This is a genomic window from Paenibacillus pabuli NBRC 13638 (genome assembly GCF_001514495.1).
In the GTDB taxonomy this organism is placed as follows: domain Bacteria; phylum Bacillota; class Bacilli; order Paenibacillales; family Paenibacillaceae; genus Paenibacillus; species Paenibacillus pabuli.
In genome coordinates this window covers 57,672-115,342 of record NZ_BCNM01000014.1, presented here as the reverse complement: position 1 = coordinate 115,342, position 57,671 = coordinate 57,672, and the positions used below count along the sequence as shown (strand labels likewise).

Annotated in this window: 55 protein-coding genes, 1 pseudogene and 1 other annotated feature (1 of these 57 only partly in view); of the genes and pseudogenes, 38 read left to right on the top strand and 18 right to left on the bottom strand. The window is 45.3% G+C overall.

What is annotated here, in order from left to right; genetic code table 11:
• Nucleotides 1–157 precede the first annotated feature (157 nt).
• On the bottom strand, nt 158–1,288 hold the full coding sequence (locus tag PPA03S_RS19375) for an alpha/beta hydrolase (protein ID WP_062325318.1): 1,131 nt from the start codon (nt 1,286–1,288) through the stop codon (nt 158–160).
• Nucleotides 1,289–1,323: 35 nt separating this feature from the next.
• Nucleotides 1,324–1,983, bottom strand: a complete 660-nt coding sequence (locus PPA03S_RS19370) for a TetR/AcrR family transcriptional regulator (RefSeq protein WP_062325316.1) — start codon at nt 1,981–1,983, stop codon at nt 1,324–1,326.
• 335 nt (nt 1,984–2,318) lie between these two features.
• On the opposite strand from PPA03S_RS19370, the gene PPA03S_RS19365 reads away from it, so the two are divergent.
• The 9 genes and pseudogenes from PPA03S_RS19365 to PPA03S_RS33985 form a co-directional block, all read left to right on the top strand.
• Nucleotides 2,319–3,308, top strand: coding sequence for a LacI family DNA-binding transcriptional regulator (locus tag PPA03S_RS19365; RefSeq protein ID WP_062325314.1), 990 nt, complete (start codon nt 2,319–2,321; stop codon nt 3,306–3,308).
• Nucleotides 3,301–4,182: a ribokinase gene (rbsK, locus tag PPA03S_RS19360; protein ID WP_062325312.1), complete on the top strand. Its 882-nt coding sequence runs from the start codon at nt 3,301–3,303 to the stop codon at nt 4,180–4,182. The genes PPA03S_RS19365 and rbsK overlap by 8 nt, the downstream gene beginning before the upstream one ends.
• The gene (gene rbsD / locus PPA03S_RS19355) at nt 4,179–4,580 is read left to right on the top strand and encodes a D-ribose pyranase (RefSeq protein ID WP_062325310.1); all 402 of its coding nucleotides are present in this window, start codon (nt 4,179–4,181) and stop codon (nt 4,578–4,580) included. The genes rbsK and rbsD overlap by 4 nt, the downstream gene beginning before the upstream one ends.
• Before the next feature lie 15 nt (nt 4,581–4,595).
• A complete protein-coding gene (locus PPA03S_RS19350) occupies nt 4,596–6,077 on the top strand; it encodes a sugar ABC transporter ATP-binding protein (protein ID WP_062325308.1) in 1,482 nt (493 codons plus the stop codon).
• A 1-nt stretch (nt 6,078) separates the two neighbouring features.
• Nucleotides 6,079–7,050 carry an ABC transporter permease subunit gene (locus PPA03S_RS19345; protein WP_062325306.1) on the top strand — a complete coding sequence of 324 codons (972 nt, stop codon included), beginning with the start codon at nt 6,079–6,081 and terminating at the stop codon, nt 7,048–7,050.
• 14 nt (nt 7,051–7,064) lie between these two features.
• Nucleotides 7,065–7,994, top strand: coding sequence for a ribose ABC transporter substrate-binding protein RbsB (rbsB, locus tag PPA03S_RS19340; protein WP_062325304.1), 930 nt, complete (start codon nt 7,065–7,067; stop codon nt 7,992–7,994).
• Between the two features lie 185 nt (nt 7,995–8,179).
• Complete coding sequence (locus PPA03S_RS19335) at nt 8,180–8,545, top strand: hypothetical protein (protein ID WP_062325302.1); 366 nt, start codon at nt 8,180–8,182, stop codon at nt 8,543–8,545.
• Nucleotides 8,546–8,599: 54 nt separating this feature from the next.
• Nucleotides 8,600–9,676, top strand: coding sequence for an NAD(P)H-dependent flavin oxidoreductase (locus tag PPA03S_RS19330; protein WP_062325301.1), 1,077 nt, complete (start codon nt 8,600–8,602; stop codon nt 9,674–9,676).
• A 26-nt stretch (nt 9,677–9,702) separates the two neighbouring features.
• Nucleotides 9,703–9,859: pseudogene (locus tag PPA03S_RS33985) on the top strand (arsenate reductase); the annotation flags it as partial.
• Between the two features lie 87 nt (nt 9,860–9,946).
• Here PPA03S_RS33985 and PPA03S_RS19320 read toward each other — a convergent pair.
• On the bottom strand, nt 9,947–10,399 hold the full coding sequence (locus PPA03S_RS19320) for a hypothetical protein (protein ID WP_062325296.1): 453 nt from the start codon (nt 10,397–10,399) through the stop codon (nt 9,947–9,949).
• Between the two features lie 38 nt (nt 10,400–10,437).
• A complete protein-coding gene (locus PPA03S_RS19315; RefSeq protein ID WP_062325293.1) occupies nt 10,438–10,884 on the bottom strand; it encodes a hypothetical protein in 447 nt (148 codons plus the stop codon).
• Nucleotides 10,885–11,057: 173 nt separating this feature from the next.
• On the opposite strand from PPA03S_RS19315, the gene PPA03S_RS19310 reads away from it, so the two are divergent.
• Nucleotides 11,058–11,630 (top strand): TetR/AcrR family transcriptional regulator, encoded by a 573-nt coding sequence (locus PPA03S_RS19310; protein ID WP_062325290.1) that lies wholly within the window; start codon nt 11,058–11,060, stop codon nt 11,628–11,630.
• A gap of 312 nt (nt 11,631–11,942) precedes the next feature.
• The gene (locus PPA03S_RS19305; protein WP_062325288.1) at nt 11,943–12,698 is read left to right on the top strand and encodes an SDR family NAD(P)-dependent oxidoreductase; all 756 of its coding nucleotides are present in this window, start codon (nt 11,943–11,945) and stop codon (nt 12,696–12,698) included.
• Between the two features lie 133 nt (nt 12,699–12,831).
• Here the strand turns inward: PPA03S_RS19305 and PPA03S_RS19300 are convergent, their stop codons facing one another.
• Nucleotides 12,832–13,443, bottom strand: coding sequence for a TetR/AcrR family transcriptional regulator (locus PPA03S_RS19300; RefSeq protein WP_062325287.1), 612 nt, complete (start codon nt 13,441–13,443; stop codon nt 12,832–12,834).
• Between the two features lie 180 nt (nt 13,444–13,623).
• On the opposite strand from PPA03S_RS19300, the gene PPA03S_RS19295 reads away from it, so the two are divergent.
• From PPA03S_RS19295 to PPA03S_RS19280, 5 genes are all read left to right on the top strand, one after another.
• Nucleotides 13,624–14,361, top strand: coding sequence for an SDR family NAD(P)-dependent oxidoreductase (locus PPA03S_RS19295; protein ID WP_062325284.1), 738 nt, complete (start codon nt 13,624–13,626; stop codon nt 14,359–14,361).
• A gap of 114 nt (nt 14,362–14,475) precedes the next feature.
• Nucleotides 14,476–14,604: a DUF6254 family protein gene (locus PPA03S_RS33980; protein ID WP_228469339.1), complete on the top strand. Its 129-nt coding sequence runs from the start codon at nt 14,476–14,478 to the stop codon at nt 14,602–14,604.
• Nucleotides 14,605–14,978: 374 nt separating this feature from the next.
• A complete protein-coding gene (locus PPA03S_RS19290; RefSeq protein ID WP_062325488.1) occupies nt 14,979–17,558 on the top strand; it encodes a glycosyl hydrolase in 2,580 nt (859 codons plus the stop codon).
• A 172-nt stretch (nt 17,559–17,730) separates the two neighbouring features.
• Entirely contained in the window at nt 17,731–18,168 is a 438-nt protein-coding gene (locus PPA03S_RS19285) for a ribonuclease (protein WP_062325282.1), read from the top strand.
• 15 nt (nt 18,169–18,183) lie between these two features.
• Nucleotides 18,184–18,459, top strand: coding sequence for a barstar family protein (locus PPA03S_RS19280; RefSeq protein WP_062325280.1), 276 nt, complete (start codon nt 18,184–18,186; stop codon nt 18,457–18,459).
• 86 nt (nt 18,460–18,545) lie between these two features.
• Here the strand turns inward: PPA03S_RS19280 and PPA03S_RS19275 are convergent, their stop codons facing one another.
• The 4 genes from PPA03S_RS19275 to PPA03S_RS19260 all read right to left on the bottom strand — a co-directional run bounded on the left by PPA03S_RS19275 (nt 18,546) and on the right by PPA03S_RS19260 (nt 23,334).
• Nucleotides 18,546–20,852: an MMPL family transporter gene (locus PPA03S_RS19275; RefSeq protein ID WP_062325278.1), complete on the bottom strand. Its 2,307-nt coding sequence runs from the start codon at nt 20,850–20,852 to the stop codon at nt 18,546–18,548.
• A gap of 46 nt (nt 20,853–20,898) precedes the next feature.
• A complete protein-coding gene (locus PPA03S_RS19270) occupies nt 20,899–21,522 on the bottom strand; it encodes a TetR/AcrR family transcriptional regulator (protein WP_082704228.1) in 624 nt (207 codons plus the stop codon).
• Nucleotides 21,523–22,061: 539 nt separating this feature from the next.
• A complete protein-coding gene (locus PPA03S_RS19265; protein WP_326100253.1) occupies nt 22,062–22,763 on the bottom strand; it encodes a cytochrome c oxidase assembly protein in 702 nt (233 codons plus the stop codon).
• 97 nt (nt 22,764–22,860) lie between these two features.
• Nucleotides 22,861–23,334 (bottom strand): DUF2243 domain-containing protein, encoded by a 474-nt coding sequence (locus PPA03S_RS19260; RefSeq protein WP_411835371.1) that lies wholly within the window; start codon nt 23,332–23,334, stop codon nt 22,861–22,863.
• Nucleotides 23,335–23,604: 270 nt separating this feature from the next.
• Between PPA03S_RS19260 and PPA03S_RS19255 the strand changes: the two genes are divergently transcribed.
• Nucleotides 23,605–24,243 carry a sugar O-acetyltransferase gene (locus PPA03S_RS19255; protein ID WP_062325273.1) on the top strand — a complete coding sequence of 213 codons (639 nt, stop codon included), beginning with the start codon at nt 23,605–23,607 and terminating at the stop codon, nt 24,241–24,243.
• A 95-nt stretch (nt 24,244–24,338) separates the two neighbouring features.
• Here PPA03S_RS19255 and PPA03S_RS19250 read toward each other — a convergent pair whose 3' ends face one another.
• Nucleotides 24,339–25,691: an MATE family efflux transporter gene (locus PPA03S_RS19250; protein ID WP_062325271.1), complete on the bottom strand. Its 1,353-nt coding sequence runs from the start codon at nt 25,689–25,691 to the stop codon at nt 24,339–24,341.
• A gap of 182 nt (nt 25,692–25,873) precedes the next feature.
• Between PPA03S_RS19250 and PPA03S_RS19245 the strand changes: the two genes are divergently transcribed.
• From PPA03S_RS19245 to PPA03S_RS19180, 14 genes are all read left to right on the top strand, one after another.
• Nucleotides 25,874–26,569 carry a TetR/AcrR family transcriptional regulator gene (locus PPA03S_RS19245; protein WP_062325269.1) on the top strand — a complete coding sequence of 232 codons (696 nt, stop codon included), beginning with the start codon at nt 25,874–25,876 and terminating at the stop codon, nt 26,567–26,569.
• Between the two features lie 17 nt (nt 26,570–26,586).
• A complete protein-coding gene (locus PPA03S_RS19240; RefSeq protein ID WP_062325267.1) occupies nt 26,587–27,477 on the top strand; it encodes an AraC family transcriptional regulator in 891 nt (296 codons plus the stop codon).
• Nucleotides 27,478–27,690: 213 nt separating this feature from the next.
• Nucleotides 27,691–28,659, top strand: a complete 969-nt coding sequence (locus tag PPA03S_RS19235; RefSeq protein ID WP_062325266.1) for a sugar phosphate isomerase/epimerase family protein — start codon at nt 27,691–27,693, stop codon at nt 28,657–28,659.
• Nucleotides 28,660–28,676: 17 nt separating this feature from the next.
• Nucleotides 28,677–29,741 carry a Gfo/Idh/MocA family protein gene (locus tag PPA03S_RS19230; protein ID WP_062325264.1) on the top strand — a complete coding sequence of 355 codons (1,065 nt, stop codon included), beginning with the start codon at nt 28,677–28,679 and terminating at the stop codon, nt 29,739–29,741.
• 161 nt (nt 29,742–29,902) lie between these two features.
• Nucleotides 29,903–30,829 carry a helix-turn-helix transcriptional regulator gene (locus PPA03S_RS19225; protein WP_062325262.1) on the top strand — a complete coding sequence of 309 codons (927 nt, stop codon included), beginning with the start codon at nt 29,903–29,905 and terminating at the stop codon, nt 30,827–30,829.
• A 94-nt stretch (nt 30,830–30,923) separates the two neighbouring features.
• Nucleotides 30,924–32,834: a class I mannose-6-phosphate isomerase gene (locus PPA03S_RS19220; protein ID WP_245683670.1), complete on the top strand. Its 1,911-nt coding sequence runs from the start codon at nt 30,924–30,926 to the stop codon at nt 32,832–32,834.
• Nucleotides 32,831–33,871: an ROK family protein gene (locus tag PPA03S_RS19215; RefSeq protein ID WP_062325260.1), complete on the top strand. Its 1,041-nt coding sequence runs from the start codon at nt 32,831–32,833 to the stop codon at nt 33,869–33,871. Before PPA03S_RS19220 ends, PPA03S_RS19215 begins: the two co-directional genes overlap by 4 nt.
• A complete protein-coding gene (locus PPA03S_RS19210) occupies nt 33,825–36,335 on the top strand; it encodes a glycoside hydrolase family 38 N-terminal domain-containing protein (protein ID WP_062325258.1) in 2,511 nt (836 codons plus the stop codon). Before PPA03S_RS19215 ends, PPA03S_RS19210 begins: the two co-directional genes overlap by 47 nt.
• Nucleotides 36,336–36,477: 142 nt before the next feature.
• Nucleotides 36,478–36,713 (top strand) — a binding site (T-box leader).
• A gap of 49 nt (nt 36,714–36,762) precedes the next feature.
• A complete protein-coding gene (locus tag PPA03S_RS19205; protein ID WP_062325257.1) occupies nt 36,763–37,572 on the top strand; it encodes a GNAT family N-acetyltransferase in 810 nt (269 codons plus the stop codon).
• Between the two features lie 67 nt (nt 37,573–37,639).
• Nucleotides 37,640–38,530, top strand: coding sequence for a phosphotransferase family protein (locus PPA03S_RS19200; RefSeq protein ID WP_062325255.1), 891 nt, complete (start codon nt 37,640–37,642; stop codon nt 38,528–38,530).
• A gap of 62 nt (nt 38,531–38,592) precedes the next feature.
• Nucleotides 38,593–39,117, top strand: coding sequence for an AAA family ATPase (locus tag PPA03S_RS19195; RefSeq protein WP_062325253.1), 525 nt, complete (start codon nt 38,593–38,595; stop codon nt 39,115–39,117).
• Nucleotides 39,110–40,006 carry an RCC1 domain-containing protein gene (locus PPA03S_RS19190; RefSeq protein WP_062325251.1) on the top strand — a complete coding sequence of 299 codons (897 nt, stop codon included), beginning with the start codon at nt 39,110–39,112 and terminating at the stop codon, nt 40,004–40,006. Before PPA03S_RS19195 ends, PPA03S_RS19190 begins: the two co-directional genes overlap by 8 nt.
• Before the next feature lie 324 nt (nt 40,007–40,330).
• Nucleotides 40,331–40,825 carry an RNA polymerase sigma factor gene (locus PPA03S_RS19185; protein WP_062325249.1) on the top strand — a complete coding sequence of 165 codons (495 nt, stop codon included), beginning with the start codon at nt 40,331–40,333 and terminating at the stop codon, nt 40,823–40,825.
• Entirely contained in the window at nt 40,822–41,793 is a 972-nt protein-coding gene (locus tag PPA03S_RS19180; RefSeq protein WP_062325247.1) for a hypothetical protein, read from the top strand. The genes PPA03S_RS19185 and PPA03S_RS19180 overlap by 4 nt, the downstream gene beginning before the upstream one ends.
• A 321-nt stretch (nt 41,794–42,114) precedes the next feature.
• Here PPA03S_RS19180 and PPA03S_RS19175 read toward each other — a convergent pair whose 3' ends face one another.
• The 5 genes from PPA03S_RS19175 to PPA03S_RS19155 all read right to left on the bottom strand — a co-directional run bounded on the left by PPA03S_RS19175 (nt 42,115) and on the right by PPA03S_RS19155 (nt 46,050).
• On the bottom strand, nt 42,115–42,888 hold the full coding sequence (locus tag PPA03S_RS19175; protein ID WP_062325245.1) for an ABC transporter permease: 774 nt from the start codon (nt 42,886–42,888) through the stop codon (nt 42,115–42,117).
• Nucleotides 42,889–43,650 carry an ABC transporter ATP-binding protein gene (locus tag PPA03S_RS19170; protein WP_062325243.1) on the bottom strand — a complete coding sequence of 254 codons (762 nt, stop codon included), beginning with the start codon at nt 43,648–43,650 and terminating at the stop codon, nt 42,889–42,891.
• Nucleotides 43,651–43,662: 12 nt separating this feature from the next.
• A complete protein-coding gene (locus PPA03S_RS19165) occupies nt 43,663–44,526 on the bottom strand; it encodes a pentapeptide repeat-containing protein (RefSeq protein ID WP_062325242.1) in 864 nt (287 codons plus the stop codon).
• A 14-nt stretch (nt 44,527–44,540) separates the two neighbouring features.
• A complete protein-coding gene (locus PPA03S_RS19160) occupies nt 44,541–44,870 on the bottom strand; it encodes a PadR family transcriptional regulator (RefSeq protein WP_062325240.1) in 330 nt (109 codons plus the stop codon).
• 220 nt (nt 44,871–45,090) lie between these two features.
• Nucleotides 45,091–46,050 (bottom strand): helix-turn-helix transcriptional regulator, encoded by a 960-nt coding sequence (locus PPA03S_RS19155; protein ID WP_062325238.1) that lies wholly within the window; start codon nt 46,048–46,050, stop codon nt 45,091–45,093.
• A 106-nt stretch (nt 46,051–46,156) separates the two neighbouring features.
• Here PPA03S_RS19155 and PPA03S_RS19150 point away from each other — a divergent pair, with 106 nt between their 5' ends.
• Nucleotides 46,157–46,636, top strand: a complete 480-nt coding sequence (locus PPA03S_RS19150; protein WP_062325235.1) for a GyrI-like domain-containing protein — start codon at nt 46,157–46,159, stop codon at nt 46,634–46,636.
• An 18-nt stretch (nt 46,637–46,654) separates the two neighbouring features.
• Entirely contained in the window at nt 46,655–47,119 is a 465-nt protein-coding gene (locus PPA03S_RS19145) for a DUF8821 family protein (protein ID WP_062325233.1), read from the top strand.
• A gap of 201 nt (nt 47,120–47,320) precedes the next feature.
• Here the strand turns inward: PPA03S_RS19145 and PPA03S_RS19140 are convergent, their stop codons facing one another.
• A complete protein-coding gene (locus PPA03S_RS19140) occupies nt 47,321–48,670 on the bottom strand; it encodes a response regulator transcription factor (RefSeq protein ID WP_062325232.1) in 1,350 nt (449 codons plus the stop codon).
• Nucleotides 48,658–50,361: a sensor histidine kinase gene (locus tag PPA03S_RS19135; protein ID WP_245683669.1), complete on the bottom strand. Its 1,704-nt coding sequence runs from the start codon at nt 50,359–50,361 to the stop codon at nt 48,658–48,660. The genes PPA03S_RS19140 and PPA03S_RS19135 overlap by 13 nt, the downstream gene beginning before the upstream one ends.
• Nucleotides 50,362–50,741: 380 nt before the next feature.
• On the opposite strand from PPA03S_RS19135, the gene PPA03S_RS19130 reads away from it, so the two are divergent.
• From PPA03S_RS19130 to PPA03S_RS19110, 5 genes are all read left to right on the top strand, one after another.
• Complete coding sequence (locus tag PPA03S_RS19130; protein WP_062325482.1) at nt 50,742–51,581, top strand: ABC transporter permease; 840 nt, start codon at nt 50,742–50,744, stop codon at nt 51,579–51,581.
• Between the two features lie 18 nt (nt 51,582–51,599).
• Nucleotides 51,600–52,469 carry a carbohydrate ABC transporter permease gene (locus PPA03S_RS19125; RefSeq protein WP_062325227.1) on the top strand — a complete coding sequence of 290 codons (870 nt, stop codon included), beginning with the start codon at nt 51,600–51,602 and terminating at the stop codon, nt 52,467–52,469.
• Between the two features lie 253 nt (nt 52,470–52,722).
• A complete protein-coding gene (locus PPA03S_RS19120; protein ID WP_062325226.1) occupies nt 52,723–54,408 on the top strand; it encodes a type 2 periplasmic-binding domain-containing protein in 1,686 nt (561 codons plus the stop codon).
• A 73-nt stretch (nt 54,409–54,481) separates the two neighbouring features.
• The gene (locus PPA03S_RS19115; protein ID WP_062325224.1) at nt 54,482–56,200 is read left to right on the top strand and encodes a discoidin domain-containing protein; all 1,719 of its coding nucleotides are present in this window, start codon (nt 54,482–54,484) and stop codon (nt 56,198–56,200) included.
• 45 nt (nt 56,201–56,245) lie between these two features.
• On the top strand, nt 56,246–57,187 hold the full coding sequence (locus PPA03S_RS19110; protein ID WP_062325222.1) for a family 43 glycosylhydrolase: 942 nt from the start codon (nt 56,246–56,248) through the stop codon (nt 57,185–57,187).
• 106 nt (nt 57,188–57,293) lie between these two features.
• Here the strand turns inward: PPA03S_RS19110 and PPA03S_RS19105 are convergent, their stop codons facing one another.
• Nucleotides 57,294–57,671, bottom strand: partial view of a DinB family protein gene (locus PPA03S_RS19105; RefSeq protein WP_062325220.1) — the 3' portion only. Its footprint extends 150 nt past the window's final position; only the last 378 of its 528 coding nucleotides appear in the window; its start codon lies beyond the right edge, outside the window — the gene reads right to left on this strand; its stop codon occupies nt 57,294–57,296.

The window sequence follows — 57,671 nt, the reverse complement described above, 5'->3', positions numbered from 1 at the left end:
AGTTAAGTATGATATGGAGTCATCTTGTCAATTTATCTCAATTAGAAAACAATGCCTGAAATATGAGAGAGCCGATAACCGCGTAATAGGGTTATCGGCTCTGTGTCTGTAGGGCTAGCTCTTTGACATGCGTTTATCAGCAATCTCTGAGGTTATGTCACTTGTTGCGGGTCTTCTTGATCAAGTCCACGCCATCGTATGCCAGACTTTCCACACTTGCAGCCTTCTGCCGTATGTAATGATCAAAAAAGTTCCTCGTATAGTCTGTAACAAGATTTCGCATCTCCATAGCATCCCGTTCGCCTCTGAGTTTCTCATTAACACTGGTAAACACGATGTCGCAGTAATCTAAATGCGCAACACGATCAACAGAGAAATAATAGGTTTCCATGCTATTGTTAGCGCCAATTATCGCATTCATATTATAGTTAGGTTCATTAAACAGCAGCAAGAAGGGTTTCTTAAGGTCGCTGTCCTGAAGGCCAAACGCACCGCTATCCAGTCCAACCCCGCAGGCGAACCGCTCGTCGTCCCGGCAAACCATCGCCGTCGTAAGCCCTCCATAAGAATGTCCGACTATGCCCATGCCGCTGTCAAGCAGCAATCGGTCCTTAAAGATGGAATTCAGTTCTCCAGAGTCCAGCTGGTAAAGATAATCGGCTACATACCTCACATCTTCTGCCTGTAATTCACTATACTCTGTTAACTTGGCAAGTACCGGCAGTGCAAGCACGTTACGGCACATTGCAATAGCAGTTTCATCGTCAGGACGCATCTCCATCTTACCAACCAGCGCCAGCATCTCCGGATCTTCAGAGAACGCTATAAGGACATCCGAAAAATCCTTGGATACATTAAACAGCCGCCCATCTTTACGCTTATACATCGTGCTATTCGGATGGCCAATGCTTACCACAACATATCCCATGCTTGCCAAATCTGTACAGATCACTGTGCCCCATTCCGGAGAACCGCCCCCGCCGCAAACATAGAATAACACCGGATAGCGCTTTTCCTTCCCGGAGAGAGCAAGATCATCGTAACACCGGGTCTTGATATCTATTGAGAAAATATCCTCAGTGACAAGCGGCTGCTCATTAAGCATCTCGTAGACTTCAGGAAACATGTACGTTGATGTAGTCTTACCTTCGCTACTGTCGGACGGATAATACACAAACGCTGTCAGTTCTCTTTTTGAGTGATCGGATGCCGTGTACTCCAAATCCATCTGGGTTCGACCGACAGTATAGCCGCCAATTGGTTCTGGAAATGCGTCATAAGTTTTCATTTTCTTGTTCCCCCTTAATTAATTGAATCATATATCTACTCCTTGGCTTTCTTGACATCGCTAACCATTTCAGAATATTTATGATCTTCAAGCAGCCCATGACTCATAAAGTCAGCAAAGTACTTGCTAAGCTTATGTTGCAGCGTAGAGTCCTTAATATCGAATTCCCTAAAAAACATGACTAAATTAAACTGCATTGACTCAAACATAAAAGAAATCAGGTCGTCGTCAAGATCAGGTCGGAGAAATCCATCAACCCTCATTCGGCGTAAAATGTCCTTGATTAAGGGGAATGACTCGCCCTTTAGCACATTCAGATATACTTTAAGCAAAGTGTTCTCAGGAATGTTTAAAAATGTTTTAGTGAGTTTGATTTCCAACTCATTCAGCGGCTCGGTCTCAGTGCCATTAACGTTACCAAATAAGGTAGTAAGGAAAAACCGGTAAAGGGAATCTTCATTACTGTTATTAAAATACTTAGCTCTTTTCTGTGTGACATTACGTACTAAGAGACAATAAAGGTCATCTTTGTCTTCAAAATACCGATAAAATGTTCCAGGGTGCATGGACAAACTGTCCAAAACCATCTTCATAGTTATATCCTCGTAAAGATGATCAACAAAAAGTTGCATAGCGCTATTAGATATTTCCTCGCGCCTTGCTTCATCTAAACGAAAGAACGAATTTTTTGGCATAGATTACTCCTTAATATGAAGTGTGAATTGATTCATACTATATCGATAATCTATTCACATGTCAAGAAGTCGCTAGATAGTTTAGTTATAGGAATTAAATAAGGAAAATGTATTGGCCTGTGGTTTAAACGGTCATAGACTTTAGATAGTGCAAAATAAAATTAAAATCTACCGCCATATAAATCTCGAACGGTCAGTCATTTGTTGACCAGCAAGTACTTTAGGCCTTTTTCTGACCGACTTGGATATTTTACCAGCAATAAAATGATTGCCAAACAGAAATAAATATGATATTTTCATATCTGTAACCGGTTACACATTAGGGGTGAACGTTCATGACAACAATAAAAGATGTAGCTAATCTGGCTGGCGTTTCAGTAGCCACCGTATCACGGGTCATAAATGAACGAGGTTATGTTCATGCAGACACTCGAAAGAAAGTGGAAGAAGCGGTCAAGCAGCTTAACTTCTCACCGAATGAAGTGGCCCGCTCTTTATACAAGCGCAAGTCCAAACTGATCGGCCTGCTGCTGCCCGATATTGCAAACCCTTACTTTCCGCAGCTTGCACGTGGGGTAGAGGACCGGATGCAGGAGCAGGATTTCAGACTGATTTTCGGAAATAGTGATGAGGATGAACAGAAGGAACGGGATTACATCCAGACTTTTATCCAGAATAATGTAGTGGGCGTAATCTCTTCAACGAACTACCCTCATTCTTCAATATATGAAAGCCTGAAGATCCCAGTGGTGTTTCTTGACAGGACGCCGCTGGACAGTCCCTCCGTATATGCGGACGGCAGAGAGGGCGGCCGCCTGGCTGCAAGGGAGATCATCAAACGCGGAAGTCGCCGAATTACGGTCATGAAGGGACCTGCACATATCAAACCGGCGCAGGACCGTTTTGAAGGCGCGATCGAGAGCATACGTCAGGCTGGTCTTGATTACCGCGTAATTCAAACGACATCCTTTTCCTTTAACGATGTTGGGTTATGGGCGGAAGAGCTATTCAGCAAGTACGGCGATACCGACGGGGTCATTGCCAGTAATGACATTGCGGCCATGGCAGTACTGCACGAAGCATTGCGAATCGGAATAAAAGTTCCGGAGGATATGCAAATTATCGGCTTCGACGATATTCCAATGTGCAGCTTGCTGTCGCCTGCCTTGTCGACCATTCACCAACCCGCATATGAGATGGGAAGAGAAGCCGCCGGATTGCTTATTAAACTTGTAGAACAAGCTCCAATCGAAAATAAACACATACAATTGCCTGTCAGTTTCATTGAACGGGGCACAACAAGAAAGGTGATTTCGAATGGCTAAAATTTGTGTTATTGGCAGCAGCTCCATGGATCTGGTTGTCACTTCCTCAAGACGGCCAGGGGCGGGTGAAACCGTCCTTGGTGATAGCTTCAAAACAGTTCCGGGCGGCAAAGGAGCTAACCAGGCCGTTGCTGCTGCAAGGCTGGGTGCCGAAGTTGCGATGATTGGCCGGGTAGGCGATGATGCTTTCGGTACGGCCATTTTGAATAATTTCAAAGCAAATGGTGTAAATACGCAGAATGTGAAACCGGTTACACATATGGAAAGCGGCACGGCTCATATCGTGCTGGCAGAAGGTGATAATAGCATTGTAGTCGTTGAGGCGGCCAATCGCGAACTAACACCTGACTATATCAATGGATTGGTAGAAGTAATCCAAAGTGCCGATATCGTGCTCATTCAACAGGAAACTCCAGAGGAAACCGTTGTTCGTGTCAGCGAGATTTGTGACCAAAGTGGAACTCCTCTGTTGTTGAATCCAGCCCCGGCAAGAAAAGTGCCGGATACAGTCATCGAAAAAGCCGCTTATATTACACCGAACGAGCATGAAGCCGAGATATTGTTTCAGGGCATAACTCCAGCAGAAGCGCTGCGGAAATATCCAAACAAGTTGTTTATTACAGAGGGCAGCAACGGAGTTCGATACTTTGACGGGGAGCAGGAAATCGTTGTCCCTGCTTACAAGGTTGAACCAGTGGATACAACCGGAGCGGGTGATACGTTTAATGCCGCATTTGCGGTCGCTTTGGCGGAAGGTAAGCCGCTGCAGGACAGCATTAGATTTGCCAACCGGGCTGCATCGCTATCCGTGACCAAATTCGGAGCGCAAGGTGGCATGCCGATGCGGAATGAAGTGGAGGAAAGTCTGAAATGAAGAAACAGGGAATGCTGAACAGTCATATTTCCAAGGTGCTGTCCGATCTGGGCCATACGGACACGATTGTCATCGCAGATGCCGGTCTTCCGATTCCGGAAGGCGTACCCAAAATTGATGTGGCCCTGAAGTTGGGAACACCGAGTTTTCAAGAAATCGTGGAACTGATTGCGGAAGATATGGTGGTGGAAAGAGTGATTCTGGCGGCCGAAATCAAGGCAGGAAATCCTGCAGCTTTGCAATTCGTTACCGAGAAATTCGGGGATGACGCTACCGACGTATCTCTCAGTCATGAGCAATTCAAGGCGTTGACCCGACAGGCCAAAGTGGTTATTCGCACGGGCGAAGCCACACCGTATGCCAATTGCATATTACAATCAGGCGTCATTTTCGGTTAAAAGGAGGACGACATTATGCATATTCAGATGCAAGGCATATACAAAGCGTTTGGCACCAACCAAGTGCTGAGCGGAGTGGATTTCGATTTGAAAGAAGGCGAGGTTCACGCCTTGATGGGGGAGAACGGGGCAGGAAAATCCACGTTAATGAACATTTTGATCGGTCTTCATGCGCGGGATCAGGGAACCATCTCCATTGACGGCACAGAAACCTATTTTTCCAGTCCAAAGGAAGCCGAGAAGATGGGTATTGCGTTTATCCATCAGGAGTTGAACATTTGGCCGGAAATGACGGTGCTTGACAATCTCTTTATAGGTAAGGAATTAACTTCGTCTTTGGGATTACTGAACACACGACAAATGAAAGCGCTTGCCACTGAGCAGTTAGCCAAACTTTCGGTGAACATCCCGCTGGACCGTCCTGCCGGGGAATGCTCTGTCGGTCAACAGCAAATGATTGAGATTGCCAAAGCACTAATGACCAATGCGAAAGTCATCATTATGGATGAACCAACGGCGGCTCTTACAGAGCGTGAGATCCAGAAGCTGTTTGGTGTGATCGCTTCACTCCAGAAAAACGGGGTGTCCATCGTGTACATTTCGCATCGGATGGAGGAGATTTTTACAATCTGCGACCGGATTACGGTGATGCGTGACGGAAAAACGGTGGATACCAAGTCGATCCCGGAGACCAGCTTTGATGAAGTGGTACGGAAGATGGTCGGTCGGGAGCTTACGGAGCGGTATCCTGCACGGAATCCTTCATACGGTGAAGTGGTTCTAGAAGTGCGTGACGCAAGCAGCACCGGATTGTTCGAGAATGTCAGCTTCACCGTGAGAGCAGGCGAAATTCTCGGCTTCTCAGGGCTAATGGGCTCGGGACGTACAGAAATCATGCGGGCGCTCTTCGGTTTGGACACACTGGATAGTGGAGACATTATGATTCGAGGCAAAAATGTTCACATTCGGAAGCCGGCAGACGCAGTTAGACATGGAATTGGATTTATTACCGAAGACCGGAAGGATGAAGGTTTGGTATTAGATTTCTCCATACGTGAGAACATGGCTTTACCGAATCTGTTCAGCTTCTCAAACAAAGGTTTCATTTCAACTCAGAAAGAACAGGAATTCGTCGATACACTCATCAAACGTTTGCAAATCAAGACACAATCCTCCGAGACGGCGGTACGAAACTTGTCAGGAGGCAATCAGCAGAAGGTCGTGATCGCCAAATGGGTCGGTATCGGACCAAGCGTGCTCATTCTGGATGAGCCAACTCGTGGCGTGGATGTTGGAGCTAAACGAGAGATTTACCAGTTGATGAACGAGCTGACGGACCGCGGAGTCGCAATCATTATGGTATCTTCCGAGCTGCCTGAAGTGCTCGGCATGAGCGATCGAATCGCAGTTGTGCATGAGGGACGCATTAGTGGTGAACTGGCAAGGGAAGAGGCAACACAGGAAAACATTATGACATTGGCTACAGGGGGACAGTAATATGACAACTTTGCAGGAAAACCAACCCGCCAAAAGCGGCTTCCGTTTAACGAATCTGACACAAAAATTGGGCCCGTTATTAGGGCTGATCATACTCATCATTATCGTATCCGCATTAAATCCAAGCTTTTTAGAACCGCTTAACATTTTAAATCTATTACGACAGGTTTCGATTAATGCACTGATTGCCTTTGGCATGACGTTTGTTATTTTGACTGGCGGGATCGACTTGTCAGTAGGCTCCATTCTGGCTTTATCGAGCGCCTTTGTAGCCAATATGATGTTGTCCGGCCTGGATCCCATTCTCTCAATCATTATTGGGGTCGCACTCGGTGGTGTCATGGGTATGGTAAATGGACTGATGATTACAAAAGGAAAAATGGCTCCGTTTATAGCTACATTGGCGACGATGACCGTATTCCGGGGATTGACACTCGTGTATACAAACGGTAACCCAATTACGGGACTGGGCGACAGCCTGATGTTCCAGCTGTTTGGGCGCGGTTATATGCTTGGCATTCCTGTGCCGGCCATTACCATGTTAATTACTTTTGTAATTCTCTGGACGATTTTGCACAAAACAGCCTTCGGCCGCAAAACGTATGCGCTTGGTGGCAACGAGAAGGCTTCCATTATCTCGGGCATTAAAGTGCATCGTGTGAAAATCATGATTTACTCTCTGGTTGGTATGTTGTCAGCATTGGCAGGCGCGATTCTGACTTCCCGTCTGAATTCTGCACAGCCTACGGCAGGTACTTCATATGAACTGGACGCCATTGCTGCTGTTGTTCTGGGTGGAACAAGCCTTTCGGGCGGTAGAGGACGAATTGTCGGTACACTGATCGGGGTCCTGATTATCGGCGTGTTGAACAATGGTTTGAACCTGCTCGGCGTGAACTCATTTTACCAAATGGTTGTGAAAGGCGTCGTTATTGCTATCGCTGTCCTGCTGGACCGCAAGAAAACGGCTTAAGGAGAGAAGCGAACATGAAAAAACTAACCATATTGCTTGTAAGTGTAATGATGATCGTTCTGGCGGGGTGCTCCCTGGAGCCTCCGGGCTGGGCCAAGCCCGACTCTGCCGGAAGCAATGGACAGAAAAAAATCGGCCTGTCGGTTTCCACGTTAAATAATCCCTTCTTTGTATCCCTCAAAGACGGGGTAGTTGCAGAAGCCAAAAAACAAGGAATTCAGGTCATCGTGGTTGATGCGCAAAATGATTCGGCCAAACAAACCAATGATGTGGACGACCTTATACAACAAGGCGTGGATGCCCTTCTGATTAACCCTGCGGATTCCGCGGCAATCTCCACGGCCGTTCAGTCTGCCAATAGCGTAGGCATTCCTGTGGTTACACTGGACCGTTCGGCAGACAAAGGGGACGTGGCAGCGTTGGTTGCATCCGATAACGTCAAGGGTGGACAGATGGCAGCAGAATATTTCGTAGAACACCTTGGCGAGGGAGCGAAAGTGATTGAACTTGAGGGTGTACCTGGAGCTTCCGCAACAAGAGAGCGAGGAAAAGGTTTCCACGAGGTTGCCGACCAAAAACTTGATGTGGTTGCCAAGCAGTCTGCCGATTTCGATCGCTCCAAAGGGTTGAATGTGATGGAGAATCTGCTGCAGGGCAATCCTGACGTGCAGGCGGTATTTGCTCATAACGACGAGATGGCACTGGGTGCAATTGAAGCGATCCAAAGCTCCGGCAAAGACATCCCTGTAATCGGATTTGACGGCAACGATGATGCGATCAAATCCATACAGGACGGGAAGTTGACGGCCACAGTCGCTCAACAGCCTGTACTGATTGGCCAGCTGGCGGTGCAAGCAGCTATGGATGTGCTGAATGGCAAGCAGGTAGAGAAATCCATTCCGGCTGAATTGAAGCTGGTAACCAAAGAAAACGCCAGTAACTAAATATGCTTGTACATCCCGCTCTGGACCAAGTATCAGAGCGGGATTTTTGCTTTGTATTCAATCGTTTCGGAGTCGGCAACAGTGATGAACGTAACTTTACATTGTGGACGTTGAGACATAATATGTAAGAGAACGAATGAATGAGCGGAATAACAATCCCAGATATAAAGAGAGGTCTGCAATACATGGAGAATGTATCTACTGAAGTTAAAATGGAATCATTCCAAGCCTTCCAATCGGTAATTCGCAAATCGGAAAACGCCCTGGCAAATATGACTGGGAAAGGAAGTAACACGACTCTGTTAAATAAACGCCTCAAAGCATTGTACATCGGTTTAGCCATGCTGGAAACGGCTTGGAATCTAAAACCTCATCATTATAGTGAGGCAGATTTAACAGAAGCTCGCCATGTTTTGACTGGTTTATTCCCGATACTGGAGAACATGGATGGTAAGTCAAAAACGGGCAGCCCTCAAAAAACGCTTATCGCAAGAAGAGTGAAAGCATTTGAACTGGCTGTTCAGGCCATGGATGATCTTGTGAAAAACTAAATAACAACCCTTGGAGCTTGTTGAGGAACAACATGATAAGGAGGTTCAATACATATGGCTATTCAATTAAAAACCAATCTGTGTAACGTTTTTAACATTCGTTATCCTATAGTTTTAGCGGGAATGGCGGGGATCCCCCATATGGTTCCTATGGTATCCGCTGTTTCTAACGCTGGAGGCCTGGGAACTTTAGGTGCAGCCTACATGAGCCCGTTGGACATCAAGGAAGCCATTCAGGGGATCAGAAAGCTTACTCAGGAACCCTTCTCTATTAATATTTTTTCTGTTATGGGTGCAGATCAATACAGCAATTTTAATCAGGTCAATGAAAGTTTGAATGGAATACGAACTTCATTAGGAATATCTCATCCGGTTGTGAACGATATACAAACCCCTGACTATTTTGAAGAACAATTTAAGATTCTACTGGATGAGAAGGTACCCATTATTAGTACAACATTCGGGTTGATCTCAGAGAAGTTAATGGAAAAAGCCAAACGAGCAGGCATACAAATAGTGAATACAGCCACAACAGTTGATGAGGCCGTTCAAGCCGAGCAACGAGGGTGTGATGTAATTGTTGCTCAAGGAACGGAAGCAGGAGGGCATCGAGGTACATTTGATGTATCCTCACGTCCGATGGGGGCTAATATTGGGACGATGGCTCTTGTTCCCCAAATCGTCGACCGGGTTAAAATTCCCGTGATTGCAGCTGGCGGCATTATGGATGGCAGAGGGCTTGTAGCTGCGCTTTCGTTGGGAGCTCAAGGAATTCAAATGGGCACTCGTTTTCTGACGGCAGCAGAATCAGGAGTGCATCCGGCTTATAAAAAGGCATTACTCGAAAGCACAGAGGAGAGCACGGTTGTTACAAATGCCTTCTCTGGTAGGCCCGCAAGAGGAATAACCAACGCGTTTATTCGACGTTGGGACGATAATCACATCAAGCCCCTTCCTTTCCCTACCCAGAATACGCTAACGCGCGACATCAGAAATGCGTCCTCTCGCTTGAACAATCCTGATTACATGGCTCTATGGGCAGGGCAGGGTACAAGAATGCTGAAAGCGAATCAAGAGGTTAGCAGTATTATTCACCAAGTTATGGATGAAGCCCAACGTATTATAGAATAGCAATGCAGGAGGCAGCCGAAAAGCTAAAATGTCCCGTTACACCTCAACAAGTGAAGCATTGAACATTGGGGATTCGGTGATCCTGCCAAAGCACAATGGGCAGATGAAGAGATATGGACAGTTTTCCAGAGAGTCCGTGACCAGATTGGAGAACGAATCAAAAATTTCGCTGCCACCGGTAAGCAGCACCAAAATTTCAAAAATTCAAACAACCATCTCAATAAATTGAGATGGTTAATTTATTCTCATAATATAATTCAAACATATGACTTAATCATCTGAATAAACGGTTGCATTGAAACTCTCAGGACCTAAACGTACGTTACTCACATTATAAATTGGATTATAGGAGAATATGGCGTACGCTGAGTAGACAATCTGTCCATTACCAGGTGGTGGCACGTTGAAATCCGAACCGGTAAAGCTTAATACGCAAGGACTAAAAAACGGGTTGGCCAACACAATTGTGCCCGTCGCATAAACAAGCTGCTGCGAACTGCCCAATCCGCGGTACACTTCTATCACCAGATTTCCGTTAACAGGCAACTGACTTGCCGTAACTTCGACGATCCCTGAAAAGAGAGTCCGGATCCACATGCCCGGGTTACTGACTTGCAATCCAACTTGGGCAAACAATAGAGGGACGCCATTCGTGAAGCTGGGATTTAACACTTGCTGCCCGTTGGAGCCTTGGGAAGTTCGTGCATCTAACGTTTTAACCATGGGATATTCCTCCTTCCTTCCTTTTCATACAGACTAAGTTAGTCGTCGCTGTATGCAACCGCATTGAAGCATTCTGGCCCAACACGGCTGGCTTGTTCTAATGGGGATACCGGAACAAATGTCACAAAACAAGAATAGATAAGCTGCCCGGTAGGAGGGGGAGGCACATTGTAATCAGAACCCTGGAAGCTTGCCAGTATGCTTCCCACAGATGGATATACAGGTTCGGAAACGACATAAATTGGCGTACCTGTATAAGTGGAACCTCTGAAAATTTCGAACCGAACGGAAGACGGTTGGGAAGACAAATTTGCTACCGAAATTCGATAAGTTCCGTTGAACTGAGTGCGAATAACTAACCCTGGATTGACAATGTTCAGTCCAAGTATCCCCACCAAGGTAGGTGTGTTTGGAGTAAGAGGGATATTAAGCGGAGTAGTACCGTTAGACCCTAGAGAAGTACGGGCGTCAAGCGTACGAACCATAGCAATTCCTCCAATCTATTATTTTGATATATCATATGTAGCTAGTTTCAAAGAGTTGTCAGCTAAGCGGCAAGCATTTTCTGTGATTTCTGAAAACCAGCTCTATTGCCTCTGGGAGAAGCAGTTTCCCAATCGTTCGCTTAAATGTATAATGATTATTCGAGGTGATGACGATGGCAAGATCAAAAGAATTTGAAGTTAATGAAGTATTAGATAAAGCAATACATCTGTTCTGGACACAAGGATATGAGAAAACTTCAATGCAAGACCTGGTAGAATATATGGGCATTCACCGGAGAAGCATCTATGATACGTTTGGGGATAAACATGCTCTATTTATGAAAGCACTTGAACGATATGAAATAAAGCAGACGAACAAAATGAGCTTTTTGGTTCATACACAAAAGCCGGTCAAAGAGATTATTCAAGCTTTGTTTGAGTCTACAGTAAGAAATGAAGGAGAACCTTTAGGGTGTTTTCTTGTGAATTCTGGCGTGGAACTTGGCGTACTCGACCCTGAAGTTGCATCCTTAGTTAATGAAAGTTATTTGCGAACCGAGGAGTTCTTGAACAACCTTCTTTTGGCAGGTCAACAAACGGGTGAAATCAAGACTGATTTAGACCCTGTAGTTACTTCTCATTATTTAATGAATGCATGGATCGGACTACGAACATTGGTTAAGACCACAGCAGATCAGCAAAAATTGAACAATATTATTCATGTGACACTATCCATTTTAGATTAACGCGGAATTAAGATATGACAGATGACAGACAAAGGGTGTCTCATCCATTGTGGACAGTTTGTTTTAGTGATACAGGCTCTTGGCCTTTTGTCTTTCTGAAGAGCTTGTATCTCATATCTGGTTAAACGTACAAGACCGCGTTCCAAGCTCAGTTCATAACCTGAAAAAAAATTCTTTACTGTTCATTCTAGAAATGCTATGCTAAATAGCAAGTTAGATCTAACTGTTTTTTTTACCCTATAAAGAACGATCGTTCTCAAATGTTTGGAGTCTGATCTACACTAATCTGTATGTCATGAAGGAGAGAATAGAATGAAGTATACCGTTATTACTGGGGCAAGTTCAGGGATTGGATATGAGACGGCATTGGCATTTGCCTCACGAGGCAAAAACGTAATCCTGGTCGCTAGAAGATTGGACAAATTAGAAGAGCTCAAATCAGCAATTCAGGGTATTAATCCTGCTGTACATGTTATCGTACTAACAAGTGATCTATCGGATACAAGTCAGGCATATACACTCTATAACACGCTTAAGGAATATCATATCGAAACCTGGATAAATAATGCAGGGCTCGGTGAAGGTTCTTTTATAGCAGAACAGAATTTGGGAAAAGTTGAAACGATGTTACGTGTGAACATTGAATCTCTAACGATCCTTTCCACATTATATGTACGCGATTATGCAGACGTAGAGGGTACTCAGTTAATTAATGTTGCATCCGCACTTGGATACGCCATCGCTGTTGGAAGTGTTGCTTATTCTGCTTCCAAATACTATGTTAGTGCCTTCACGGAAGGGCTTGCAAAAGAACTGGAAATAAAAAATGCAAAGCTAAAAGCAAAGGTCTTAGCTCCCGCGATAACGGAAACGGAATTCGTCAAAAAATCAATGGATGCTGAAGAATTTGACTACAAGGCGAACATGCCTAAGTATCACACTGCCAAAGAAATGGCAGGCTTCATGTTAGATCTGTATGATCACAACGAAGTCGTAGGGATTGTAGACCACAACTACAATTTCAATCTGAGAAGCCCCATCTATCCAATCATCGGAGAATTGCATTAATCTACTGAAAGTTTCAAATCAATCAGAAAGAAGCTTCTGATTCAGCAGTTTTTTGATTTAAGGTATCAAGTTCTTTTCCAGGATCGAGGACATGAACTTGGTACCTTTCCAAATTTTGAATACGATACGGTAATCAATCCAACTTATTTCCCACATAATAAAAAGAGTGAATGTGGGTTTTTGACAGTTCGATCACATTATAGATAAACGCCTCGCGTGACTCACGAAATCCGCTTAATATCCAATTGTTCAATAACCCAAAGAAACCATATGCTGTATAGTACTTGAAATACTCCATATTAACCGGAGAGTTGTTGATGGTTTCGAAGATAAACTGTTCCTCATAAATTTTCAGGATGGTCTGCGGAAAACCTGTATGCAGTCCTGGTAACGTGTCATCATATCGAATCAGTTCAAAGAAGTCTCGGTGTTCATAGATATAATCCACGATTTGAAAGGATTCCGAATTGAGTTTAATGCTGTATATCTTTTGACCGTGCGAATATGGCATGCCTACGGCAATCCTAATACCTTCAAGCTTCTCATTCAACAAATCTTCGGCAAGCACAAATTTATCTTGGTAGTGTAAGTAAAATGTACTGCGATTATAACCCGCCAGATCAACGATATCTTTGACAGATACAGCATTGAAGCCTTTTTTCTTAATAAGCTGGATCAGAGCCGTTTTAAGGTGCTCCCTGGTTCGATGGCGCTGTTGAGATGTTATAATTTGTTCATCATTCATACATAGTAGACTCCTATACAAAAATAGACATTGTTCCACGATGTGTCTACAGGGTAGACACATCTACATATCTTAATGATTGGATTGTTATAATTTTAAGCATACAATTATATTTGTAAACGTCATATAGCACATATGCGAATAGGTGCTATTCAAAATAGTATACTGGAGGATTCTATCATGGGCAAACTTCAAGACAAAGTAGCAGTTATTACAGGAGGCGCATCCGGAATCGGCGCAGCGACAGCACGCTTATTCGTATCCGAGGGAGCCAAAGTGGTCTTGGTGGACCTGAATGAAGAAAAAGGCAAGGCGTTTGAGCAAGAACTGAAAGCGCTTAAAGCGGATGCCATCTTTATCAAAGCGAACATCACGAGTGAACAAGAGGTTGCTGAGATTTTCAAACAAACCGTTGAAGCATTCGGGAAAGTGGATATCGTATTTAACAATGCAGGAATTGGACGTGTTCATCCTTCGCATGAGCTGGACTATGCCGAATGGCGCAATACGGTCAACGTAGATCTGGACGGCGTATTCTTGGTCGCACGTGAATCCATTCGTGAAATGCTCAAAATTGGTGGTGGGACTATCGTTAACACGGCTTCCATGTACGGGTGGGTTGGTTCACCGGGTTCTGCAGCCTACAATGCAGCAAAAGGCGGCGTTGTGAATCTGACTCGTTCGCTCGCCCTGGAGTATGCTGAGAAAAATATTCGGGTGAATGCACTTTGCCCAGGCTTCATCGATACACCGATTATTCCAGAAGAGAGCAAGCAGGCTCTATCTTCGGCAACACCAATGAAACGGCTCGGTCAAGCAGAAGAAATGGCCAAAGCCGTTCTGTTCCTGGCTAGTGACGATTCATCCTATATGACGGGTAATAGCCTGATCGTTGATGGAGGATACACTGCCCAATAAGAGGTTGAGAATGATGTCTGTTAACTAAATTGAATATCTTGAATGAAAATAATTGTAAATGGCATCATAGTAAAGTAGTATACACTCTATTTTTACCAGAGGAGGAGATCTTTTATGGCTCGCCAGAAGAAAAGGCAGGAAGCTGCTTGGAAGTCACGAAAGCAAGAACAGCATCCCCATGGTAAAATCAAATCGCTTAAAGAACTATCAAGCGAATATGAAGAGAAACATACTACGTTTTAAGCGAAAGACTGCCGGAGAAATTTGCCGGCAGTCTTTCGAACTAATGTCACGGACAGCTAATAGCCCCACGGGATAGGTAGGATCAATATCTGCGATTCGTACATAATTCAGACCCAATGTTCTACAGACCGATATGGGGAGCAATGCCATACCTTGATTAGGCCTTAATTCTGTATTCGAAGAACTTAACGAGAACAGCCCCCATGGGAATGCCGCCAAATAGCGGCTTTTTTTATTTACTGAAGGACTGCAACTATTTTTCAGCCCATATATTTGCAAAACTTGATACATATGCTATGTTTAGGATGAAAGCGCAACCATGAATGGACAGATTGAAATTCTTTCTCATATTTCAGTTGGAGAGGATAATGAAAATGAAAAATTTGTTCAAAAAGGCAAGCGCATTGATGATGGCATTCATTCTGCTGCTCGGATTGGTGACAACGCCTATTCATGCAGTACCCCCGCTTTTTACGATTGAAAGCGAAAACGCTTTACTTTCCTCCGACCTTCAAGTAGTGACTGAAATTTACGGTCAGCCCAAGCCCGGATTCTCCGGGAGTGGATTTGTCTGGATGCAAAATTCCGGCACCATTACATTCACAGTAACTGTCCCGGAAACCGGCATGTATGCGATCTCCACCCGTTATATGCAGGAGTTAAGCGCTGACGGCAGACTTCAATATTTATCCGTTAATGGTGTAACCAAAGGTTCGTATATGCTGCCTTACACGACTACATGGAATGATTTTAATTTTGGCTTTCATAAGCTGAATCAAGGAAGCAATACCATTGAGCTGAAGGCTGGCTGGGGATTTGCTTATTTCGACACCTTCACTGTGGATCATGCTGTTCTAGATCCCTTGGATGTCCAGCCGGTGCTCACCGATTCCGAGGCCACACCTGAGACGCAACTACTTATGAATTATTTAACAGAGGTGTATGGAAACCATATCATCTCCGGTCAGCAGGAAATTTACGGAGGCGGGAATGACGGCAATACGGAGTTGGAGTTTGATTGGATTAATAATTTAACTGGAAAGTATCCCGCCATTCGCGGCTTTGATTTTATGAACTATAATCCGCTTTACGGGTGGGAGGATGGCACAACGGATCGGATGATCGATTGGGTGAATAACCGGGACGGAATTGCTACAGCATCATGGCACATCAATGTACCCCGAAATTTCACCACCTATCAGCTTGGGGAGCATGTGGATTGGAAGGAAGCCACCTACAAGCCCACAGAAACTAATTTTAATACAGCCAACGCTGTGATTCCGGGTACAAAAGAATATCAATACGTCATGATGACGATTGAAGATCTAGCGGAACAGTTGCTGATTCTGCAAGATAACAATGTGCCGGTTATTTTCCGTCCCTATCATGAGGCTGAGGGCAATGGCGGCTTGAATGGGGAAGGTGCGTGGTTCTGGTGGGCTTCAGCAGGTGCAGACGTATATAAGCAGCTCTGGGATCTGCTCTATACCGAACTTACAGAGACATACGGTTTGCATAACTTGATCTGGACGTACAACAGCTATGTGTATAACACTTCTCCTGCATGGTATCCTGGCGACGATCAGGTAGACATTGTTGGCTATGATAAATACAATACGATCTACAACCGCAATGACGGTTTGTCTGGCGTACCTAATGAGGATGCCATTACTTCGATTTTTTATCAGCTGGTTGATTTAACGAACGGTACGAAAATGGTTGCCATGACGGAGAACGATACGATCCCAAGCGTACAGAATCTGACAGAGGAAAAATCGGGATGGCTCTACTTCTGTCCATGGTATGGCGAACATCTTATGAGTTCTGCATTTAATGATCCTGCCACTCTAACAACACTTTATCAAAGCGATTATGTTATCACACTGGATGAGCTGCCCAATTTAAAGGTAAACCCTCCTAATCCAAGCACATCCATCACACCTGCAACCGTTGAATTTGACAAAAATGCACCCAGTCCAAGTGACATAACCATTTCCCTGAATTTAAACGGAAATACATTAAACGCTCTCCGGGTCGGCACCAATGCATTAACTGCGTCTCAAGATTATATCTTAAACGGAAATACGCTGCTGCTGAAAAAAGAATTTTTGGCCGGGCTGCCAGCTGGTGATCATTCGATCGTCTTTGATATTAATCAAGGCCAAGATCCTGTATTAAAAGTTAAAATCGTCGATTCAATACCAGGCGCAAACGCTGTCATTTCGCCCGCGAATGCGACGTTTGATAAAGCAGTGAATCTAGCACAGGATATTTCCGTATCCCTTACCTTAAATGGAAAACAGCTTACGAGCATAACAAATGGAAATTATACGCTTGTGTTGGGCCAGGATTATACGGCATCCAACTCTGGTGTCGTTCTGGGGAAATCCTATCTTTCCACGCTTTCGTTGGGGCAGCATGCGATAACCTTTCATTTCAACGGAGGAAATAACGCTGTTCTTACAGTGAATGCAGTGGACAGCAGTGTTTCTGTACCTTCAGGGGACTTGACGATCCAAGCCTTTAACGGCAATACAAGTTCATCCACCAACGGAATCTCACCCCACTTCAAAGTAATGAACAGTGGGGATGCGCCCATTCAGTTGAGTGATGTAAAACTCAGGTATTACTATACGATTGACGGGGAAGAAGCGCAGAGTTTCTGGTCTGACTGGGCCAGTATTGGGAGTGCAAATGTAACCAGCAAATTCGTTAAATTGGCAACTCCAGTTGCCGGAGCGGATTATTATTTGGAAGTTGGATTTACAAGTTCCGCCGGAATGCTTAATCCCGGACAAAGCGCAGAAATTCAAGCACGGTTCTCCAAAAATAACTGGTCCAACTACAACCAGGCTAACGATTATTCGTTTAAGGCATCCGCCAGTCAGTTTGTAAACAATGAACAAGTCACCGGGTATATAAACGACCAGCTTGCATGGGGGAATGAGCCGTGAGAAGGCGGGAATAGCGGGTTGGGTTGGGGAATATATTCTGCCCCGACCCCTTTTTTTGTGGGATGTTCGGACGTTTGGAGACAACATTAGGTCCATGGAGTCGCTATTTTAGCGGCTTTTTTGTTATGATGGGTAAGATGCTAAAAGCTCAGAAGGAGATTGATTGTAAACCATGTATTTCAAAAAATGTTTAAGTGCTTTGCTTATTATTCTAGCGACCATCTTGTTTACGGGATGTTCACTCGAAACGGCTTCATTTAATGGTTCATCTCATGCTAATTCACCTCTAACGCAATTTGATGAAGTAGCTATGTATATTTCGGAGCACCATGAACTTCCAGAAAATTACATAACCAAGAAAGAGGCCAGAGAACTGGGCTGGGAGCCAAGCAAAGGAAATTTGGAAAACGTGGCCCCAGGCCAAAGTATAGGCGGTGATGTATTTCAAAATCGCGAAGGGTTGTTACCCAAGAAAAAGGGCAGGACTTGGTACGAAGCAGACATTAATTATTCAGGAGGAACGCGAGGAAGCGATCGAATCCTGTACTCCAATGATGGCTTGATCTATAAAACAACCGATCATTACCGTACGTTTGAACAAATGGAATAGGGAAGGGGAGATCGTATGAAAACTATTGTCATTTACGGAAAGGACATTCATGGCAAAGAAGAATTACATGACGTTCTTCAGGCCAGACTTGAATTAGGCGCCTCTTACGGCCGAAATTTGGATGCATTATGGGATTGCTTGACTGGCTTCGTCTCCATGCCACTTACCATTCAATGGATTGATTTTGATGCAAGCAGGAAGTCTCTTGGAGAATACGCAGATCGTTTATTAGATTTAATGCAAGAAGCGGAAGAAGAGTTGGAAGAGTTTACGTTTGAGTTAATCATATAGATAGAAAATAAGAACCAGCAGCCAATTACTGGCTGCTGGTTCTTATTTTAATATCCAAACCAAGTCAAATCATATAACACGTTGCATCATAACTTGGAAGGTTCATTTTCTTTGGCATTGAGCGTAGCAATCAGCTTCTCACCTTCGACATCAAGGTTCGGCAGAATGCGGTCCAGCCATTTCGGAAGTGCCCAGGATTTGTCACCGAAAAGAGCCATAATGGCAGGAACCAATCCCATGCGAATGATGAAAGCATCGATCATAATTCCTACAGCTAATGTGAAACCAATCTGTTTGATCATGACGTCATCCGTAAATATAAATCCTGCAAATACAGAGACCATGATCACCGCAGCGGCTACAACAACGCGACTTACCTGGTTGTACCCATGAATAACGGAATCGACCCCTCTGTGACCATGGACGTAGGATTCCCGCATAGAACTAACAAGGAATACTTGATAGTCCATCGCCAGCCCATACAGGATACCGGTCACGATGATTGGCATAAAGCTTAGCAGCGGACCACCTGTATCGAAGCCGAAGAGGGAATGCAGCCAGCCCCATTGAAATACAGCTGTAGTGATCCCAAATGTAGCCAGGATGCTGAGCAGAAAGCCAATCGTTGCTTTAATTGGAACGATAATCGAACGGAATACAAGCAGCAGAATGATAAGCGACAGCAGGATAATAATCCCCACATAAATCGGGAATACCTGTGCCAATTTGGATGACATATCAATGTTAACGGCAGTGAGTCCCGTAACACCAAGCTTAACGTCATTCTTCTGTGCAATGTTCGATTCCGTAGATCGTAAATCGTTCACCAGATCTTTCGTGATTTTATCGTTAGGACCCGTTTTCGGAATGAGACTGAAAATAGCCAGATCCTCCGTCATGCCCAGCGGGGTAACCTGTGCAATATTTTTTTGGCTTTGAAGGTCCTTGACGAGATTGCCTAGGAGTTCCGGAGTAATGTGAGCAGAAGAATGATTAGGTTCTGCGACGAGAATAAGCGGGCCGTTAAACCCTTCGCCAAAGCCTTCGGATATGGCATCATAACTTTGTCTTGCCGTCGTATCCAGATTGGCTGAGGATGCTCCCGGGATGCCCATTTCCATTTTGGTTATTGGCGTTGCTGCTACACCTAGTACAACAATGATGGCGATAATTGTGACCCAACGATACTTGATAACGAATTTAACCCATCTATCAGCGACTCCGTGACTTCCCTCTTTAGAATGTTTCACGCTTTTCTCGCGGGCTTTAGGTGAACAGATGCGTTCACCTACCAATCCAAGCAGAGCCGGCAACAGGGTTAGAGCAACGAATACGTTGATGAGAACGGTAGCAGCAGCGACCAACGCCATCGTGGATAAGAACGTGAGTCCGATGACAAGCATACCGCAGAGTGCAATAATAACAGTCAAACCGGCAAAAAATACGGCGCTGCCGGATGTGCCAATCGCTCTTGCGGCAGCCTCTTGTGCGCTCAAGCGTTGATCAATAATCATCCGGCGTTGGCGATTGACAATGAATAGAGCGTAATCGATCCCCACAGCCAGTCCAACCATCAGAGCCAAGACTGAAGTAACACTGGGCATTTCTATAAATTTGGAGATGGAGAAGGCTCCGCCTACGCCGATGCCAACACCGAGAAGCGCAGTAACAAGGGGAAGACCTGCTGCAACGACGGAGCCGAGTGTTATCAGCAAAACAATTACAGCAATGATTAGTCCAATAATCTCTGCCGAGCCTACACCGATGGATACCGTTTTGAGTGTTTCGCCAGGGAGCACGGTAATGTTGGTTCCATTCTCTACAGTCATAACGGAATGGATTACGGAATCAAATACATCTTGAGTAATTGCAGATTGCTCGATGGTAAACTGAAATTGGAACAGTGCAATGTTGCCGTCAGAAGAAATTAGGACACCAGGAACAGGAACACCCTCCACGATCAGAGGTCCATAGGGTGGAGGAGAGGCTAATGCTGATTGCTGCATATTGGCAGCTTGAGCCATGTCAGCGGCTGCACCGGAACTGCTTGCCTCAGCTGCATAATCGGCAGGGTTAATCACATCGTTCAACCCGTATACTTCATTAACACCCTTCATCATTGCAGCCAAGCGTTCAGGCGTATCCAAACGCTCGTTATCAGGGGCCTTGAATACTACGCTTCCTTGACCACCAGAGGCCGCGGGAAGTTCTTTTGCTAACTGGTCCAGAACTTTTTGCGATTCAGTACCTTCAATCTTCATTTCGGAACTGATATGAATACCATTCATGCTGATCATCGAAATGACGATCCCCAATATTAACACCCAGCCTATGATGAAATACCCCGGTTTGCGAAAAGCAGTCTTTCCCAGTTTGTATAATAATGTAGACATCTCTCTATTTTACACTCCTTCTAAGGTGAATATCGATTGTTGCGCATTAGAATCCTTTGCGCAAATAAACAAACATGGTTTCTAGAAACGCGTCGAATGTCACAGCCCCAGCTCTTTGGTGATCATTCATGTTTTGACCCGGCAGCAACACATTAAGTCTTCCATCAATTAAAGGGAGAATTGTTCCGTATACCGCATTAATTAATAGATAAGTATATACCTCGTCATCATTTCCGTTTGACAGGTCTAACAATGTTTCTTGAGCTTTCGTCTGCATCTGGTGCACTACCCCGAGGAAATGCGGTTCCAAGACCGGATATTTTTGGGAAAGCAACAAAAGTTCACGCAATCTTCCTATGAGGTTCGCTGTTAGCTGCATCTTGATTAGTTGATACAGAACGTCAAGCAAGGAGGCATTTGGGGGGATTTTGGTGAGCAAATTCTCGAATTCAGTAGTGCTATGAACAGATGTAGCTCCCATCGCTATTGCTTCTTCCTTACATGTGAAATAGTTTGCGAAAGTTCTTCTGGAATAACCTGCTTTTTGCACGATATCCTCAACAACAAAGCCGTCCAATCCATGTTCAAGTGCAAGTTCAAATGCCGCAATAGCTAGTGATTGCTCTGTCGCTTCTTTTTTTAAATGCCGTAAGGTTGGTTTGGTCATCATTTTCCGCTTATGCGTACACCTCCAACAGGGCTGTTTCTGAGGGGATGCAAAAGTGAGTTGTTGACTTCATTGTGGTGCACACGACTCCTTTCTACCTTATTTACGAGACACTACAATTTTCTGCACTAACTACATACTTCCAAAACTTATCCTAACCTAATTTTGCTCATTGTGCAATTTTACTCAAAAGGCATTTTTTTGTGCCACAGGAACGTAAAAGCGAATATCGAAAAAGCACTAATATAATGTGGCTATTTTAGCGTTTTTTACTTTAAGGGTACAAGGGAAACGATAAAGGGATACTAGGAAAAGGAGTGTGAAGACATGAGGAAAAAGGAAGTCGCCTGGAGCTTTGCGTTTTGATCACCCTGTGGAAGCCATTCATCCGATTAGCGATATAAAGCACAGGAATCAAAGTAATTCCTTGAATGACTGACAAGTACGGGGGCGGCTTCAACATCTGAAGCGAACCGAAGTTGGAGCTTATATCCAGTACAGCCGAAATTGGTGACGTAAGGGATGAAATATTAATACCATCACTAGCTCATAGTTAGGCTTGCTCGAGGCCGAGTTGCTCTAAACCAATGCAAACATAATATGAAGATAATCACCATATCAACGGCATCTCCACCATAGTACATGAGCATGCCTCCGAGCTTGGCTTGATCCAAAGGTACACCATTAGGCGGGTAGGCATAGATTATCTTTGATAAAACGCCATGACCTGCTAAGGAAATAATGAGTACAATTGAGCGGTACAAAAAGGAGAATCGGTGGGTTATTGGGTCAATGTAAATTATGGACACTGTGAACAGATAGCCTGCTGCGAATATATGGAAATGAATGATGAGATGCAAAAGGGTATTCTCGTGCATGAGAGAGTACAAGTTTGTAGTGTATATTATCCAAAGTCCTCCTATATTAAGGAGTGATGTGATAATAGGGTGAGTCAATATCCGGGACGTCCAACTTCTCAGAATACGTGTAAGACGCCGGGCTAACGGTATACTTAGCGATTTCAGCAGAAGAGTCATGGGTGCGGCCAATACCATAAGCAATGGTGCTAGCATACCTAAAAATAAATGACTGACCATGTGCGCAATAAAATCAGTATGGGCAAGATTTGCAAGGGGGCCAGCCACGGACATAACTGCAAAAAGAACGCCAATTGACCAGAAAACAGTCCGGTATAATGGCCAAGGTTTCTTACGACTGGAACGGACTGCAGCAAAGATATACATACCAAACGCGACTACAAAAGGTAGTGCTAGAATCAGTTGAGGTACTATCGATGTAATATGTTGCAGCTCGGTTCCATGGTTATGATGAATGTGAGTATCAATGTTCATATGAGTGAGCCTTTTCGGATGATGGGCTGCTTCTTGTGCGATAAATAAGACTGAGCCCAATCAGGATCATTAGAGCAGCCAAGATGTTCCAGACCAAGTCGTAGAAAATGACATTTTCCACATAACGAATCTGATGGATCCCCATTAGTTTGTGTTGAATGAGCCCATCATATAATTGGAAGCTACCCGCTCCCAGAAAAAGCCCTCCCCACCATCTCGGAAGCCAAATAGCGTTTCGTCTTCGAAGATCGGCATACATAAACAATCCTCCGATTGTCGCAAACCAGCTAAAAGCGTGAAACAGACCATCTGAAATCAGACCAACATCTGTGGTGGACTTGTCATAAAAATGATGCCAACGCAGCAGTTGATGGAAAAAGGTCTCATCTATAAAGGCAACTAAACCAATTCCGAATAGAATCCCAGACCAAAGATTTCGGTTAGAATATACGAAGCGACTCATTACCTTTGAGTTTAAATGTTTGCCCTCAGTTCTAATCGCCATCTTCACTTCACCTCCACTAAAAAACATTACTTTATTATCCAATATACCCATATGAATGGATTGTACTCCGATTATATCCGACCCTTGAAGAAGACTATGATCATCCACTGACAAAAAAGTATTCGAAAATGCATTCATAAATAAATAGTTTATAAAAAACCATTATAAAGGTAGTATATGAAGTGTGGGTTTTGATGTATCGAAGTATCCATAACGGGAGTTGATCACATGACTGAAGAAGAACGAATTTTTGAGGGGATTTTATTTAGTCCCGGTCATTCTGACCTTAAGGCCATCAAGCTGCGCTCACACAATCTTAGTAGTCAATACAGTCGTACCTTTGAGGATCAAACGGAGGAACGCGAAGCATTACTTTTGCAGATCTTGGGCAGAAAAGGTAACCATTGTTTTATCCAAGGTCCCATTTTCTTTCATTATGGCATTCACACAGAAATCGGTAACCATTTTTTCGCAAACTACAATCTGACCGTCCAGGATGATGCCAGAGTTACGATCGGTGATCACGTCAGTTTTGGGCCTAACGTTACCATTGTTACACCGATTCATCCTTTTATTGCTTCAGAACGTCGACAAATGTTGGACTCAAACGGTGAAGCCAAGACTCTCTGCTACGCCAAACCTGTCACGATCGGAAATGATGTTTGGTTATCCGCTAACGTTACGGTGTGCGGAGGTGTTACGATCGGCGACGGGTGTGTCATTGGCGCGGGAAGCGTAGTGACCCAAGATATCCCTGAGGGCTCTTTTGCAGCGGGTGTTCCCTGCAGAGTCATCCGCCCCATCACAGAATCGGACAGCATGCGCTATAAACCGGATGTCCTGGCCGATTGCAGCGTAATTGAATAAAAAACACAACATAAGCAAACCGTTCCTAGACATGGGAACGGTTTGCTTATTTCGATTAGCACATCTTAGTTTAGTGGGAAGCTGTACGATGTTTTTTACTGTACGAAATGATCCAGTTCCGGCTGCAATTTATTCCGCAGAACATACAGCATGATCGCCCCTACAAGGAACGCAACAACATCGGCAATAACCAGCGACCAAACCACCCCGTGGAAGCCATTCATTCGGTTGGCGATATAGAGCACAGGAATTAGCGTAATTCCTTGAATGACTGACATAATAAACGCAGCGGTACCTTGCGCTGTGGCTTGGAAGATCCCCATAAACAAAGAGGTCATTCCTGTAACGAACAAGGATAAAAATGTGACATGCAGAATGTAGCTGCCCATTTCAATTAATAGCGGGTCACTTGTAAACAAACCAATTAAGTGGTCGGATATCAGATAGACGATAACACCGAACACAACTGCTAACAACACAATCGCTTTGATCGTGAAACCAATCGTTTGCTTCATGCGTAATTTATTCGCTGTAAAAGAGAAGGCAATCAACGGCACGACTCCCTCGCACAAACCCATCAGAATAAATTCAGGAAATTGCAATAAACGTGATGAAATTCCATAGCCCGCAATGGCCTGATCCCCATATTCGACAAGAAAATGGTTAAAGATGAGTGACATTGCACCCAAGAAGATGCTCATAACAAAGACGGGAACTCCAATTTTAAATACATTGGTCAAAATATCCTTGGAAGCCTTGAACCATTTTACGGAGACGGTTAAGAATGGGCTCTTATATCCTATATGGAAGGCGTAAAATACACTCGCGACCAGGTTGGAAATGACCGTTGCAGACGCAACGCCGATTACGCCCCAATGGAAGATGAAGATCACAAGTGCATCGAGAATAATATTGACAACAACACTGAGCACCATACCGATCATCGACGTGATTGCTGCACCCTCCGAGCGCACAATATTCTCCAGTGTGAAGAATAATATGATAAATGGTGAACCAATGAGCATCACCGAAACATACTCCTTCGTAAATCTGAAGGATTCTGGCGTTGCCCCCAGACCATGAACGATCGAATCGATGAATGGGAGACCAACGACCATCACGATCAGACCGAGAACCAAACTGCTGTAAAAGGCGAATGAAGACACATGCTTCAGATCATCCCATCTTTTTTCTCCTAACAAACGGGAGATGAATGTACCGCTCCCCATGCCAATCAAGTTCCCTAGCGCCATAATGACCGCGAATAGCGGCAAGGTCAGTGCAAGTGCGGTTAACATGGCCGTATTGCCCAGTGTACCAAGGAAATAAGCATTCAATATGGAATAAATGACACTCATTGACGTGCCTAGCATCATTGGTACAGCGAAGTGAGCTACGGCTTTTCCGATCGGCGCTTTTTCAAAATAATGGAGGTTTTCTGCATCCATGTGGATCACTACTTTCTTCGTTTATTTTAGTCATGAAATGAATGGGAATGGTGGAATTCGAAAGATCGTTCCAACTCCCAATCTAACAGTGTTAGTTTGTACCTTACAGTGTTAGATGGTATCATGAACCTATAAACCTGTAAAGCATAAACTTACACTGTTAGATAAAAGGGCGGATAAGGATGAAAAAACAACAGCCTCAGATTTCAGAAGATATGATCTTGGAAGCCTCGTGGGAGCTTCTGGGGGAGGAAGGTATTGAAAAATTCAGCATGAGACGGTTGGCCGATCGGCTCGGTATTCAAGCTCCCTCTTTGTATTGGTACTTTAAAAGCAAGCAGCATCTTTACCAGCATTTGGCCAACCAAATATCAAAAATAATTTTGGAAGAGTTCCACTCGGAAGGGGACTGGAAAGAGCAAATGTCGGGACTTGCGGTAACGATACGAGGAGTGCTCCATCAGTATCCCTGTTCCACGCAGCTCATGATGCTCACGCTGCCACACGAGCCGGACATGATTCGTTTCACCAACCGGATGCTGCTCTGCATGGAATCGACTTCACTGGAGGAAGAGCAGAAATTGCAAGCGGTTCTTACCCTTGTGAACTATGTTTTTTACTTCGTTCTGGACGGATATCAGCATCAACGGACAGTCTCCGTTATTTCTAAGGACAAGGGGGGGCTTTCCAGCGGGGAGATGATGCCTCTTTTGGACTCTATGAGCGAGACGGAAGCGGGAGTGTTCCGGAGAATGTACAGTAGCGGGCTGTTTGAGATGATGGGGACAGATGGGGCATTTGATTTTGGATTGAAATTGATTCTGTTGGGGATTGAGCAGGTGATACAGGAGCAGGAAAAGTATAATGCAATGGATTAATGGGGGGAGGTATGGAAATGAGTTTATATCTAGAAATCCCGGAACTTGACAAACGTCTTCCGTTTCGGAGCTTTATTCACAAAGGGGATGTGCTTTGTTATCCTCACTGGCATAAGGAGATTGAAATCATATATGTGACTCAAGGAAGCTTGGATTTGGGGATGAATGATAAAGTGATGCGCCTGAAGCAGGGAGAGGTACAAATCATTAATGGCGGGGACGTCCACTTTTTTTTGTCATCCCCGGATAGCGAACGAATCGTTATTCAATTTGATCTAATTCTTTTCCAGGATGTATCCTCACTAATTTACGATGACCGGTCGCTGCGAGACATCTTTACAGAAATAGAGCAATCAAGCTGGAACTGGCCTCATGAAACGGTAACCAAGCTGATTCCGCTTCTTCAAAGCATAAGCACAGAAGATATCGAGCGTAAAGAAGGCTATGCTTATATGATCAAGGCCAAGCTTTACGAAATGTTGGCTTTTATTCTTAGAGATATTCCGAGGAGTAGTGAGCAGCATCGGCATCAAAGTTCAGAGAATACCTTGACTCCGACCAAGGAAATGCTTATGAAGCTGGAACGAATCTTCGAATATGTAGAAAACCATTATCAAGAATCAATTACCCTCAAGGACGTTGCTGACTATATAGGGTTTAGTCCTTATTATTTCACGAAGTTTTTCAAGAAAAATACGGGAATGACCTTTGTAACTTTTTTAAATGAATATCGAATTAATAAAGCGAAATGGATTTTGCTCAATGAAAACTATTCGATTACTGAAGTAGCTGAGGAGGCAGGTTTCAGTAGTGTAAAGACGTTTCATCACTTCTTTAAGGAAGCGACCGGAACATCGCCTTTAAAGTATCGCATGACAATATCCGAGAATAAAACAGCAAGAAAATAGGAAGATAGTCTTTAATCAGACTTGTATGATAAGGGTGTCAAACAAGTTGAGGGTTAGAGATTTTTGCATGTTTTACATCATCATAAAACGTGACGGGAAGGCAAAATCGATTTTGGGATTGAAAATGTGGTAATTCCCATTGTAACTGCTCAACTTTTTTACATATGTCACAACCATAACTAATCATAGTTGCGAAAAGAGAGGAATGTTACGATGAAACTGGGCGTGTTTGATCCGTTATTTTCTAATTTGTCGTTAGATGACATGCTGGATAAGTTAGCAGCTGCCGGTTTGGATGCCGTTGAGATTGGTTCCGGAGGCAACCCGGGAAATGCGCATTGTCCTACAGATGAGTTGCTTGCAAGCGAAGAGAAACGAAAGGCTTATCTAGAGAAGTTTGAGCGACGCGGTTTGATCATCAGCGCTTTTAGTTGCCACAACAATCCGATTTCTCCAGATCCTGAGGAGGCTCGGGAAGGCGACGACATTTTACGTAAATCAATCAAGCTGGCTTCTCTTATGGGAGTCCCCGTCGTTAATACATTCTCTGGTACTGCCGGAGACAGTGATGATGCGAAAGCTCCAAACTGGCCTGTTATTCCATGGCCAACTGTATACAGCGATATTAAGCAATGGCAGTGGGAAAATAAGCTTATCCCCTATTGGAAGGAAATCGGTAAGTTGGCCGAAGAGCATAATGTAAAAATAGGGATCGAACTGCATGGCGGATTTTTGTGCCATACACCATATACGATTTTGAAATTACGAGAAGAGACTAACGATGCAATTGGCGTAAATCTGGACCCTAGCCACTTATGGTGGCAAGGTATCGATCCGGTAGGTGCGATTAAAATATTGGGCAAAGCCGGCGCGATCCATCATTTTCATGCCAAAGACACTTATCTGGATCAGGATAACATTAACATGTACGGGTTGCTGGATATGCAGCCTTATGGGGATGTGCAAAATCGCTCCTGGACGTTCCGCTCCGTAGGCTGTGGACATAGCCTGTCAGAATGGTCCGACATTATCAGTGCTTTGCGGGTTTACGGATATGACTATGTTATAAGCATTGAACATGAAGATCCGTTGATGTCAACTGAAGAAGGATTCAATCGTGCTGTTACCAACCTGCAATCTATCTTGATTCGCGAACAGCCTCACGATATGTGGTGGGCCTAGTCAGAAAGGGAAGGACGATGAAAATGGACAATCGAAACTATAATGTAGCAATCGTTGGTTATGGGGGGATGGGCAGTTACCATGTCCAGTTGATTGAACCTGTACCACAGATTTCCGTAATTGGTGTATACGATACCGTTGAATATCGGATGGAATTGGGAAAGGAAGCCGGCTTTAAAACTTACGCAAGCCTGGATGCCGTTTTGGCAGATGAGCTTGTAGATGTGGTTTTGATTGCTACACCTAACGATGTTCATAAAGATATAGCAATCCAGGCCCTTCAGGCTGGTAAACATGTCATTTGCGAAAAACCGGTGACGATAACCAGCGAGGATTTTAAAGATATCGTCAAAGTAGCGAACCATGAGAAGCGCTTGTTTACAGTGCATCAAAATCGTCGCTGGGATGAAGATTTCCGGATTGCCAAAGACGTAATCGACAAGAAGACCCTGGGAGAACTGTTCCATTTGGAATCCCGGGTACAGGGAGCCAATGGTATTCCTGGTGATTGGCGTCAACTGAAGGATTACGGTGGAGGTATGTTGTTGGATTGGGGCGTGCATTTGCTGGACCAACTGCTTCTGATTACGGACAGCCAAATTGAAAGCGTGACATCTACGCTAAGTTATATTTTGGGAACTGAAGTGGATGATGGATTTACCAGTTATATTACGTTTAAAGATGGCTTGACGGCACTTATTGAGGTGGGAACAACCAACTATGTGAAGTTACCGAGATGGTACATCAAAGGAACGGAAGGAACGGCAATCATTAGGGACTGGGATTTGAGCGGAGAGATCATCACCCGGAATCCGGATGTTGCTCATGTGGAGCCGAAACCCATCAAAGCGGGGCAGGGATTGACCAAGACGATGGCGCCGCCGTCCGAAGAGTCCACGCTAAAGTTTGCGATTGAGAAGCCGGATTTGAAACCGCAAAGTTTTTATGAGAATTTTGTCTCTGCAATCGAAGGGAAATCTGAACTTGCAGTTAAGCATGATGAAGTTCACAGAGTACTGGTGCTGATTGAGACCATTTTTGAGGCAGCAGAGACCAAAAGTGTGATCCATAGAAGTATATAAGGGGCTTTCTGTTTTCCCTGTAACCGCCTTCTATGTCATATGTCAAGTAGACTGTTAAAAATTAGACTTAAGCAACCTTATTTCGGTACGCAACCGGACTAAGGTTGTTTCGGTTTAATGGTATCCAAACGTATCATAAGAGCTTGAGGGGAGAGAACATCATGACCATCGAAGCCAGGTTCCGTAGGGCCAATCACATATGCAATCGTTATATTACAAAAGTAGATCAGGCAGGGCTTTCATTGTCCATTTTGTATTGGGGATTCATGCCCGATCATTTCGATAATGCCTTCCATCGGCATTCCTTTTTTGAAGCCTGTTATGTGGTAGAAGGGGAAGGAAGCTACATAGAACAAAACCAGCATTATGTATTAAATAAAGGAACGGCTTTTCTATCTCTTCCTGGTGCTTGGCATCAAATCCGCAGCCAGACGGGTCTTACGCTTTGTTATGTTGCTTTTGAGCTGGATGAAGCTCACACAGATGTCTATTATACCGAATCCTTCCGTCGTCTTGCCGAGCTTGGGCAAAGCGTAGCCCAGGATGCGGAACTTACGCCGACGGGCCATTTATGGCAAGCGCTTATCGCTTCTTTTGACTTTCCCGGAGCTGATCTTCCTCTTGCTGTAAAACAAATTTCGGCTTCTCTGCTCTTATCCATAGCGGATTTGCACACTCCAGCTCGAACAAACTCGGCCGGTACGGGAGAGCAACCCGTGGAAATGAATACGTTGTTCCATCAGGCTAAACGGTACATTGATGATAATTTGATCAATGAGCTTACGCTTATGACGGTGTCAAGGCACCTCCACATTTCGTCCCGCCACCTGACACGGTTGTTTCAGGAAAATCTGGGGCAGTCCTTCGTCCACTATATTCAGGAACGACGCGTTCAGCAAGCCGCTTGGCTCCTGTTAAATGAACAGACACCAATTAAAGATATCGCCATCCAGTGCGGATTCCAATCCGTGCACTATTTTACCCGGATCTTCACCCGCGAGCTTGGCGTTTCCCCGGCCAAATTCCGCCGTATTCAGTTTGCCGAAGGCCGTTCTGGCAAAATGCAGTACCCACCCCAAATGTCCTGATTGTACAAAAACACAGCTTGATCGTTTAAAGACAGCACCTCCAACTCCCTATACAATGATGAACATAAATCGATATAGAGTTGGAGGTTTAAACATGCCGCGAATATCCCCTTTGACCTTTCAGGCCAACCCAGTTAATTTCATTCGGCCTCAGCCCGACCAAGAGAACGAACCGGGGATCTGGAATGGGTATGAAGAATGGCTTGATCAAATGTGGCCCGAATGTGTACAGAGTGAGAGTGAGTTGTTTCCCTTTTACATGGTCCTTGACGGTACGCACGGTGTCGCATTCAGCGAATGTCTGGAAAAGGTCCGTTCGCGCTGTCACCGGGAAAACAGGCCTTTAATTGAGGTAGATAGCACTTATTATTTGAAACCTGCAGCGGATTTGCTTCAGCAGTTTCACCCGTATCTGACGGATAACCGTGCTTTTGGTGTTGTGGCCTCGGGCGTCAGCGTTGATGATTATTTCCGGCAACATGCACAGGAAGAGTGGCTCAGTGATGTGGAGCAACAACTACGGCTTTATCATTCTGCTGAAAATGCAGATGCCCAAGCGCCGATAGCCGATCCGTTAGGCCCCATCGTTGTGACCTTTGGGTCTGGCTCCGGTTTCCTTTCTGCAGCATCGGGTGTGGTGAACGTCTCTCTTTTTATCGACTTATCCAGAGAGGTTCAGCAGAACTTGCATCAGCAGGGGATGGGTTCCCTGGGGTTAGGTCCTTGCCGGGATCCGGTCGAAACCTACAAACAGGCCTTGTTTCTGGAGTGGCCCGTCTGGGAGGAATATCGGACACGCCACTTGTACGATTTTGACTACTACGTGGATACGAACAATCGGGAAAGTCCCGTTTTGGTCACGGTTCCCATGCTGCGCCGACTTTTGGCTACGGTAGCCCGGCAGCCTTTTCGAGTAAAGCCGTTTTTTGCACCGGGAATTTGGGGCGGACAGTATTTGAAAGAACTGTGCGACCTGCCCCGGGATTGGAATAACTGCGCATGGGGGTTTGAACCTGTCGCACCAGAGAACACGCTATTAATCGGTTATGGAGATTTTATAGTGGAGCTTCCCTTCCCACTGCTTCTGTCCGCTCATCCTGAGGCAATCATGGGCGAGCGCAATGTCCGGCTGTTTGGCGATTATTTTCCGATCCGGTTTGATTATCTCGATACGATGGACGGAGATCATCTGTCTTTGCAGGTCCATCCCCAGCAGGCTTACATCGAGCAGACCTTCAACGAAACGATGACGCAGCAGGAATCCTATTACATTATGGAGCAGAAGGAAGGCGCCAAACCTTTTGTGGGGTTAGGCTTCACGGAGGGAACAACCGGGGAGAAATTGCTTAAAGCGGTCGAATCTGCCCACACCTCGGGAGAACCGTTGAAGATCGCAGAATATGTGAACATATGGGATGCAAATAAGGGCGATCTGTTTCTGATCCCGCCGGGAGCCGTACACTTTTCGGGTAAAAACAATCTGGTGCTGGAGATTTCTTCGACAACCTGGTGGTTTACCTTCAAAATTTACGACCATTTGCGCCTCGACAGAGACGGGCGTCCACGGCCGATCAACGGCGATCATGCCCGAGCCAACATGCAGGAACAGTTTGACACGGATTATGTTCAGAAGCATTTGATAGCGGTCCCAAAAGAAGGTCGGGTACAGGGAGACAGCAGGGAAGAGCTGCTGGGTGAACGGGAAGATCTGCTGTTTCAGATCAAAAGATTAAAACTGGACGGAGAGTGGATCGATAATACCGCAGGAGAGTTAGTTATGTTCAATCTCGTAGAAGGCGACCGGGTGAGGCTCACTCCGCTTGATGATGAGGCAGCCGCCGTGGAATGGGGCTACGCAGAGGCCTATATTGTTCCTGCCTCCGTCGGAGGTTTCCGCCTGGAGTCGCTGGGTGACCGATCATGCACCCTGATCCGGGCACAGGTTTCGCCAGACTGGAACATCCCATTGCTTCCGCATCACTGGAAATCTGGTGAGCACTTATGAACCCTGATGTCACGATCGCCATTGATGCCGGTGGGACCTTTTTGAAGGGTGCCGTCGTATTGAGTGATGGGAATCTTCTGCCACAACTTTATGTCAAAAGGTCATCGCGCTCCGACAGTGGCGCGAATGAAATCGCCTCCAACCTAGTCGACGTGATTCAGGAGCTTGCTGCTGCATACATCGACTACGTGCAGCAGCTAAGTTCTGTTAAAGGAACCCGGGCCAGCTTTCCCAACTTTCACATCGGCTTTGCTTTCCCCGGCCCTTTTGAATACGAAACAGGGATTTCCCATATCCAGGGATTGAATAAATACGAGCAGCTATATGAAGTCAATTTAAAAACACTGCTGCGGAGTGAATTAACGGCGCTTGCGGCAGAACGGAACTCTCCTACATGGATGACCCGGCTTGCAGCCGCAGATATTCGTTTTGACAATGATGCAGCCTTGTTTGCTCTGGGGGTCAGCAGGCTTTTTCCTCAGGAAAGATTGCTTTGCCTTACATTGGGAACGGGCCTCGGCTCCGCTTTTGTTGAGAACCGATCTATTGTCAGCGGAAAATGGGGAATTCCTGACTCAGGCATGTTGTATGCCGAGCAATACAAGGGAGGCACTGTGGATGATCTCTTCGGAAGCCGAGGGATTTTGGCCTTGGCAGACAGCCATGATGCTCGAAGGGAGGGAGAGGACGTTTACCATCTGGCCATAGCGGCCAGACAGGGAAATTCCTCCGCTATCCGTGTATGGCAGCTTTACGGCCAGCGGCTTGGGGAAATGCTGCACCCGTACGTGGCAGCGTTCCGCCCCTCATGTCTGATTCTGGGTGGACAGATTGCCGACACCCAAGATTTATTTGGCGGCACACTTTTGGAAGCGCTTTTGCCCGCGAAGATTTCTCTGCATGTTGAGAAACCAATGCAGGAGCATGTGTTCCACGGGATTTTCGAGCTCGTAAAAGGTACCTATTCCACGACCAAAGGAGAAAATAACGATGACACTCGAACAACAAATCAAAGAGGCCGCGATCCCGACGCTTGAACGGAAATGGAAAATTTACGTCATTCACCATTCCCATACCGACCTTGGTTATACCGACCGTCAGGAAAAGATTGAACAATATCATATCGATTTTATCCGTCAGGCGCTGCGTATTGTTAATGATGCCCATACCGGCGTAAACCCCAAGTGGAAAGGGTTCCGTTGGACCTGTGAGACCTTTTGGGCCGTGGAACAATTCCTGAAGCAGGCCGGAGACGAGGAAAAAGGTGCATTTGCCGAAGCCGTGCGACGCGGAGATATCGAGCTGTCCGGCACGTATTTGAATATGACTGAGCTGCCTGATCTACAGTTGCTGAACAAAATACACAGCAAGGCTCAGACCTATGCCGGATCTATCGGTCACCCAATAGACAGTGCGATGACGGCGGATATCAACGGATACAGCTGGGGATATGCCGACAGCCTGCTGGATAACGGAATCCGGCATTTATTCAGCTGTATCCATACCCATCACGGCATGTATGCGCTGGGCCGCAAGCAGTCCCCTTTCTGGTGGGAGGCCCCAAGTGGGGAACGTCTGCTGGTCTGGAATGGAGACCACTACATGCTTGGCAACGAGCTTGGCTTCTGCCCCGGTGCGCTTGGCAAATACATGATTCGTGATGAATTCGGCCACAGACTTGTGGAATCTGCAGACATTCATGATCAAATCGCCCATATTCGCATCCATCGGTACTTGGCCCAGCTTGAGGCAGAGCAGTATCCATATGATTTCGTGCCGATGATGCTGTCCGGACTACCCACAGACAACGGATCTCCCAATAGCGCAATCATGGAATGGATTGAGGCGTGGAACCGTCAAAACGGCTGGGGGATTTCCGTGGAGATGAGTACGTTGAGTGGCTTTTTTGCCCGGTTGAAGGAGGAAGGGACGGATGGTCTACCCGTACATAAGGGGGATTGGCCGGACTGGTGGTCGGATGGTGTAAGCTCCACACCGATGCACACCCAGATTTACCGAGACGCACAGCGGACGCTTCGCAAGGTGGAAAAACTTGACCCTGAACAAAAAAGTGTCAGTCTTCAGGAAATCGAGGCTGTAGAACAGGCGCTTACTCTTTATGCCGAACACACTTGGGGTTATCATTCCTCTGTTTATGAACCGTGGCACAAAAATGTACAGATGCTCGAGGTTCGCAAGACAGCTCACGCTGCAGAGGCAAGCAGGCTTGCTTACCGCGCGCTGGATCAAGCGCTGCTAGCCGATCATGCCGCCACCTTGTACCCGGGGCGTCCTTATTGCTTCAAGGTCACGAACCTCTCGGAGCGGGAGGTAACCGAGTTGGTTCAGTTGAAGCTTGATGGATGGGAACCGGATGAGTTGTTGAACGGAGTGGAGGTGATCCGGGAGGACACGGGACAGGTGCTGATCCAGCAGTCAAGCCACCCGCAGACCATTATTGTGGAGCTTAAGCTCCAGGGTATGGAGAGTTGTATACTGATCCTGCGCCCACACCTGGCAGCTCAGCAGAGTCATTCTTCCTTAACTTCAATCTCCAATTCGAAGCTGATCGGCTCTGACCAGGTGTACGATATGGAGGATATGTATTCCTTAACACCGGGTGGAAGGAAAGCGCCGATCTCCGTTTGCCAGAACGGGTTGGAGTCACCTTTTGTACATCTGACTTGGTCGAAAGATCGCGGCATCGTCTCGTGGATCGATAAGGAGACAGGACGTGAACTGCTGAAAGCGGATGATCTGTATGGGGCGTTCACACCAATTTATGAGGTGACGAATCCGGCGAACCCTGCGGATGCTTCCCAGGTGTGGAGCATTCGTTCCAAAATGGGACGCAACCGTAAAGGGCTGAACGTGGAGCGTTCGGTTGGTCAGCTCATCTCTGTCCGCACCGTAGATAATGGACCGCTATACGCTACCGTTGAGCTTGGTTATCAGCTAAAGGGTATCTCCTATTTTGCATTGTTCCTGCGGATCTATGCCTGTCAAAATCGGCTGGACATCTCGGTTCGGTTCCATAAAGAGAGCGTTTGGAATCCGGAGAACGTTTATCTGGCTCTGCCGTTCACCCCGGGAGGCACTGGGCCGGTGACCCTGTTTGCCGACAAGCCGGGAGGGCTCGTTCGCCCCTGGAAGGATCAGATTCCGGGAACTTGCCTGGATTATTCCGCTTTGCAGTCGGGCATTGCCTGGCAGGATAACGACCGCAGCCTGCTGCTTGCTGTTCCGGACACACCTCTCGTGCAATGGGGAACACTGGATTACGGGACCAGAAAGGTCCACACCCAGCAAGCACCTGACGCTCAACCGGAAGCCTATGCCTGGCTGATGACGAATTATTGGGAAACCAATTTCAAAGCGACCTTGGGTGGATTCTATGAGTTCCAATATCATATTTCGGCCGGCGACAGACTCTCGTCTGCTGATATGGCCGCCGCTTTGCAGGCGTTGAACGAACCATTCGTGGTTACTAGAGTCAAATAAACGAATAGAAGTATACTGACCATGCGGATAATAAAAGGGGAACTTGCTCACTTCCTAGTAAATCGTTGTTTCTTTAAACCGCTGTTCATAATGGTTGACAAAATATTCCTTAATCCAATATAGTGAATTTAATTAATTTCATTGAAATGCGATGAAGAGGACAAGTCGATTCGGAAACGCCGTTCAGAGAACTGCCGGTTGGTGCGAGGCAGCGGATATCCTTATCAAAAATCGCCTCTGAGCAGGCCCCCGAACTTATAGTAGACGGGCCCGGGATTCTGCCGTTACAAAGAAGCATCGTTGTTGGACGATGGCGAGTGGGTGTATTCATTCATACACCAATCAGGGTGGTAACGCGGAGATGACTCCGTCCCTCATGGGACGGGGTCTTTTTGATGTTTATAGGATCAACCGAGGAGGAACCGAAATGTTGCAAAAATGGGATATGAATGATCAAGTACTTAGTCAGACAATGTTTTTAGCGGATGAAGTTCAATACAATCTCCTTCATCGCATATGTGAGTCAAGAAACTCTAAATGCCTAAAAACAACGGATGAACAAATGATCTTTGCCCAATCGGAAGGCCAGAACGCTTGGTTGTGGGTCTCCAAAGAACTCGAAGAAGATAGAAGGCACAACGTTTTCCAAGAACTCGTAGAATTACTCAACGGAACGGCAGTGCCAGGTGTATCTGGTGATCCAACGATGGTAGAACACTTTGCACAGATGTATTCCGAGACCAATGATGTTCCATATTTTCCTCATATGATCATGGAATCTTACTCTTGTTCAGAAGTAAAAAAACCACATAACGTACGCGGGACAATGCATCAAGCGACGAGACATCATGTGGAGATCGTAGCAGCGTTCTTGGCAGGATTCTCAGAAGGGGCTTACGGGGTCATCGTTGATCCGGCTAGTCAGATTTCAACAGCAGAGGAAATGGTCAAGGCAGGGAATGTATATCTCTGGTATGTAGATCGTCTTCCTGTTTCAATGGCTAACATTGCACATCGTTCGCCTAGACATGCACGAATTAACGCAGTATACACGCCATCTCTCTTCCGTAAGAGGGGATATGCCAGTGCCCTTGTGGCTGAAATATGTTCGGTCCTTGAATCTGAAGGGTTAGAACCGATGTTATATGCCGACTTAAAGAACCCGGATTCGAATAAGGTGTATCAGAATATAGGTTTCCAAGAACGTGGAAAAGTCGTTGACATCAAATTCAGGTAGGTGCGAGAAAAGGATTCGGGAACCAATCGCAATGATCGCTTGTTAACAATACAGGAGGTACTCTTTTATGTGTTCCATTTTAAATGTGATAGAAAAGCTAAAGTTAAACGTTTTGAATATAGAAGATGTGCCAGATTCATTCAGTTCAGCTGTATACAAACTTACTCTTATGAGTGGAGAAAATGTCTATGTAAAAATCCCTTTTAACAAGGATAAACTGATCCGTGAATTTCAAGTGCTTGAAACATTGAAGGACGTAATACCTGTTCCCAAGGTATTGGACATTTGGCATGGAGATGAAAGTACAACTGGGGCCTTGCTTCTTTCGGCAATTCAAGGTGTGCCTTGTACAAAAGATATCGATGAGAAGCTTTCTTTTCAGATTGGCATGTATCATGCAATGCTCCATGAAGTAAAAGCTCCAGGATACGGTTACCATGGGCTCAATGGATTTAAGTTGCTTGACCAAAATAATTGGAGACTCCATATTAAAAATAATTTTGAAAACTGGAAAGAGCCTTGCAAAGAACTGCTTGATCCAGAATTGTATGAAAGATGTATTCTTCACTTTGATGGTGTTTTCTCTGCTTTACCCGATCCGGACGGACCATGTTTTGTTCATATGGATTTTAGACCTGGTAATATATTAGTGAACAGCGACAAGGTTACTGGTATTATTGATTTTGAGAGTGCACGCGGTGGCTCTTCTGAAATTGATTTCACTAAAATGAATAGATATATTTGGGAAGTGAACCCGAAAACAAAGTCCCCGTATATCGAAGGTTATCGAACGATTCGCCCTATCTTAAACCTGGATATCGTGCTGCCATTCTATAATTTTTACGATGCTTTCAGTGCGGTTGTTTGGTGTAAAAACAGAGGTGTGGAAAAAAACCAATCGTTTCTTCAGGAAAGTATAATTGTTTTGCAAAAATCAGTGGGTTATGAGTTGTTATGAGTTAAAAAACCATATTGAATACGGTATACATTATAGTTGAATAGGAGCAAGGAGGGTTCACCATGAGAGAAACGATGTATTTAATCACAGGAGTTATGGCTTCTGGGAAATCAACGATATCCGAGTTGCTGGCTTCCAAACTGGGCAAATGTGTTCATCTGCGTGGCGATGTTTTTCGTCGCATGATTGTTTCCGGACGCGAAGACATGTCCGCAGAACCATCCGAAGAAGCAGTCCGTCAATTATATATGCGTTATCGATTAGCCGTAAATGCTGCAAAAACCTATTACGATAATGGTTTTTCAGTTGTTTTACAGGACAATTATTATGGAGCGGAATTATCCTATATGATAGAGCAATTAAAGGATTACCCGGTTCAGGTAGTTGTGCTGTGTCCCAATGTAGAGGTGATCGCCGAACGTGAGCAACGTAGAGGAAAAGTCGGGTACACTGGTTTTACGGTGGAATATTTGTACTCGGCGTTTTTAAAGGAAACACCTAAAGTCGGGTTTTGGCTGGACAATTCGGAGCAGTCACCAGAACAATCTGTAGATGATATTTTACTTCATTTTGGAAAAAATGAATGATTTGAAACGATGGGAGGAGAATGACATCACGAAAAGATGGCCCAAACATACCATAGCGGCGGGTCCACGTCACACCTTAGCTCTTGCATCGGACGGAACAGTGATGGCTGTGGGTGATAATAAATATGGCCAATGTGATGTAAGCGGCTGGCAGGAGATCGTGGAGGTTGCTGCCGGAAATGTACATATGGCAACGAACACGGGGAATGCTCATAGCATTGGTCTTGTTTCGAACGGTACAGTGGCGGCTGTGGGCTGGAACAAGCATGACCAATGCAATGTAAACAACTGGCACGATATGATAGCGGTTGCTGCGGGGTGGCGTTGTAGTATCGGGCTAAAATCAGATGGAACAGTGGTGGCTGTAGGTCGGAATGTTGAAGGCCAATGCAATGTAAACGGCTGGCGTGATATGGTGGCAGTAGCTGCGGGTGACTGGCACACCATTGGGCTTACATCGGACGGCACCGCGGAAAGTGTAGGTAATAATCGGTATGGTCAATGCATGGTGAAGAGTTGGCGCAAGATCGTGGCGGTAGCTGCCGGTTACCTGCATACCGTCGGGCTTAAATCGGACGGTACGGTGATGGCTGTGGGTGGAAACAAGCATGGCCAATGCGATGTAGATGGCTGGAGCGAAATGGTGGCGATCGCGGCAGGCAGTTATCATACCATCGGTCTTGTTTCGAACGGTACAGTGGTGGCTGTAGGTGGAAATAAACATGGGCAATGCGATGTAAGTGGCTGGCATGATATTGTGGCGGTAGCTGCGGGTTGTGCTCATACGCTCGGTCTTAAATCAGATGGCACAATGGTGGCTGTGGGTGATAATGAATATGGACAATGCGATGTAAACGGCTGGCGCGGCATCCAACTACCTGGTAATTAGTGATGTGCAAATGTGAATCACAGCTGCTTTAGACGAAACATGCAATCCTGATGAATTTATTCTACTTACAGCATCCAAATATATATTAGTCAATAGGCAACAACGTCTAACGTCTACACAACTGGATCATTGATTTATTTTAGTGGAGGGCAACAAATATAATCCCATCGAAAGTCGCTATTTTAGCGGCTTTTTTTGTTTTTCGTACAAGCTTTTATCCTAAATGGCGGATAGATGAATATTCTAACATTAAATTTTTTTAACAAAATGTGACCGAATGCCGTCCTTAAGAGTGTTTGAGGTACAAAGGAGGGCATCACAATCATGCAGCGATCAGTGCCCCAGTCGGGCGATCATGTGATGAAAGTCTATGAGACTTACGCGGATACGCTGTTCCGGATTGCCATGGTACACCTCGGCAGACGGGAGGACGCGGAGGAAGCCACTCAGGATACGTTCATCAAACTTATAGAAAAAGCCCCTACGTTCAACGATGCAGAGCATCAGAAAGCATGGCTGATCCGGGTCATCACCAATCATTGCAAATCCTTATTAGGCAGAGGCTGGCGCAAACGGGAGGTCAAGATGGAAGGAGCAGATCCCTTTACGACAGACGATCCCGAAGATCAGGCGCTAATCGAACTTGTACTGTCACTGCCCGTCAAGTATAGATCGGTGGTTCATCTGTACTATTACGAAGATTATCCGGTTCGAGCAATCAGCGAGATTTTGCAGATCAGCGAATCTGCTGTGAAGATGCGATTGAAGCGTGGAAGACAGCTGTTAAAACTGGAGCTGGAAGGAGAAGAACCCCAATGAACGAAGAACAATTCAAACGAAATTACAAGAAAGCGGTGAATCATATGAAAACAAATGAGCAAATGAAAAAACGGATAGAGCAGACCTTGAACACGCAACAGCAGAAGCCAAAACGTCAGCATAAACCTCTTTATATTGCAGCAAGCGTCGTCATCGCCGCCAGCATCGGACTGGCAGCGCCAAGCGTATGGCAGCAAGTGAAGGGACCGGCCACACCAGTGACACAAATGGCACAGGGGACGCCGGGCGCGTCGTTCGACCCGGTGGTAATTCCGAAGACGGAGCTGCCGGATGCAAAGGGCAATGGCGCGATGGCCAATATGCTTCAACTGGTTGTTTATCAGGGCAACGTTTATACACAGTCTCCTACCACGATTGACGGTGCGGATGCGCTTGCCCTGCGCGGCGAGAAGCTCGGTACCACGAAAGGTGGTATTCATGAGCTAAGCAGCCAGGAACAATATACGGAGCTGGCCTCCAACATCGGCGAAGCGGACATCTATGCAGTGAACGGCTACGACACCAACTTCCGAATCATGTCCTACACCGAAATCGATGGCCAGGTATATGCCCAACTGTTTGACCAGAACAACGGCATCACCATCACCAGCGGATCCGACCTGATCGGCAAGCTTCATCTCGAAGGCAAGGTCGCTTCAGCGCAGTGGGAAACCTTCGCCAGTTGGAACAACGGCTTGCAGCAGCTTCAGCCGCTGGCAGCAGACGGCTCGCTGGACAGCTTCATCTCGGCACTATATGCCGCCAAACCCGTAGCAACTAGTCCGGAACTGGAAGAGCATCTCTACGGCCAACAAGATCGCAAAATGATCTACCTGACGCTGGAAGACAAGACGAAGGTGCAATTGGTCCTGTTCGGTGAAGGTCTTGTGCGTTATGGTAATGTGCCCGTATTCTTCGAGATGGAGAAAGGCGCATTCCGGGCGTTCTGGAACAACCTGAGCGAGTAAGGTGAAGCCAGTATAGGAATACATCCATCAAGAAAAGTGGACAGGGCGCGCATGTGCTTTGTTCGCTTTTTATTACGTTCTGAATGTGTGGTGAACAGATAGATTGTATAATACTTATCATGAACAAGCGAGCTGCGCGTTAAAGCGTAACTCGCTTGTTGTTTTTATTAACCTAATTATATCGAAAGCACAGAATAAAAGTTCGTAGCAGATGGAATAGAACTAAGGAGGATAAACATTAAAGACTTAAGCTTAATTAAACATTTAACACATTATAGTGAGTAGTCTAAGGGAGGTGTAATGCAGAGAATTACTCTGTTCTCACACCCGTTTTTGATATACTTTCATTGCGAAAAAATAAGCTATAAACAAAATACCGATACACCATGCAAGTGCGACCCATATATCATTGCCTACGGGCTGACCTAACAGGAGTGCACGAATAGCTTCGACGATCGAGGTTACCGGTTGGTTTTCAGCAAAGGCGCGAACGACGGAAGGCATCGATTCGGTGGGCACAAATGCAGAGCTGATAAAAGGGAGGAATATAATCGGGTAGGAGAAGGCACTTGCGCCATCCACGGTTTTGGCAGACAGTCCAGCAATAGCTGCGACCCAGGTTAATGCGAGCGTAAACAGCGCGAGTATGCCAGCTACGCCAAGCCATGACAGTATACCCGCTGATGAACGAAAACCCATGATCAATGCAACCAGGATAATGACGACAACCGATATAGCGTTAGAGACCATTGATGTCAGCACATGCCCCCATAGTAAGGTAGAACGCGAAATTGGCATGGAGTGAAATCGCTCGAATATGCCCCGCTGTACATCGATAAACAGTCGGTAAGCTGTATAGGATATACCACTGGCAATGGCAATCAACAGTATGCCTGGCAAAAGATAATTTACGTAGTTCTCTGTTCCGGTTTGAATGGCGCCGCCAAACACGTAGACGAACAACAGCATAAATGCGATGGGCATAATGGTAACTGTAACGATGGTGTCCATACTGCGGGAAATATGACGCATGGAACGTCCAAGCATAACGCTCATATCGCTGAAAAAGTGTTTTTTTACCGTTTCTGTTTCCATTTACATGGCCTCCTTTTTACCGATGATTGCGAGAAATATATCTTCCAATGTCGGCTGCTTTTCCACATACTCCACCTTTGCGGACGGGATCATCTTTTTAAGATCCGAGAGGGTGCCGCTGGCGATAATCTTGCCCTCATGCAGAATGGCAATTCGATCCGCAAGCTGCTCAGCTTCCTCTAGATACTGCGTGGTCAGGAATACCGTCGTACCGCTGTTCGAAAGCTCCTTTACAATCTTCCAAACCTCGATACGTGCCTCGGGGTCAAGGCCGGTGGTTGGCTCATCGAGGAAAATGATCTGCGGTTTTCCCACAAGGCTCAAAGCGATGTCGAGCCTGCGGCGCATACCACCCGAATACGTTGATACTCTGCGGTCGGCGGCGTCTATCAAGTCGAAGCGTTTAAGCAAATCTTCCGCAACTTGACGTGGATTTTGGAGGTATCGCAGTTTGGCAATCATGATCAGGTTTTCTCTTCCGGTCAATATTTCGTCCACAGCGGCAAATTGCCCGGTCAGACTGATAGCCTGCCGCACATGGTCAGGTTTTGTTGCAACATCGAATCCATTTACGGTGGCGGTTCCGCTGTCTTTTTGGAGCAACGTGGTGAGGATTTTGACAACCGTTGTTTTGCCCGCACCGTTGGAACCGAGCAGGGCGAAGATGCTACCTCTTTCGACCTCGAAATCCACACCCTTAAGGACTTGAAGCTGCTTATAGGATTTTTGCAGGCCAATCACTTGAATGGACTTGTTTTGCATATAATCCCCTCCTTATATAACCGTAACTTTTGACAGATTGGCATCCATGCCTTTAAGGGCGGCATAAGTCAGTTTATCCATCATCGCACCGTCAAAGCAGACGGTTTTAATTGCACGGTAATATTTTCTTGACCATGAAGACGTTGGAAATGATACGTTTTTGAGTGTAGCGTTCTTAAACGAAACTTCGTTCAATGCCGCCTTGTCAAACTTGACGCCGATGAAGGTTTGCCCGTCAAAACACTGTCCTCCCAGATCGGATGATTTGAACTCCACGCCGTCAAAGATACAATTTTTGAAAATTGTTTTTCGAAGATCGGTCAAGGAGAACGTGACGTCGGTCAGTCGTACACCTGTGAATTTGGCTCCGTCCAATCCCGATTTGCTGAAGTGTGTACGTACAAGAATGGATTGATTGAAGCTTACATTTGCCAGGTCGAGAGTGGATAGGGTGCAGTCAGTCAGATTAGCACCGTCAAAATTGGCATCTCGGACATCGCTGCTGGAAAACGAGCTGCCAGTCAAGTCCGCGGCGGTGAAATTAGAGCCTCGCAACGCGCTGGACTTAAATTGTCCTTTATGCGCGATCACGCCTGCAAAGTCGCTCGTTGGCAGGTTACTTGCGCTAAAGTTGGTCACCACCTGCCGCTCCAGCGAGCGGGAGAGGTTAGCGACCTCCTGTACCGTTTGCTCTATATCGCCAATGCTCTCAATGGTCATTTCAAAAGCAGTTTCATCATCCTTGCCCTCGGATTTGAGATCACGGAACCGCTCCTGCAAATCGGAGTGCAGGTCTGCTTTTAATTCGGTGACGCTTTTCACCCCGTCATACGGTGCGAAAACGCCGTTCAAATAGTGGGTTAATTTCTCATTCATAACCTCAACACTCCTTATAATAGGTTTTCAAGAACGCGCTTGGCGTACGCCCAGTTGTCTTTGTTGCTGACATACGTCGCCTTACCCTTTTCGGTTATCCTGAAATATTTACGACGTCCACCTTGAGATTCATCACCCCAATACCACTCGATATCGCCCTCTGCTTCAAGTCGCCGGACGCTGGAGTACATTGTCGCTTCTTTTAATTCGTACTCACCGTCTGAACGTTCGGCAATCATTTTGACGATCTCGTACCCATATCTGTCAGCTTCGGATAAGAGCCGTAATATCATCGTATCGGTATGGCCACGCAGTAGGTCGGATGTAAGTTTGTTCTGGCTCATGTAATCACCTCGCAATTGTATAATACGTCATACTACTATGACTGTCAAGGTAATGTTTCAAATAAAATACCTTGGTTGAAAAAATGGGCTTTTTCATAACCGGAAATTTCATTGAGCTAAGAATCATTGCGAAAAAAAAGAAAAGTCATTTTATGACTTTTCCAATAGAGAAGCTTATTATTCCTGAGTAGGTTCTTCAGGGTATACATGTAGGACATAATTAGATGTATAAGCTTAATCTCCTTTGTATCCTTTCCAGGATTTCATCTGGCACTTCTTTGAACTTGATATCATCGCCCAGAAAAAGCAGCCAGTTCGTTATATCCGTTAATTCTTCTGAATGATGAACATTGATAAACATCTTTATAATCGCTGTAGTTTGGTAAGGATTCGTATAAGAAAGGGAAAACTTTAAAGGATGGTACTTTTTAAATTGTGCAATTGCCTTGGGACCAAGCTCCAGCACAAGGTTAATTGCTTCTTCCTGCTGAGTTAGTCTCTCTAAGATCTTCTTCTTGCTTATCCTTTTTTTTGTTGGGTACGGTTCAACATGGGTTAGATTGTCGACAGGTACAATTAGCCTTTTTTCTTCCTCTAAGTCAAACCCTTCAATCAACCAAAGGCCTTTTTCATGATATAGGTGCAGAAGATATATGGAATAAGACTTTAGTTCTTTCTCTTTTTTGACGGTAACCAACAAATAGCTCTCTACAAGTAGAATCTGGATCAGTTTTTCTAACATAGGGTGGGGCAGGTCTGACAGATCAAGTAAGTCAGGATTGTGGGGGTTGGTCCCTTCAAAAAGCAATATTTGATTTAGAAGAACAAGGTCATCCTGCTGATTCTCCGAGATGAGGCCCAATAATTTTTCAGCTAAAGACTGACGACTCTTGAGATAAGGGAGTTGTTGATTTCTTGTGGCCATAAAAGCAATAAAGAGAGCTTTGATCTCATTATCGGTGAAGCGGACAGTGGGCAGGACAGAGTTGTTCATCACAAAATAACCCCCATCCCTTCCAACTTCAGCGACAAGGGGCATGCCCATGCCTTCAATTTCTCGGATGTCCCGAATAGCTGTCGAACGGGAAATGTTAAATTCTCGCATGATTTCAGAGATGGTAAAGTGGCCACGGTTATTGATATACCGCATGATCACATTAATCCGTTCAACTTTTTTCATGGGGCCCCCTAAACAGTATCATATTTTGACATGATTTAAGGTTATTATAAACCCATCAAGTGAAAAGACAAATCAATTGATAAATTTAAAGAGGACGGTGTTATGGATGAGTAATTATAATTTTGAGGAAAAAGACAGCTTTATCGTTTTGGGAATTGGAACTGAACTTCAGAGCGATTACACAGACTATGCTGGCATCAACAAAGAAAAGGCAGATTTTTGGTCGGCCGTGAAACAAGATGGAAGACTTGACACTTTAAAAGCATTAGCCACCAATGACTACATGTTTGCCGTGAACGAGGCGGTGAACAACAAGATGATGCATTACGCTGGCGTCATGACGGAAGCTTCTCTGCCAGAAGCAACCAGAGTGATCCAATTTCCTAAGGGAGAATACTTGGTTGTCAAGGGTGAAGGAGAAACGGCTGATGAGTTAAGCAATAAGCTCACTGGCGTTGCCTTTGGTCAAGTCCTGCCAGTAGAAAAGAATTATGCCTATGTTGGGGGACCGAATGCAACAGTTGAAATGGGACAGAAAGACGGTGTGGTATTTGGAGAAATGTGGATTCCGGTTGTTAGGAAATAAAGAGAAGGAGAGATAGACATGTCATATATCGTTGATTTTAAACATGTGTCTACCGTTGGTCTAGAGTCTTCACCGGTAGCAGCAGCGCTAGCTGGTTTACGTGCGAATGAAGCCCGTTATTTTATGAATAAATACAAGCATGAATTTGAGGTTATACCCGCTGACGAAAGCCAGGAGAACCTGGATTATGTGAAGCGAATTCTGAAAGAAGAACGTGATATTGAGTTTGCGGCCAAGCCTCTCGAAACATCGCGTTTTCAAGTGGACAATATTCAATTTACCTACGTCTTTTATGAAGATGGGCTTGGTCTCAATGTCATGTATACGGTTGATGACGCCAAGAAGCGGGCCGTTGGCTTTAAACTTTCCGAGGGAATGGAGGTACCGAAGGAGCTAGAAGGAAAGTTTAAGTTTGCAAGACAAAAATCCAAACTAGCCGGAACCATTCGGGGCTCATTTTTTGTAATTAAGAACGACTATTAACGTAAGCAAAAGTGCAATTGTTCCATTGAAAGTCGCTTTTTGAGCGGCTTTTTTTGGTTTTAACCGTACAAGTCTAAATCCCTAGTTGAAAGACAAGAACTCATCATGATTACCGATTCGATAATGAGCTAAACATATTTACTTGGTTGCCGATTATAAGTTGAAGAATGAGTGTGCATAAAGTATATGTAAATACTGAGTTTATTTGTGAATCATATTTCTGCGGTACTGGTAGGGTGTAACCCCGTATTCCACTTTGAACAACTGGATAAAATATTGGTTTTTTTTGTAACCGACCATTTGCGCTATATCGGCTACACGGAGTTCGGAATCCTGCAGCAGTCGGGAAGCTTTATCCAACCGTTTCCTGGAAATATAGTTTGACACATTTTCTCCCGTCTCCTGTTTAAAAAGCTTGGAGAGGTAAACAGGATGAAGATGTGCGACTTTTCCCAGCTCATCCAGGCTAAGGCCATGTGATAGATGTTCTTCGATATACGTTTGCACTTTGTCTACGATGGTTTGAATGGACATCTGCTTATTGTTCCTGATCCGGCTGACCGCATCGGTGAGGTTCGACCAAAGTTCATCAGGGTTTCTTAGCCCATTGAATATCCAATCCGCGATTTCAGGTGCATCCCGATTCTTATCCGTTAAATATACATAAAGGATGGTCTCCATGAGAAAGATCGTTTTTTGCTTTCTGAAACGAATTCGGTCATAACTTTTGCTGATGTTTCCAGCAGACTCCCAATCACCACATGATGGAGAAGGGGTGAATATGCCAATGAAGTCTTCTGAGTGTACGTCCTCATTAAGGAAGAACTTGTAGAATATTTGTCGGGTTACGTTTCGATCAGTCAACAAAAATGGAGGAGACACGACCGATTGCTCCAGTTTGATGGTCAGTTCCCCAGCAGTTTCTTCCGGAACAAGACCGACCAGTCGCGTTCCCGCAGTCCAAACGAGACGATCCAATTTGTCTCCGACAGCTTGTTTTATGCCGTCCTCATGTTCTTGTGCGAAATCCTCCAGCTTAACGAAACAAAAACGACGTTTCCCTAAAAATTTAGTATGAGCATCATATTCCTTTCTTAACGTTTCATTTTGACCAAGAAGCGAAAGCAGATACCCCTGTCCATCGAATTTCTCCCATTCGATAGGTTGAGCAGGCCGTGACTTTGTAATAGTCTTGATGGCTTTAGATATGGCTTTCTCCACATCATCTTTGTCTACAGGTTTGAGCAGATAGTCGAGCGCACCTAGACGGATTCCTTGCTGCGCATATTCGAACTCGGAGTAGCCGGAAAGGATGATGACTTTGGTTGGCAAGCTATGTTGGTGGATATGTTGCAGCAGGTCAATACCCGAAACCTCAGGCATCCGGATGTCAGTGATCAGAATATCGATGTGGCTTTGAGTCAATATGTCTCGGGCTTCAATCGAATTGGTCAACGTCTCAATCTGATCAATTCCGAAGGTGTTCCAATCGAGCAAGTGCTTCATATACTCAACGACATAATGTCCGTCATCCACAATTAATAATCGCATTCGTTTTCTCCTTTCACCTCGGGAATGCTGATGAGCAGCAGGACGGACAAGCCGCCCCAATCATTAGTGGAAAAATGTAGCCCGCTAAGTTCGCCGTACGTATTTTTCAGACGTCGATTTACATTCCAGAGCCCTAGGCCGCTTGTTCCTTCAGGCGGGGTATCGCTCTCAAGCCGAGCCTCAAGACTGCGGATATCGTCCAGTGAAAGACCTTTTCCATCATCGGATACCTTGATCGTTATCGCAGAAACTGCCTGTTGTACATCAATTGACACCCGATGGGCACCTTGTTGTCCTTCAATTCCATGTTGGATGGCATTCTCAACCACTGGCTGGATCATCAGTGGCATGAGAGGAAGGGAGGCCAGTTCTGAGGGCAGGTCAATACTGTACTCCATTTTTTTACTGAGAGCCATAATAATCAGGAAATGTTCCGCAAATTGGAGTTCGCCTTCCAGCGTGACCTCATGCCGGTCCAATTTGGTTAAATAACGATAATATTCAGCTAGATGCTTGCTCATGCGCATGACAGAATCAGGTGAAAACTGGGCTACCGACATGATGAAAAACAAACTGTTGTACAAAAAATGAGGATTAATCTGAGCTTGGAGTTGTTGAAGTTCCGCACTTCGTCTTAGGTCCGTTTCAGTCTTCAAGGATACGAACAGATCCTGGATTTCGGTAACCATGTGGTTAAAACTTCTGAACAGACTGTAAAACTCTTTCCCGGTATTTTCGGTAATACGCGTGTTGTGATTGCCTTGCTCAACCTGTGAGAACTTTCTCTCCAACAAACGGATATTACGGTAATAGTTCCGGTAAAACGTAAAGATCACAACCAGACCAAGCGTGAAAATGGCTAAAATGCTGGCAAAGAAAACTTTACGGTTGCGGTCAAGCGGTTGCAGAAAATCATTCGTCCGTGTATATGTAATCAGGTAGGCGTCAATCGATTCAATATATCGGGAAAGAACATAGTAATCGTCCGAATTGGTATGATAATCATATTTGGAAGTTACTTCTGGCTGGGGTGAAAGAAATCCGGTAACCGCTTTCAAAAGATCGTTGTCGACTTCTTTCTCACTCCATAACTGCTGGGGGTTAAACCAAAAAAAAGCGTTCGAGCTATCATTATTCACAGCCTTTTTCAACAGGCTTTTCAAATAATCCGTATTCAGCTTTACACCAACGACGTACTGAGTCGGTTCATTTTCCCCAGATTTTTGGATATAAGGATAGAGGGCAAAGTAATACAAACTGTTACCGACGATTTGCCATCCCCGTTGATGAACATCCTTGAACGGAAGTCTCGCTTCCGGTGTATTGTTGGTGGATAGAAAGGTTCCTTCAGACTTCCAGTAAATGCCGATGGATTCAATGGATCGACTGGAAAGGAGCGTTTGCCGCAAACGATCAACAATATCGTTTTTCTTCATTTGGGAATCGTAATTGCTCAGTTCATTAACGTGCCTCTGATAAAACCGGACATCACTGTCAGCCGCATACTGAACCCCGTACATATTTGCCTCGTACATAATCCCGTCCAGAATGCCTATCACATAATCAAGCTGATTTTTGGAAGCACTGATCAGATTCTCTTCAAGTGTCTTAGAGCTCAAGCGGTTCATCACGAAAAACAAACTCAACGTCAGCAGCAGAAAAAAAACAAAGAAATAGATGAATCGCTTCATATACATTTTTCGAATCATATGCATTTCCTTTCATATCGCAAGACGTAGAAGTTTAAACTCCATATCTTATTAACTTTAATATAAGCCAAACCTTCGAAAAGCGGAAGGGCAGCAACAACGATAAATGAAAGCGGTTTTAAAATGATTCAGGATGAGGTGATGATCTTGAAATTTTGGCATTTTGGAGTGAAAGCGCTTTTGTTAAGCTTAACTGCGAGGATTACTTTCAAAGAGCCAACATAGAGGAGGTATGCAACATTAACGAGATTGTGCCCGTCAGATCCGCTAAAAAAACAAAAACAAAGCTTTCCCAGCGGACTTCATTCAAAAAGGAAATCAAGAAAAGCTGGCCTTTGTACGTACTGTGTATTCCCGCATTTATGTTTGTCTGCATCTTTTCTTATGGCCCGATGGTAGGTTTGCTTATGGCATTTCAGGACTACAAACCATGGCTGGGCATCACAGGTTCACGGTGGATCGGGTTAGATAATTTCGAACGAATTTTCCAGTACAAAGAAGCCACACAAGCGATAATCAATACGCTGATCATTGCCATTTCCAAAATTATCGTCGGTATTATCGTTCCGATCGTCATGGCTATTCTGCTGAGTGAAGTCCGAAATATGGGCATTAAGAAAAGTGTACAGACTCTGGTGTATCTGCCGCATTTCTTGTCCTGGGTCACGGTCGCGGGGTTAATGATCGACATTCTCGGATTAGACGGAGGAATCAACCATATCTTAACAAGGGTTTTCGGCAGCGATCCCATTTACTTCTTGGGTGATCCTGATCTGTTTCGATTCACAGTTGTGATCAGCGACGTTTGGAAGAGTTTCGGCTTCGGCATGATTGTCTATCTGGCGACCATTGCGGGAATTAATCCTTCCTATTACGAAGCAGCTGAGATCGATGGTGCCACACGCCGACAGCAAATTCGATACGTCACCTTGCCTAGCATGTTGCCCATGATCATCGTCATTTCTACGCTGAGTCTAGGTAATATTCTGGATGCGGGCTTTGATCAGGTCTTCAACCTGTACAATCCGCTTGTCTATAGTACAGGAGATATCATTGACACCTATGTCTACCGTTCATCCTTGTTAAACGGGCAATACGGCTTCGGGACAGCAGTAGGATTGTTCAAATCGGGGATCAGTTTGATCTTGATCGTTGTCTCTTACAGGCTGGCCTATAAATACGCCAATTACAAAATATTCTAACAAGGAGGGAGATGGATCATGTACCATAAAACGACGGGCTATCGAGTATTCTCCTATTTTAATTACGCGTTCATGATACTGGCGGGGCTGGCGTGTTTCCTACCACTGCTTCATCTATTGGCGCAATCGCTCAGCAGCAAAGCGGCCATTAGCGGTAATATGGTGTCATTTTGGCCGGTCGGGTTCAATGTGGATGCCTATATCAAAACGTTTAACAATTCCAATTTCAACGGTGCCATGCTGACATCCATCATTCGAACGGTTCTGGGTACGTGCATCAGCATGTTCATCCTTATCTGTGCAGGTTATGCCCTGTCCAAGGAATTCCGGGGCCGCAACATGCTCATGTGGTTTTTTATATTCACCATGCTCTTCTCAGGAGGATTGATCCCTTCTTACATTTTGATCACAGCCCTTGGATTGAAGGACACCATTTGGGCACTTGTGCTTCCGGGAGCTTTCGGTGCGTATAATCTGATTCTTCTCGTTAATTTCTTCAAAACAATTCCAAAAGCCTTGGAAGAAGCAGCATTCATTGACGGAGCGTCCTTTTTCGTAATCCTCAGCAAAATATATTTGCCATTATCTCTGCCCGGCATAGCAACCGTATCCTTGTTCATTATGGTGGGGCACTGGAATTCCTGGTTTGACGGAATTTTGTACATGTCGGATGCGAGTAAGTATCCGCTGGCTTCGTTCCTGCAGACCGTTGTCGTGCAGAGCAATATGCAAAATATGGCGATGAGCCAATCCGAGGTTGCCGCAATGTCCGAACAAAGCATCAAAGCAGCTCAAATTTTTGTCAGCACGCTGCCGATCATTTTGGTCTATCCTTTTTTACAACGTTATTTCGTGAAGGGGATTGTATTAGGAGCCGTCAAAGAATAGTTAGGATGACGAAATTGGATTACTATAAGTTCAACTAAAATTTACACGATAACGGAGAGGACAGAAAAAGCCTGAAGAAGCGGAGCGTTCGCCTTTATTACCAGAATTTCACCTTTGAAAAAGTGAATCAAAAAAATTCTGGGAATAACAGCGATCGGAAGGCTGTTCTGTCATCGGAGTGCCAGTGTAAATATGCAATTAGTTGAACTTATATAGAAAACAAATTGAGCTTGAGTGAAGGGGGCATGTTTCCATGAAGAAAAGAACTGATTTATGGAAAATGGTAAGTATGATTATGCTGTCGGCTGCTCTTATGGCAGGTTGCACCAAAGGGGAAAGCGCTTCCGAGACCGCACCGGCATCGGTGCTCAAGGATGGAAAATATGATCCGCCGTTTACGATCACGATCGCCAAACAACAGGATGAGAATGCTGGAAAATACATCAATGGTGAGTCGCTGAACGACAATGTATTGACCCGTTGGGGCGAACAAGAACTAGGGATCAAAATCCAGACCACCCTGCTGGGAGGTGATGCTTCACAATATAATACCAAGCTGCGGCTGGCACTGACGGGTTCGGAGAAATTACCAGATGTTCTGCCCGTCTATGACACCATGCTGGTCAATGATCTGATCGATTCGGGACAGGTTAAGGAGATTACAGAAGACATCTCAACCTACATGCCTGACCGGATTAAAGACATATACAAACAATACCCAACGACCTTCAATCCAGTGGTTAGGGAAGGCAAGGTGTACGGGATGGCGATCGCGCCCAATCTGACGGAAGGCGAAGTCATGCTGATCCGCCAGGACTGGTTGGACAAATTGAATTTGAAAGCGCCAACAACGATTGAAGAGTTTGAGCAAGTCATCGCGGCGTTCACCAATGAGGACCCGGACGGGAACGGCAAGAAAGACACATATGGTTTTACATTTTCGGGTAAGGATTCCTACAATACGGGCTGGGTCAGCGATCCGGTCATGATTTTCAGCGCATACACGGGCAAGCATCTTCCAAGGCAATGGCATAACGACAACGGCAAACTCACCTATGGATCTGTGGCAGATGGCAACAAAGAGGCACTGGCCAAGTTACGCGATTGGTATGCAAAAGGGTATTTGAACAAAGAATTGGCCACCCAAGGGGCCTGGGACGCACTGTCCGATTTTACGGAGGGGAAAGCAGGCATCATCATTGGTCGTCCTTGGCTTTATGACAGTGTGAAAGACGTGGAGAAGAATGTGGATGGTGCGAAAATTAGTGCTTATCCGACCATTCAAGGTGTGAACGGCGATAAGACCTATCAGTCCGCACAGTTGAACGATGGCGTCTTCATGTTTAACAAGGACTTTCAGAATATGGAAGCATTCTTCCTATACTACGATAAAATGTACGACGCGGCGTTCAGCACGGGAGATTTCAAATACGGCTACGCTCAGGGATACGATTACGATATCGTCAACGACGAAGTCACTTTCGATCCAACGAAATTCAATACGCCATTAGAGGCTGTGCAAGGCGTTGGGAAAATGGCATTCACCAAAAACACGCCGAGTGTTGACGGTCCCGGCAAATCGTACTACGATCTGGCGAACGGTGTCGAAGCTGACACAGGCGTCCTCATTCAGAGCGCTTCAAAGGATCAAACGACCCAGGACGGATACCGGATTTCGTATGAAAACAGGGATGTTTTGCTGCCAAATGAGTTTAACGGTCCACCAACGCCGACGATGCAAAATGTGTGGGAACAGTTGACCACCATGGAACAAGAGACTTTCACCAAAATCATATATGGCAATGAGCCACTTGAGGCATTTGATACCTTTGTCAAACAGTGGCACGAAAAAGGCGGAGACACCGTTATCGAAGAAGTGAACGAATGGTACAACCAAGCCAGCGAGACAGATGTAATGACACTGATGAATTTGAAATAAAAGTCAATTTCCACCTGGATCAGCCTTCCGGCAACAGGAAGGTTGGTCTTCTAAAAAAGGAGATGATGAGACAATGGTCAAAGGTAAATCATGGATTGCAATCGTCATTGCATTGATGTTGTTAACACTTCATTTAACGTCCTCAGCTCAAACTGTTCACGCTGCCGCTGGTGAAGAGACCCATATTGCTGCAACACTGTTTGTGCTGAAGAACGAATCCGAAGTATCCAATGCCAAAATCCATTGGGCACCTGTGTCGGGAGCCACAACATACGAGTTGTACAGATCCGAGAACAATGCGCCCTATACTTTATTGCAGAGTTTAACCGGTACAACGACGGATGATTATGGCCTGAATATAGGTAGCACTTACAAGTATCAGGTGAAGGCATATGGCGGAACTTCCTTAATTACCTCTACTGTCTCACCCGAATATACCCCTTACATCCTTCCAGAAAACCTCACAACTTTTGATAACACAACACAATCTACTCTCATGCTCCCGAATGAACTCAAAGTTGGGGACACCTACTATAGATTCAATTTCGTGCAAAAGTCATCAGGCGGTTTTGGCGAAATGATTCAACAGACGTCAACGGATGATATCACCTACGGTAACGATAAAGTGGTTCTTTCCTACACGGATCATCCCGATCTGGCGAATTCTAAGTTTGAGGGGATTAATATCCTATACCATGCGCCTACAAACAAATTTGTTTTTTGGGCTCACTATGAAAACAGTACAGACTACACACTTGCCAGAGTATCCGTGGCTTCGGCCACGCCTGGAGAAGACTTTACGTTTCACAAAAGCTTTCGGCCGGAAGGGAACCAATCCCGGGATATCTCCATTTTCAAAGATGATGATGATTCGGCGTATCTGATCTCTACGGCCAATAATAATTCGGACACGATTTTGTACAAGTTGACCTCCGATTGGCTGGATGTGGATCATCAAGTTTCTGTTATTTATCAAAATCAACACAGGGAACTGCCCAAGATGATCAAAAAAGATGGCATTTATTATTTGTTCTCTTCCCAAGCGGCAGGCTGGTATCCGAGCATACCCTTGTATTCTTCAGCAACAAGCATAGACGGAGATTGGTCTGAATTACGGACGATTGGCAACACGTCAACCTTCTCGGCGCAGTCGGGTTCCGTCATGCGGGTGAAGCCAGATACGGGTAACAACGTGGTTATGGTTGCGTATCGCTGGATGTTCGGCTGGGCAGGCACGCAAAATGGAACAACGGAGGAACGTTTGCTTCCCGTTTGGTTCTCCGATGGTTACGCATTTTATGATTATTTTGATCAAGTCCTGTACAACACAAACGATGATGTTGTCGTTCCCGTTCAGAATGGAAAACTGCTGTCGCAAGGCAAACCTGCAACAGCCCAAACGGCTACCGGAACGAACCCGGCAAGTTATTCTAATGATGGTAACTATCAAACCGAATGGATCGGCACAGGCAGTTCCTGGCCACATTGGTGGAAGGTAGACCTCGGCTCCGTTCAACAGTTAAATAATGTGCAAATCTCCTGGTGGATGCAAAAAGGCTCCGAAGGCTTTTACAAATACAAAATCGAGACCAGTACAGATAATGTAAACTGGACCGTGGCATTGGATCGAACCAATAATACATCTTACGGTTTCACCTCAGATACTCTATCGAGCACTGCTGCCAGATATGTACGAATTAATATGCTAAATGGGACACTTCATAACAACCCCAACAATTGGTACACCCCAAGGCTATGGGAAGTGAAGGTTTTTGGAGCTGACACAAATTAATGATGTTCTTAAACGTGAAATGATAAATAGAAGAGAGGTAACAGTGTGAATGATAGATTAACTAATGGCTCCATCTGGAAGGATTCAAGCGGTCAGCCGATCCATGCTCATGGCGGACATATGATATTCCATGACGATTATTACTACTGGTATGGTGAAGACCGGAGAGACAACATTTATGTCAGTTGTTACCGTTCCAAAGATCTATTCAACTGGGAGTTTCGAAATCATATCCTGACAACCTCTACGCCAGCTACACCCATTCGAGTTCGGACGAATGTGAAATTAATGAGCGATAAAGGCGGAAAGGTGAATCTCGAACGGCCTAAAGTTCTTTTCAACTCAATCACGAAGAAGTTTGTTCTCTGGGTTCATTATGAGAATGGGGAACATTACAATGATGCTGCATGCGCCATTGCCACATCTGATTTCCCGGATGACCATTTCGTTTATCATGGCAGCTTTAATCCGTATGGGTATATGTCTCGTGACTGCACACTCTTTCAGGATGATGACGGTACGGCATACTTTATTTCAGCTGCCCGAGACAATGCGGATCTTCACATCTATCGCCTTCAGGAAGATTACCTTAATGTCGAAAGTCTTGTTGGGAAGTTGTGGCAGGGGGAATATCGAGAGGCGCCAGCCGTCTTCAAACGAAACGGGAAGTACTATATGCTGAGCTCCTTTTGCACGGGTTGGGAACCCAATCAAGGGAAGTACGCGATGGCTGATACGATGGATGGTCCATGGGGGATGCTCAGCGATTTCGGTGATGAAACGACGTATCGTACGCAGCCAGCATTTGTGCTGAAGCGATCAGAGAAAGAGTATCTGTACTTTTCGGATCGCTGGAACGGATCGGATTACTTTCAATCCAGCTATGTGGTACTGCCCATTGAATTCAATGGGGACATTCCCGTTCTGATGCATTATTCCTCGTTATCTTTAGGAGAGGATTCACATTTGATTCATTTTGAACGATAAATCGGCTGATAAGAAAAGACTTTGATCCTACAGTGAATGAAGGTAGGTTCAAAGTCTTTCTGCTAGCAAAACGGGAATGCAATTCAAAACAGCAGTCGGGTGAATTTTATAATTTCACATCCAGCGAATATCGATCGCGAAGCACCAACAAATGGTGGAGCTCATGTCCAGCCATAATATAGGCGATCGATCGAGCCGACGCAGGGTTATCACTGACGATTCCTCTGCAGAGCCAAGCTTCTGGCGTGAGGTGGCGGAGCATAAGAATGGTAGAGCGGCGTGCAACTGCATATTCTTCGTTCAAATCGGCAACGGTATACGCATTAAAGGGTTGGCCCTGCATAAGCACGTCTTGATCGTAGCCAGGATGATTCGCTTTGTCGCCTCTGGCAATGCGAAGCAATCGGCTGCTCATGATGCGTTCGTTATCCAAAAGGTGGCCGATGACCTCCTTCACGCTCCATTTGCCTTCGGCGTAACGATG

Coding starts and splice junctions, on each gene's coding strand:
- PPA03S_RS19240 (WP_062325267.1), top strand. CDS start 26,587: ATGAGTTTATATCTAGAAATCCCGGAACTTGACAAACGTCTTCCGTTT.
- PPA03S_RS19215 (WP_062325260.1), top strand. CDS start 32,831: ATGAACCCTGATGTCACGATCGCCATTGATGCCGGTGGGACCTTTTTG.
- PPA03S_RS19345 (WP_062325306.1), top strand. CDS start 6,079: ATGACAACTTTGCAGGAAAACCAACCCGCCAAAAGCGGCTTCCGTTTA.
- rbsD (WP_062325310.1), top strand. CDS start 4,179: ATGAAGAAACAGGGAATGCTGAACAGTCATATTTCCAAGGTGCTGTCC.
- PPA03S_RS19160 (WP_062325240.1), bottom strand. CDS start 44,870: ATGAGCCAGAACAAACTTACATCCGACCTACTGCGTGGCCATACCGAT.
- PPA03S_RS19290 (WP_062325488.1), top strand. CDS start 14,979: ATGAAAAATTTGTTCAAAAAGGCAAGCGCATTGATGATGGCATTCATT.
- PPA03S_RS19335 (WP_062325302.1), top strand. CDS start 8,180: ATGGAGAATGTATCTACTGAAGTTAAAATGGAATCATTCCAAGCCTTC.
- PPA03S_RS19180 (WP_062325247.1), top strand. CDS start 40,822: ATGAACGAAGAACAATTCAAACGAAATTACAAGAAAGCGGTGAATCAT.
- PPA03S_RS19125 (WP_062325227.1), top strand. CDS start 51,600: ATGTACCATAAAACGACGGGCTATCGAGTATTCTCCTATTTTAATTAC.
- PPA03S_RS19155 (WP_062325238.1), bottom strand. CDS start 46,050: ATGAAAAAAGTTGAACGGATTAATGTGATCATGCGGTATATCAATAAC.
- PPA03S_RS19330 (WP_062325301.1), top strand. CDS start 8,600: ATGGCTATTCAATTAAAAACCAATCTGTGTAACGTTTTTAACATTCGT.
- PPA03S_RS19305 (WP_062325288.1), top strand. CDS start 11,943: ATGAAGTATACCGTTATTACTGGGGCAAGTTCAGGGATTGGATATGAG.
- PPA03S_RS19165 (WP_062325242.1), bottom strand. CDS start 44,526: ATGAATGAGAAATTAACCCACTATTTGAACGGCGTTTTCGCACCGTAT.
- PPA03S_RS19310 (WP_062325290.1), top strand. CDS start 11,058: ATGGCAAGATCAAAAGAATTTGAAGTTAATGAAGTATTAGATAAAGCA.
- PPA03S_RS19375 (WP_062325318.1), bottom strand. CDS start 1,288: ATGAAAACTTATGACGCATTTCCAGAACCAATTGGCGGCTATACTGTC.
- PPA03S_RS19250 (WP_062325271.1), bottom strand. CDS start 25,691: ATGGATGCAGAAAACCTCCATTATTTTGAAAAAGCGCCGATCGGAAAA.
- PPA03S_RS19315 (WP_062325293.1), bottom strand. CDS start 10,884: ATGGTTCGTACGCTTGACGCCCGTACTTCTCTAGGGTCTAACGGTACT.
- PPA03S_RS19285 (WP_062325282.1), top strand. CDS start 17,731: ATGTATTTCAAAAAATGTTTAAGTGCTTTGCTTATTATTCTAGCGACC.
- PPA03S_RS19145 (WP_062325233.1), top strand. CDS start 46,655: ATGTCATATATCGTTGATTTTAAACATGTGTCTACCGTTGGTCTAGAG.
- PPA03S_RS19190 (WP_062325251.1), top strand. CDS start 39,110: ATGAATGATTTGAAACGATGGGAGGAGAATGACATCACGAAAAGATGG.
- PPA03S_RS19295 (WP_062325284.1), top strand. CDS start 13,624: ATGGGCAAACTTCAAGACAAAGTAGCAGTTATTACAGGAGGCGCATCC.
- PPA03S_RS19350 (WP_062325308.1), top strand. CDS start 4,596: ATGCATATTCAGATGCAAGGCATATACAAAGCGTTTGGCACCAACCAA.
- PPA03S_RS19370 (WP_062325316.1), bottom strand. CDS start 1,983: ATGCCAAAAAATTCGTTCTTTCGTTTAGATGAAGCAAGGCGCGAGGAA.
- PPA03S_RS19260 (WP_411835371.1), bottom strand. CDS start 23,334: ATGAGTCGCTTCGTATATTCTAACCGAAATCTTTGGTCTGGGATTCTA.
- PPA03S_RS19170 (WP_062325243.1), bottom strand. CDS start 43,650: ATGCAAAACAAGTCCATTCAAGTGATTGGCCTGCAAAAATCCTATAAG.
- PPA03S_RS19235 (WP_062325266.1), top strand. CDS start 27,691: ATGAAACTGGGCGTGTTTGATCCGTTATTTTCTAATTTGTCGTTAGAT.
- PPA03S_RS19265 (WP_326100253.1), bottom strand. CDS start 22,763: ATGTATATCTTTGCTGCAGTCCGTTCCAGTCGTAAGAAACCTTGGCCA.
- PPA03S_RS19140 (WP_062325232.1), bottom strand. CDS start 48,670: ATGCGATTATTAATTGTGGATGACGGACATTATGTCGTTGAGTATATG.
- PPA03S_RS19195 (WP_062325253.1), top strand. CDS start 38,593: ATGAGAGAAACGATGTATTTAATCACAGGAGTTATGGCTTCTGGGAAA.
- PPA03S_RS19200 (WP_062325255.1), top strand. CDS start 37,640: ATGTGTTCCATTTTAAATGTGATAGAAAAGCTAAAGTTAAACGTTTTG.
- PPA03S_RS19230 (WP_062325264.1), top strand. CDS start 28,677: ATGAAAATGGACAATCGAAACTATAATGTAGCAATCGTTGGTTATGGG.
- PPA03S_RS19185 (WP_062325249.1), top strand. CDS start 40,331: ATGCAGCGATCAGTGCCCCAGTCGGGCGATCATGTGATGAAAGTCTAT.
- PPA03S_RS19220 (WP_245683670.1), top strand. CDS start 30,924: ATGCCGCGAATATCCCCTTTGACCTTTCAGGCCAACCCAGTTAATTTC.
- PPA03S_RS19245 (WP_062325269.1), top strand. CDS start 25,874: ATGAAAAAACAACAGCCTCAGATTTCAGAAGATATGATCTTGGAAGCC.
- PPA03S_RS19130 (WP_062325482.1), top strand. CDS start 50,742: ATGTTTGTCTGCATCTTTTCTTATGGCCCGATGGTAGGTTTGCTTATG.
- PPA03S_RS19275 (WP_062325278.1), bottom strand. CDS start 20,852: ATGTCTACATTATTATACAAACTGGGAAAGACTGCTTTTCGCAAACCG.
- PPA03S_RS33980 (WP_228469339.1), top strand. CDS start 14,476: ATGGCTCGCCAGAAGAAAAGGCAGGAAGCTGCTTGGAAGTCACGAAAG.
- PPA03S_RS19300 (WP_062325287.1), bottom strand. CDS start 13,443: ATGAATGATGAACAAATTATAACATCTCAACAGCGCCATCGAACCAGG.
- PPA03S_RS19365 (WP_062325314.1), top strand. CDS start 2,319: ATGACAACAATAAAAGATGTAGCTAATCTGGCTGGCGTTTCAGTAGCC.
- PPA03S_RS19120 (WP_062325226.1), top strand. CDS start 52,723: ATGAAGAAAAGAACTGATTTATGGAAAATGGTAAGTATGATTATGCTG.
- rbsK (WP_062325312.1), top strand. CDS start 3,301: ATGGCTAAAATTTGTGTTATTGGCAGCAGCTCCATGGATCTGGTTGTC.
- PPA03S_RS19320 (WP_062325296.1), bottom strand. CDS start 10,399: ATGGTTAAAACGTTAGATGCACGAACTTCCCAAGGCTCCAACGGGCAG.
- PPA03S_RS19280 (WP_062325280.1), top strand. CDS start 18,184: ATGAAAACTATTGTCATTTACGGAAAGGACATTCATGGCAAAGAAGAA.
- PPA03S_RS19210 (WP_062325258.1), top strand. CDS start 33,825: ATGACACTCGAACAACAAATCAAAGAGGCCGCGATCCCGACGCTTGAA.
- PPA03S_RS19270 (WP_082704228.1), bottom strand. CDS start 21,522: ATGATGACCAAACCAACCTTACGGCATTTAAAAAAAGAAGCGACAGAG.
- rbsB (WP_062325304.1), top strand. CDS start 7,065: ATGAAAAAACTAACCATATTGCTTGTAAGTGTAATGATGATCGTTCTG.
- PPA03S_RS19175 (WP_062325245.1), bottom strand. CDS start 42,888: ATGGAAACAGAAACGGTAAAAAAACACTTTTTCAGCGATATGAGCGTT.
- PPA03S_RS19150 (WP_062325235.1), top strand. CDS start 46,157: ATGAGTAATTATAATTTTGAGGAAAAAGACAGCTTTATCGTTTTGGGA.
- PPA03S_RS19135 (WP_245683669.1), bottom strand. CDS start 50,361: ATGAAGCGATTCATCTATTTCTTTGTTTTTTTTCTGCTGCTGACGTTG.
- PPA03S_RS19255 (WP_062325273.1), top strand. CDS start 23,605: ATGACTGAAGAAGAACGAATTTTTGAGGGGATTTTATTTAGTCCCGGT.
- PPA03S_RS19115 (WP_062325224.1), top strand. CDS start 54,482: ATGGTCAAAGGTAAATCATGGATTGCAATCGTCATTGCATTGATGTTG.
- PPA03S_RS19205 (WP_062325257.1), top strand. CDS start 36,763: ATGTTGCAAAAATGGGATATGAATGATCAAGTACTTAGTCAGACAATG.
- PPA03S_RS19225 (WP_062325262.1), top strand. CDS start 29,903: ATGACCATCGAAGCCAGGTTCCGTAGGGCCAATCACATATGCAATCGT.